A 57,671-nucleotide genomic window follows, 5' to 3' on the forward strand; every position below is an offset into this window, starting at 1 on the left:
ACCTTAACTGATCGGCATTAGGCTCAATCGAGCCCGTTTTTTTTATTTTATTATCTAGGTTTACCGCTAACCTTTAGGCGGCATTGAAAGCTGCATCTCTGGCATTTGCGCTTTCTTCATCTTAATCTTGCGAACAACAAACCAAACAACAATTCCCAGAATAATCGCAATAATGTTTCCGATCATAATGATCATCATACCTTTGAAGCGTTCATCTTCTCTCTCTTGCTCACGAATGGCTTGTTCTTCAAGCATGCGTTTCTCATCTTGAGCTTGCTTGAATGCTTGCATGGAAGCTTCCACGTCTACCTTTTCCACCACACTGAAAGACTGTTCTGCAAAACGAAAAACAAGTTCTCGCTCCGTTGCCGCTTCAGTAGCGAAAGCAATTCCCGACCAAGTGTGTTTACCGGGCATAGCAGCGTTAGGCAAACCAAAATACGCTTTCAGACCATCTTCATCCGATTGTCCTTGGGTAACCATTTCTTTGCCTTCAGGTGTCGTTTGTTCGATGCTAACGGCAATAGACCCTGGCTTAATAGCCCCTTCTTCACCCGTCACGGTAATGGAATGGTTCATTGTTTCACTTCGCGCTTGCATAAATTCCGCCGACAATGGAGTCGGATACACCAAAATAGTCTGCTCAATCGACCGAAGAAAAATTCCGTTCCCAGATGTGATGCGCGCTCGATATTTTCCAGGCTCAATTTGAATAGGCAATTCGACAGTAAAGACACCGTCTCCGGGGTACTCATCCAACCCCTGTCCGTCATCTTCAAATTCTCCCATAACTTGAGGTTTTGGTCTGGCATCAGAGCTGAGTGAATCTTCATTTGCGACATACTTAGTAAAGGTGACTTTAAGGTTCACTCTATCCAAAAAGTCTCTTAGTACCAGTGGCTTATCATCGTGTCTTAGCTGAGCAGTAAACTTCGTGCTTTCCCCCATATAAAGGCGCTGTGGGAAACGGTCCACACTCAGCTTAAGGTTTGAAAGAATTTTGATGTTATTGCTTGGGTGCACTTTACCGACGGCTTGCCACGGTCCTGGCATTGGGTCATCAATTGAAATGATGTCCATACCTGACTCTTCATACCAACGTACGTTTTCTGGATGGCTCCAAGCGTAGTATTTCTTACCATCCGGTCTTACAAGGACGACAGATTGGCTGTTCCGCTTGCGATAAATAATGAAGGACGCTTGAGATATAGAGGGATCCACCCTAAAGCGGTTGTCTAAGAGTCGAATTGAGGATTCTGATTCTTCGCTGCTTACACCAGCTGCAAACACCAACAATAAGGGAATCAAAATCCGCCACATACACTCTCCTATTGACGCCAGAGGCAAGCGCCAGCTTTTTCTACAATATCAAGACGCGCACCATGCGCTTCTACTTCATCGGCTGATGCGCGAATAACTTTAAGTGACTTTCTACCAGCCGCTACCCGTTTGATCGCTTCTCCGGATCCGTCGCTGTTCTGGTCTCCACTATTAAACTTAAGTGTGGTTTGACCGCCTGTCATTAACAGGTATACGTCTGCTAGGATTTCGGCATCGAGTAATGCCCCGTGGAGCGTACGGTGAGAGTTATCTATTCCATATCTTTCACACAAGATATCGAGGTTGTTCCGCTTGCCGGGGAAGATTTTCTTCGCCATGGCAAGGGTATCGGTTACTTTACAGTATTGCTCAGTTTTCCCGATAGATGGATCGAGCATCTTAAATTCATGATCCATAAAGCCGACATCGAAGGGCGCGTTATGAGCCACCAGCTCTGCACCATCAATGAATTCTAGAAATTCTTTATGGACATCTCGATATTCAGGTTTATCAACCAAAAACTCATCCGTAATACCATGGACCAATATGGCGTCCGGCTGGATTAACATATCGGGTTTCAAGTACACATGAAAATGTCGACCAGTGAGCTTACGATTCATGATCTCTACCGCACCGATTTCGATGATGCGATGACCCATGTAGTGTGGACCGGTTTCTCGGTTCATACCGGTTGTTTCGGTATCGAGCACCACGATTCTCTGGTGCGCAGAATTGTTGCTGGTATTCATAAGGATATGTGTCAGACTATGTTCAATGAATTCATTTCGCAATATCAAGTAATAGTATCAAATCATGGCGAAACAAGTTGAAGTTTTCACAGATGGCTCCTGCCTAGGCAATCCCGGACCAGGTGGTTATGGCATAGTACTCAGATACAAGCAAACCGAAAAAAACCTTTCTAAAGGATACCACCTCACCACAAATAACCGCATGGAAATGATGGCAGCGGTGGTTGCGCTGAAGTCGCTTAAAGAACCCTGTAATGTGATTTTAACTACAGACAGTCAGTATGTCAGACAAGGCATCACTCAGTGGATCCATAATTGGAAAAAGCGAGGATGGAAAACGGCTGACAAAAAGCCCGTGAAAAACGCCGACTTATGGCAAGAGCTCGACAAAGAAACCGCTCGTCATGATGTGGATTGGCGTTGGGTAAAAGGTCACGCTGGTCATAGAGAAAACGAAATATGTGATGAACTCGCCCGCGCCGCTGCAGAATCACCTACCGGAGAAGATACCGGTTACCAAGCTAGTTAACCTCTTGTCTGAGTTCAGGTTACTTAACCTGAACTCGGGATAAGAGATTAGCTAACCCATTAAAATAAATAAACATTTTATATTGAGGCATTCTAATGAGAAATTTTCACTTAAGACAAGGCGAGGCCACGAACCAATAACAGGTTATTGGGAGACGATTCAACGCAGTAATAAGTGAAAAGAGCCATTAGAAAGCAAGTTGTTATCCCGAGTTCAGGTTACTTAGACTGCCGTAGCCTAAGACGACTTGGTTTCCCGAGAAGAAACTCGATAATTGACTCCTATTGGCGATAAGTTACGCTTAAATCGCCAATGGGGCTTAATGGGTTTAAGAGGATAAGTGCGTTTACGAGCGACGATAAAATAAAGGCTACCAAATGGGTTCGCTAAATTACCCAGTGCGTTCTCAGTCCAAGTCCATAAAGGTTGATAGCGCTCAAATGGCAATAGTGCGTAATTGTCTAAATGAACAACCTGATAGTTCAACAATCCTAACCAGTCTCGGATTCGGTTGGGAGTAAACATTCTCCCACTCCAAGGTAAGTTGTTCTTTCGCCATGGCATCAAACTCGATAATCCTGTCACGCTTATAGGATTAAACCCCGTTATGATTAAGTAACCATCGTCAATCATTACCCTGTCTATTTCACGCAGTAGTCGGTGGGGGTCATTACAGTAATCAAGTTGGTGCGCCATCAACACTGCATCAAAACTCTTCTCAAGAAAAGGCAGATCGTATGCATCGGCTATGACGTTATGGAGTGGGTTTTCGACATCCAGTAGCACTTGGTGCTGTATATTGCAGTTAGAGCTGCTTAGCTCACAACTTAAGCCACCGAGCTTGAGCATGTGGTAACCAAACAACTTGGGACACCATTCATCTAACCTCATTTGGATAGTTTCTGATACCCACTGACCATTTTTGAGCTGTTCCCAAGAATGTGGCTGTTCTAATTTGCGTGATGTGCGAGCTGGCTTCATAATAATCCGTCTAAATATCTGGGGACTGGAGTTCCAAATATGTTAACCATCAAAAGCATACCTGCATTTAACGACAATTACATCTGGCTCATCCAAAATAACGATCAGCGTTGTGCGGTTGTCGACCCAGGCGATGCGTCTCCAGTATTGGAGCACCTAAAAACTCATGAGCTTGAACTGGAAGCCATTCTAATTACACACCATCACGGCGATCATATTGGTGGTGTTTCAGACCTCATAAGGGCTTTTCCAAATTGTAAAGTCGTCGGTCCTGCCGATGAACCCATCCCTACCCTGACGACACCAGTTAAAGAAGGCGACCAAATCGAACTATTTGGAGAAAGGTTTCTCATCTTAGATCTACCTGGACACACTTTAGGTCATATTGGTTATGTCGGCGACGGTAAATTGTTCTGTGGTGACGTCTTGTTCGCCGCAGGTTGTGGTCGCGTTTTTGAAGGCACTTTTGCTCAAATGTTTGAATCAGTTAGCAAACTGTCTGCTCTGGCTCAAGAAACCAAAGTATATTGTGCCCATGAATATACTTCCTCCAATGTTTCTTTCGCGCTCGCTGTCGAACCTGATAGCCCTGAACTCCATATCTATCGCGATGAAGTCAATCGTCTAAGAGCACAAAATTTGCCAACAATCCCGACCACAATAAGCCAAGAAATGCGGACAAACCCGTTTCTTCGCATTCAAGAAGAAAGTGTGATCAAGGCCGTGTCTCATCGCACTCAAGATACGTCACCACTTGCAGTCTTTTCGGCACTTCGTGAGTGGAAGAACGAATTTTAACGATTTGATGCTTGTCACCTAGATAGAGAGACAAGTATTATCAGCAGCCATTTAATTAAAAGGCTGCATCAATGAGAGTACAGTACAGTTGGGTGTTGGCGTTATTTTTGACAGGTTGTCAGCTAACGTCGTCGGAAACACCCAATCAAACATCACCGGAAAGTAACCAAAAGGAAACTAAGGTTACTTCGACTTCTACACCGTCGGCAAGCAAACCTGCTAGTAACACCACGGCAAAAGAAACACCGGTAGTCACTCCTCAAAGTCAGCTTGATGTTTGGCAACGAATCGCCATGCAGCTTGAAATGCCTATCCCAGACCATAAAACTGTCGATTACTATCGGACATGGTACCTAAAACACCCTCGACATTTACAAACGGTCGCACAAAGAGCAGAACCATTTCTATTTCTAATTACAGAAAAAATCGAGGAACGCGGCTTACCTTTGGAGCTCGCCCTCTTGCCCGTAGTAGAAAGCTCATTTGACCCATTTGCCTACTCTCATGGCAGTGCAGCGGGTTTATGGCAGTTTGTTCCAGCTACCGGAAAAATGTACGGACTAGAGCAAAACTATTGGTACGATGGTAGACGTGATGTTACTGAGGCTACTGATGCCGCTCTGAACTACTTAGAAAACTTGAATCGACGCTTTGAAGGTAACTGGAATCACGCCATTGCCGCATACAATAGTGGTGGTGGCAGAGTATCGAGTGCTATCCGTAAGAACAAGAAAGCCAACAAACCTATCGATTTCTTTTCACTGTCTCTACCAAAAGAAACCAGTGGGTATGTACCTAAACTGCTTGCACTAGCAGACATCGTCGCTAACCAAGAAAAATACGGTATCAATATCCCGGCTATTGCGAACCAACCTGTACTGGCGCAAGTGAACCCTAAAGAACAATTGGATTTAGCCATTGCCGCAAATTATGCAGGCTTGAGTGTGGCTGAACTTCAAGGCTATAACCCAGCTTACAACCAATGGGCAACGGCACCATCAGGACCGCACCATTTATTGATTCCCATTGAGAAGGTAGAGCAGTTCAACCAAAAAATATCGCAAAATCGCGGTAAAGGTATGAAATTGGTTCGCCACCAAGTGAAATCCGGTGACACTTTAAGCGTGCTCGCTAAAAAATACAGCACGACGACAAAAGTCATTCAAGCGGCGAACGAGCTTTCAAGCACAAGCATTTGGGTTGGCCAGAACCTGATGATTCCTACGTCGACAAAAAACGACACCATTTACGCGCTCAGTGCTGATAACCGATTAGCAAAAACACAGTCCAAAGCTCGTGGAAAATACAAATTTAGCCACACAGTCGTATCAGGCGACAACCTTTGGTCAATTGCCAAAAAACACAAAGTTTCACATCAATCCCTCGCAAAATGGAATGGTATGGGACCACGCGATACATTGCGTATCGGTCAGAAGCTGGTTGTTTGGAAAAACTCCAATGAAGGCGCAATCATCCGCCCTGTTTTCTACAAGGTACGCTCTGGCGACACCATCAGCGGCATTGCGTCTAAGTTCAAAGTCAAAACAGGCGATATTGTGAAGTGGAATGATTTAAATAAATCCAAATACTTACAGCCTGGTCAAAAATTAAAGTTGTACGTTGACGTAACGAAGGTAAGTGCATGACACCCTCTAAAAATTCATTGGTGATGTTGGTCGACATTTTCCGTTCACCAACTCAGTGCTTTGCTGCTCTTTACCAAAAAGGGATATGGGGATGGCAACCTTTCATCGTTCTGCTGATTACGCCGTTTCTGTTTTGGGGTGCCTACTTCGATATCGTCGACTTTGAATGGCTAAAGTCCGAGCTCATCGCCACCATGACCATTCCACAAGACCAACAAGCTTTGCTAAACAGCGATACGCTTTTAGCGGGTGAGGTGTTGCTCGATGTCATGGGTCGTATTTTTGCCGTGTTGCTTTTAGGTTTTTGGTTTTCATTGGCAACAAGGCAAAGCCAATACAAAATGGGTTATTGGAAGTGGGTCGCTGCAAGCTGTGTGATGCTTTTCCCTGCGGTTTTAGGGGATCTAGCAAGCTACATTAGCCTTTTAGTTAATCACGGGCACATAGTGAGTTACGCCGCTGACCTGAACAGTTTGAATGGGCTGATCAAGTTATCACCTGATCATAACTGGTATATCTTTACCAGCACCTTCCCATTGTTACTGCCTTGGTACATTGTACTGGGCTATGCCGCTCTAGGGGCTTGGACAGAGTTTGATAAAGGACAGGCACTGGCGATTGCTATCCTTCCATGGTTTTTATTCTTTACTATGCTTGTCGGTATCGCTGCGTTTAACTAATTAACTAACTTAAACGTCACCAACATAGGATTGTGGTCAGAGGCGCCTGAAACGGGCGCCTCTGCTGTTTCTAGCGTTAATCCACGGTAATACACATGATCCAATGCCCATCCCGTAATAAACGCTAGCCTTGCATCTGGTGAAAACTTTGCTTCAGCCAAATCCAATGCTGCCATTCTTTCTTTCAGCTCCACTGTTCGTTCTTCGCTCCAAGTATTGAAATCACCAGCAATGATCATTGGACCCTCGTGTGATTCAACTGCCGCTTTCAAAGCGTCTATTTGCGCTTCAAACTCCGTCGTACCAATGGTGAAATTAACCGCATGAATGTTCACGACCGCTAATGTTTGACCGTTAGACAAAGGATAAGTGGAATATAAGGCTGATTTAGGTAATCTGAGCCATGGCTCTATTTGAGTATAAGCACACGCTTTTATGGGGAAGTTAGGGGCGAGATTCAAAACACCTGCACTGCTATCAAAAAGCTTAAAAGCACTCACGTGGCTACTTGCCCAGCGATGCTTCGACAACCATTGAATAAATTCAGCATTCAGGTTGGCTTCTTGTAGTAGCACTAAGTTCGTATGTTCCGAAAAGCGGTCGAGTGCTTGAGACCACCCTTCTCGATTTTGTTTATAGATATTCCACACCAATAAACGAATTCTCTCATCGGAATCTAAAGGTGTGGTGTTCACATTGGTATAGCAATATTGGTCGGTTCGCTGGCTGGTCGCATCGAGGGAAATGAGTATAGGCTTTTCCGGAACAGTGAACAAAATGGCATAAATGCCCACTAAACAAAAGCAGCCCGCAACCATACTGAGTAACCACTTCCTCATGTTTTCTCCTAAAACCTAACGCGACTAAGCTTCAAGCAAAAATGGAGCCGAAGCTCCATTTCTTTAATACTAATTTTGGTTTAGATAGCGTCTTCGTCTTCTTCACCAGTACGAATACGTACAATACGCTCAATATCCGTGATGAAAATTTTACCGTCACCGATTTTACCCGTCTGCGCCGTTTCGATAATGGTATCCACACACTGATCTGCAACGTCTTCTGAGACAACTATTTCTAGTTTTACTTTAGGCAGAAAATCAACCATATATTCCGCGCCACGGTACAGCTCGGTGTGACCTTTTTGACGACCAAATCCTTTTACTTCAGATACAGTCATACCTGTGATACCGACTTCAGCCAGAGCTTCACGAACGTCATCCAACTTGAATGGCTTAATGATTGCTTCTATTTTTTTCATTGTCTTCCCTTCACGTATTCGTTTACAGATCATTATACCCAAGTGATTTCAAGATGCTACGTCCTGCCGCCCACGCTTAGCTGTATGCCACTAAAATTTGGCAATAAGCAAATGTCTAAGCAGCGTCCATTTTCTGCATTAATCCCCAAGCAGCAAATAAGAATACGCCTATGTTTACCAACATGAGAACAAAATCTTGGAATAACAGCCCACTACCATCAAACGACAGCACACCCGAAAACAATGTTAGTGAGGGAATAAAGAAGAGAACAGGCAGATAACCCCAAGTTCTTTGACGCCATAGCCCAACAACAGCAAGTAGCCCGCTAATATAGGTGAGTGCCATTATGGTCGCTGGAATCAGCTTGAGTACAGTTTGGGAAAGAGCTTGAGTTAGGATAGGTGAATGAAAAGCTAAATAGCCAATAAGAATCAGCGCAATAATGCGTTCTGTCGAAATGCGCTTTTGTCCTGACGAATTCACATTCATGGCAACACTCCTTGTTGTCCGTTATTGTTTTTCGATAGTAACCTTTATGTCCGTATAGTTTGATACCATCTCATTTCAGTGTAGTTGGAAATGAGCTCCTTACAATAGATTGAAAAAATATAGTGACTTTCTATTGCCTGCCTTTATTTATACCTTTTCTTTTATTAATAAAAATAAAAATGCCCAGTATTGAAGTCAGTACTGGGCATAAGATCACACTATCGTGTTCGAGTTTCATTTAAGGCTCGAAAAGTAAGCAGCCAAGTTATCAATATCCTGATCACTAAGCCCCATTGCTTGCGCAGACATTACCGCCGCCAAGTCGCCAGTGCGTTGATTTGCTTTATACGCTTTCAGAGAACTGACTAAATATTTCTCGTTCTGACCTTTCAAATTCGGATAACCATCAATTGCTGCAATACCATCCGCACCATGACAGGCAGCACACACCGCCGCTTTAGCTTTCCCAGCATTTGCATCTCCTGCGACACTGGCACCACTAAACACCATTGCGAATGCCATTGCACATCCTATTGTTACTTTTCTCATTGCTTCACCATGTATTTATTAGGGTTATAGTTTCTGTTAATTGTGGCACATTTTTAGATCAACTGATCCAAACAAGTTCACAATCCGAAGCATTAAAGCCTTGAGTAACAAATAGATTGGCAACAGCAGCAACTTTATCATCGTACATTACAATAGGTATTTGCCTGCGCTTCCAACTCGGTACGCCATACTCCTGAAAGAGCTTTTTGAGTTTTCGACTGCCATTTCGACCCACTGGCTTGGCGCTGAGCCCTTGAGGACAGAAGTGCACTGTCACTTTTTCTGATGGAAGTGGAAGGCGCAGTGAAAGCGAATTTACTGAAACAGAATTGTCCAGCGATGTAATCAGACCACTCGTACCCAATGTTAATTCACCTAGGGTATAAGGGAGGAGCAATGTCTTCCCAACGCTTAGTTCTTCGCACCAATCAGAGAGATCTTGCTCGGGAGACACTAGATAAAGGCGATGGTCATATCGGCGTATTTCTCCAGAAGACAAGGACAAACTTGGGTTGGCATCTTTTTGACTACACGCCACATTTTGCCAGATGACCTGCAATTGCTTTCTTGATGGCATTTTGGCGCCAGAATACTCAAGCCACATTCGGATCAATTGCGCTCTGGCAAGTTCACTCTGTTCAGAAAGCTTACCAATGCTTAAGCTACCATCATGAAACAGAGCATCCGATAAATTCTGGCTCAAGAGCTCTTCAATGAGATTTTGTTGATCGGCGCACAATTGAGCACTTCGCTGAACAGATTTTTCAAAACCAGACCAGCGGTTAGCAAGCTCAGGGACAACTCGGTGGCGTAAGAAATTGCGATCAAACTGAGTGTCATCATTGCTTTCATCATGATTCCAACTCAGTTTGTGTTCGAGGGCATACTGTTCGATATCTTGGCGAGAAACACTGAGTAGAGGACGTAAAATCTTCCCTTCTCCAAATGAAGCAATGCGCGGCATACCTGATAAACCCTTTGGACCACTTCCTCGTTTTAAGGCCAACAGAAACGTTTCCGTTTGATCGCTCATATGCTGCCCCGTCAACAGAACATCATTATGACCGACGTGTCGTCGAAGAACGTCATACCTTGCTTCGCGGGCCAACTCCTCGACACTCCTACCCGATTCAATATCTAACACAACTCTTTCAGCAAAAAACGGAACGTTGGCTTTTTCACACCAAGCCTGACAATTTTTTTGCCAGTCATCAGCGTTGCTGCTCAAGCCATGATGGATATGAACGGCTTTGGTTTTGATGTGATGAGATTCAACCATGTGACTCAGTAGATGCAGCATTACGCGTGAGTCCATCCCACCGCTTAAGGCAAGGATAATCGTTGTCTCAGGTGAGGTATGTTTCAGTATTTGTTGGTTGAATTCGTTTTGTAACACGTTTGTCCCAATAAAAAAGCGAGCCTAATGCTCGCTTTATTCTACCTTAATCTGCTAACTCACAGTAACTATGGCTTATTAACCAGTAACTGTAGTTCTTAGCAATAACCGTAGCTCTTAACAATAACCATAGCTCATTAAGCGTTGGTAACGACGCTCAAGTAGCGTTTCTTCATCAAGGTGGTCCAACTCATCAAGTTGCTTAACAAGCATCGCCTTCATGTTTTCAGCCATTTTTAGCTTGTCACGGTGTGCGCCACCTAGAGGCTCTTCGATGATCTCATCGATCAGCTTCAATTCCTTTAGACGAGGAGCAACAAGACCCATTGCTTCAGCGGCCTGAGGTGCTTTATCTGAATCACGCCATAAGATAGAAGCACAGCCTTCCGGTGAAATAACAGCGTATGTTGAGTATTGAAGCATGTTCACGTAGTCACCGACACCAATAGCCAATGCACCACCAGAACCACCTTCACCCACAACGTTACAAATGACGGGTACTTTAAGACCAGACATCACTTTTAGGTTTTTAGCGATAGCTTCTGATTGCCCGCGTTCTTCGGCACCAACACCTGGGTATGCACCCGCGGTATCGATAAACGTGATGATTGGCATTTTGAAGCGCTCTGCTGTTTCCATAAGGCGAAGTGCTTTACGGTAACCTTCAGGCTTTGGCATACCAAAGTTGCGGATCACTTTTTCTTTTGTCTCACGCCCTTTTTGATGACCAATGATCATCACTGGACGTCCTTCTAAACGAGCGATACCACCAACGATGGCTTTGTCATCTGCATAAGCGCGGTCCCCAGCAAGCTCATCAAACTCTGTAAATACGTTTTCCACGTAATCCAGCGTATAAGGGCGCTGAGGGTGGCGAGCTAGCTGAGCTACCTGCCATGCACCTAGATCACTGAAGATTTTCTTTTTCAGTTCTAAACTTTTGTCTTCAAGTTGTTTGATTTCTTTATCTAGATCAACTGAAGCATCCCCGCCATGACGAGATACGTCACGTAATGCTTCAATTTTTGCTTCCAGTTCAGCGATAGGCTTTTCAAATTCAAGAAAGTTTAGGCTCATCTATGAATCCTTATTGGTCAGCTGCGCACCATTTCGCAGCTGAATTAGTTAAATTCGAGTTCTACCTGGCTATGACCAAGCAGCTCCTTTAAATCGTCTAGTAATGTATCTGCTGGCGTTACTCGCCATTCCACGCCCAGTGCTAGACGTGCTCGCGCATCGCTGCGCTGATAATATACATTAACTGGCACTGTTCCCGCTCGGTGCGGCTCCAATATTTGATTGAAGCGTTCAAAGAAATGTTCATCAATTTGTTGTTCTTGTATAGAAACGGACAAACCACGAGCGTATTTTTCACGCGCATTTCCGAGATCCATAACCTCGCGCGCGGACATTTTAAGCCCACCGTTAAAGTCATCAAAGCTGACCTGTCCGGAAATGACCAAAATTTTATCTTTTTCAAGCAGTTCTGCATACCTTTCGAGCGCATCTGAGAACAACATCACTTCCATGCGCCCAGAACGATCATCCAGTGTCATAAGCCCAATGCGCGTACCGCGTTTGGTTGTCATAACACGTGCGGCAATCACTAGCCCTGAAATGGTTAAAGATTGGTCACGGCGAGTTGGTTGCGCATCTTTAAGTCGACAACTGGTGTACTTACCGAGTTCCTTTAAATAGGCATTAATTGGGTGCCCGGTCAAATACAGACCCAAGGTTTCTCGCTCCCCTTCTAGCCAAACTTTTTCCGGCCACGCGGGAACTTGGGTATATTTCGTTTCAACATCTTCCGGTGCATCCGTTAAGACACCAAACATATCAACCTGACCAAAAGACTCAGCTTGGTGATGCTGACTAGCTGCTTTCACTGCATCATTGAGTGATGCCATCATGGCTGCTCTATGTGGACCGAGTCTATCCAACGCACCGGCATAAATCAGTTTTTCGATAACACGTTTATTTACTTTTTTAAGGTCGATACGAGCACAAAAATCGAAAAGGTCTTTAAAATAACCTCCCTTTTTACGTGCTTCAATAATGTTATCAATCGGCCCTTCACCAACACCTTTAATGGCACCAATACCATAAACGATGGCACCGGTTTCATCGACATTAAAGCGATATAAACCCGCATTGATGTCTGGTGGTAATAGAGTCAGCTTCATTCTTATGCATTCATCTACCAAGCCGACAACTTTTTCTGTGTTATCCATATCCGCAGTCATTACTGCCGCCATGAATTCCGCTGGATAATGCTTTTTCAACCAAAGCGTCTGGTAAGAAACCAATGCGTACGCAGCAGAGTGAGATTTGTTAAAACCGTAGCCTGCAAATTTCTCTACCAAGTCGAAGATCTTCATGGCGAGTTCGCCATCGACCCCATTTTTTATGGCGCCTTCTTCGAAAATAGCGCGCTGTTTAGCCATTTCTTCTGGTTTTTTCTTACCCATCGCTCGACGAAGCATATCTGCGCCACCTAGCGTATAACCCGCTAAGATCTGGGCTATCTGCATTACCTGCTCTTGATACAGGATGATGCCGTAAGTCGGTTCCAGCGTCTCTTTCAGCGTTTCATGCTGCCATGTTTCATCTGGATAAGAGATGGCTTCACGTCCGTGTTTACGGTCGATGAAGTTATCTACCATGCCCGATTGAAGCGGTCCCGGTCGGAACAGGGCTACCAATGCGATGATGTCTTCAAAACAGTCCGGTTGAAGCCGTTTGATCAGGTCTTTCATACCGCGAGATTCCAGCTGGAATACCGCGGTGGTCTCGGAGTTTTGTAGCAATTTAAATGACGGTTGGTCGTCAAGCGGGATCGATTCTATACGGACTTGTTCTTTGCCTTCACGCTCTAATCGAGGGTTAATTAGGCCAAGCGCCCAATCGATGATAGTCAGCGTTCGTAGCCCTAAGAAGTCAAATTTAACCAGACCTGCCGTTTCTACATCATTCTTATCAAACTGAGTTACGGGAAAGTTGCCCTCTGCATCGCAGTAGATAGGAGCAAAGTCGGTAATGGTCGTTGGTGAAATAACAACACCACCGGCATGCTTACCCGCATTTCGAGTACAGCCTTCTAAAATACGACACATGTCGATGAGTTCTTTTACTTCCTCATCGGCTTCATAAATCTCGGGAAGTTGTGGCTCTGCAACAAACGCTTTCTCTAGCGTCATCCCAGGGTCAGGTGGAACAAGTTTTGAGATCCGGTCAACAAATCCATATGGGTGACCCAGTACACGCCCCACATCTCGAATAACCGCTTTTGCAGCCATGGTGCCGAATGTAATGATCTGTGACACCGCATCACGACCGTACATTTCTGCTACGTGGTCAATAACTTGATCACGTTTATCCATACAAAAATCGATATCGAAATCGGGCATGGATACACGTTCGGGGTTGAGGAAACGTTCGAATAGAAGATCGTATTCTAATGGGTCGAGATCGGTAATATCCAACGCGTAAGCCACAAGCGACCCTGCACCAGAACCTCGTCCAGGCCCAACTGGTACATCATTGTCTTTCGACCACTGGATGAATTCCATAACGATAAGGAAGTAACCAGGGAATCCCATTTTGTTGACAACGTCGAGCTCTATCTCTAGGCGTTCATCGTATTCTGGGCGGCGTTTCAGGCGTTCATCTTCATCGGGGAAGAGAAAAGCCAATCGCCGTTCTAAGCCTTCTTGCGATTTCTTAACTAGAAAGTCTTCGATCGCCATACCTTCAGTAGGAAAGTTTGGTAGGAAATATTCGCCTAAACGCACGGTTACGTTACAGCGTTTAGCAATTTCTACGCTGTTTTCCAACGCTTCAGGTATGTCTGAAAACAACTCACACATTTCCTCTTCACTGCGAAGGTACTGTTGTGGGCTGTAGTTTTTAGGTCTACGAGGGTCCTCAAGTGTGAAACCATCGTGAATGGCAACGCGAATCTCATGTGCATCAAACTGATCTTCGGTAATGAATACCACTTCGTTGGTCGCGACAACGGGCAATTCCGCTTGCTCAGCAAGTTCTAAAGCAAAATGCAGGTAGCTTTCTTCGTCAGGTCGACCTGTACGAGTGAGTTCTAAATAAAAGCGGTCTGGAAAGTGAGTTTGATAAAATTCAACACATTCAGACACAAGAGCAGCATTGCCTTTGAGTAAAGCACGGCCAATTTCACCAACACGCCCCCCCGAAAGAACAATAAGGCCTTCGCTGTATTTCGCCAGCCATTCTTTTTCTATAACTGGCTGGTGCTGTACATGACCACGTTGGTACGCATCTGAGATCAACAAAGTCAGGTTTTTATAACCCGTGTTATCTGTTGCCAATACCGTCATTTTTGTGAGTTCATCACCAAACTCATCCGACTGCATTGTGAAATCTGCCCCGATGATAGGCTTGATACCATTCCCATGCGCCGTATTATAAAATTTCACTAAACCACAAAGGTTTGTAAAATCTGTCAGCGCCATCGCAGGCATCCCGTATTCAGCCACTTTTTTGACTATAGGTGGCACTTTAGAAAGGCCATCGACCATAGAGAAGTCACTGTGAATACGTAGGTGTACAAATTTCGGGTCAGACATTAATCAGATCCTGATGCTCAGATTACTTAGATATTTCGTGAGGGTTAAACCCACTTGCGTACATGATACTTGAATCCAAAAACAAGAGAAGCTATTCGATCCCAAGTGCGCGTTTTACAGGCTTAAAGCTCTTTCTGTGCTCAGCTATAACACCGTGTTTTTCGATTGCTGCAAAGTGCGCCTTCGTTGGATAACCTTTGTGATTTGCAAAACCAAATTCTGGATGTCTTTTATCAAGCTCTTCCATCTCACTATCTCGTACTACTTTGGCGATAATGGATGCAGCACTGATTTCCGCTACTCTCAAATCTCCTTTTACTACAGCTAGACCAGCCATAGGTAATTCAGGAACACGATTACCATCGATAAGCGCGAAGCACGGTTGTGTATCCAACCCTGCAATGGCTCGTTGCATTGCTACCATCGTGGCTTGCAAAATATTCAGTTCATCTATCTCTTCTGGAGAACAACGGCCTACTGCCCAAGCCAGTGCTTTTTCTTTGATTTCAGGGAAAAGCGCTTGGCGTTTTTTCTCAGACAATTTCTTTGAATCGGTCAGTCCTTCAATGGGGTTGTTAGGATCTAAAATGACCGCAGCAGTCACTACGTCACCAACCAATGGACCACGACCGACTTCGTCTACACCCGCGAAAAGCTGATAACCCGCAGGGTATTCAAATAGAGGAAAGTCTTGCTTTGCTTTCTTAGGCATAATTATTTTCCAATTAAATTGAGAACAGCAGTTGCGGCTTGATGATCGGCATCTTTTTTAATCCACTGGTGCATCTCTGTAAATTCGCTGATTAAAGCTTGGTTGTCACCAAACAAAGCTTTTTCAATTTCAGGATATAAAAAGTCTGGGTGGCACTCATCAAGAATGAATTCTTTCACCAATTCTTTACCTGCCAGTATATTGGGTAGAGAAACAAATTCTGTAATCGCCAACTTCTGAACTATCCAACCTGTCAGTCTATTTACTTTGTAGCCGACAACCATAGGGCGCTTAAGTAGCATGCACTCTAAACTTACTGTGCCGGACGCAAGTAATACCGCATCAGACGCCGTAATCACATTTCGAGCTGTATCTTGAACAATCACAAAGTTGAGTTCGGGAGCGATGTCTTTCCAGATCTGTTCAAATTGCGCTTTTCGCTTTTCGTTTACAGCAGCAACAACAAAACCAACATCGGGGTGTTTTTGATTAAGGCGTTTACACGTTTCGATAAACGGCTTAGCAATCAAACCTACTTCCCCTCCTCGGCTACCAGGCAATACGGCTAACCAAGTTTTATCTTGTTCTAGCTCGAGATGCGCTCTTGCTTCTTTTTTATCGGGCTGAAGGGGGATCGCGTCTGCGAGTGTATGACCTACAAATTCGCAGGCTACGTTGTATTTGTCGTAAAAAGCTTTCTCGAATGGCAGGAAAGCCAAAACCAAATCCGTTGCGGCATCAATTTTAAAAATTCGCTTTGGACGCCAAGCCCATACAGATGGACTGACATAATGGACGGTCTTAATCCCTGCTTTCTTGAGGCTCAATTCCAATCGCAAGTTAAAGTCAGGTGCATCTATACCAATAAACACATCCGGTGGGTTTTGCGTAAAGTGCTTAACTAATTCGGCTTTAACTTTCAAAAGCCGAGGCAAGCGCCCTAAAACTTCTACAAGCCCCATCACGGCTAGCTCTTCCATCTCAAACAGAGATTCGCACCCCAACGCCTTCATTTTGGGTCCGCCAATACCGACAAATTCGGCATCTGGATATTGCCTTTTCATCGCTTCCATAAGACCAGCACCTAACGTATCACCAGATAATTCACCGGCAACGATGCCAATTCTTAACGGACCAGTACCTGAAGTCATATTTCACCCAAAGCCAAATTTTCACACTTAAAAATACAAAAAGATCGCTAAAAACAGCGATCTTTTCAATGGTCAGTACAATCAACGCACCTATACAGCCGATCGGGTTGACCCTATCGAATAATCCCGCGTTGTGAGTTACCTAAGAAGTCCAAAAACTGCTGTACAGCTTTAAACTCATTCGCTTCTTTTGCAATCTCTGTTTTCGCTTCTTCAAGCGTCAGTCCATTACGGTAAAGGGACTTATAAGCCCGGCGAATAGCATGGATTTCTTTTTTCTCGAACCCTCTGCGTTTCAGCCCTTCGATATTGATACCAAAAGGTTTACAGTGATTCCCTTGCGCCATAACAAAAGGTGGTACGTCTTGTACAACAATGGATCCGCCACCAACAAAGCAGTGAGCACCCAACGTACAGAATTGGTGAACCGGAGAAAGGGCAGTTAGAATCACGTAGTCTTCGACTGTTACATGACCTGCTAATGTCGCATTGTTACCAAGAATAACGTTATCACCCACAATACAATCATGAGCAATATGGGCGTTAACACAGAATAGGTTATCGCTACCAACGCGAGTTTCACCCTTATCCTGAACGGTACCACGGTGCATTTGTACACTTTCTCGAATGACGTTGCGATCGCCAACAATCAAACGAGTATCTTCGCCGCTGTATTTTTTGTCCTGGCATTCTTCACCTACGATCGCGTAGGGGAAGATTCGGTTTTCATTACCAATGATTGTTGGACCTTTAATCACAACATGAGACATAATCTCGTTGTTTTCACCTATTTCGATATCGCCCGAAATATAAGTGAATGGCCCTACCGTTGTGCCAGCACCGATACGAACATTACCTTCAATAACCGCACTAGGATGAATAGAGGCAGATTCATGAATCATATTAAAATTCTCTACGAGCACATTTCAGCTCAGCAGAACACACTACCTTGCCGTCCACCGTCGCTTTACCATTAAACGCAGCAATACCGCGACGCTCTTTCAAAAATTCAACTTCAATCAGCATTTGATCGCCTGGCATCACAGGTGCACGGAACTTTGCGCCGTCAACACTAGCAAAGTAGTACAGTTCGTTTTCCGCAGGAGCACCAAATGTTTTAAATGCCAGTAACCCCGTTGCTTGGGCCATTGCTTCAAGAATTAATACGCCTGGAAATACAGGCAATTGTGGGAAATGACCGGTGAACTGAGGTTCGTTCACTGACACATTTTTTAAGCCTACTAGGTACTTACCTTCTTCGTAGTCAGTAACACGATCAATCATCAGGAAAGGGTAGCGATGTGGAAGAAGTGTTTGAATCTCCGTGATGTCCATCGTTTTCTTTTCAGTAGTCAAAGTCATATTCCTATCAATTTTCAAATTCAATTCATCGTTAGATAAACGAATGAAAGCCCGCAGTGCGCAGGCTTTAAGTTAAACGTTTCGTGTCAGGATTTTAGCTCTTTCTCGACAGATTTCAGTCTTCTGTCTAGTTCCGCAATCTTGTGTACACGTGGCACCATTTTACGCCATTCTTTATTCGGTTGCACCGGGACACCTGAAGAGAAAACACCTTTTTCTTCAATGTCACGCATCACCATAGACATACCAGTAACAACTACTTGATCGACAATCGTAATGTGACCGTTAACAACCGCACCGCCACCAAACTGACAGTACTTACCAATCTGAGTGCTGCCTGCGACTATCACTGCTCCCGCCATTGCCGTGCCATAACCGACATGGACGTTATGAGCAATTTGAATCTGGTTATCTAGAACAACGTTGTCTTCTATTACGGTATCGTCCAGTGTACCACGGTCTATAGTGGTACATGCTCCGATCTCTACGCGGTCTCCGATACGAACACCGCCAACTTGAGGGATTTTTATCCACTCACCTTTTTCGTTGGCGTTGCCAAATCCATCGGATCCAATCACGGCATTAGCTTGAATTAAGCAATCCGAACCGATCGTTACATCATGGTATACGCTAACATTCGACCAAAGTTTGGTATTTGAACCTATTGAGGTATTTTTACCAACGAAACATCCAGCACCAATCACAGCGTTATCGCCAAGACACACACCAGATTCAATCACTGCATTAGCTCCGACAGATACGTTTTCACCTAATGAAGACGATTCATCAATAACCGCTGTTTTATGAATATTGGAAGCTGGTGAAGGCGTCGTATCAAGTACTTGGGCGATACGGGCGTACGCTACGTATGGGTCTTCAACTACGATCGAATTACCCGAGTAATGCTCCAGATCGGACTCACGTAATAAAATAGCATCCGCTTTACACTGATCGAGTGATTTTCTGAATTTGGGACTAGAAAGGAAAGAAAGCTGACCTTGACCAGCTTTGTCCATGGCAGCAAACTCGGAAACGGCAATGCTGCCGTCTCCGTGTAACTCACCACCTGCAATTTTCGCGATTTCTGCAAGGGTTAATGTTGTCATATATTCTTATTTAAGTTGTTCAATTACTTTTTTAGACAAGTTCAATTCAGGTTTTGCGTACTGAAGTGAAGTAGCATCAATCACTACGTCAAAGCCTTCTTTCTCTGCTACTTTTGCAATTGTATCTTGAATCAGCTTAAGCAGTTTTTGTCTTTCTTGCGCTTCGCGCTTTTGACCGTTTTGCTCTAGCGATTGCGCTTTAATTTTGTATTCAGCCTGAAGTTGACCAATTTCGATCTGCAGTTTACGAATACCATCTTCGCCAAGCAATTCACCATCACGGCGACCTTGTTCGATTTTCGTTTTCAGCTTCGCTTCAAGTGATTGTAGCTCGGCGTTTTGGTCTTTAAATTCAGCCTGAAGTTTTTGTAAAACAGATTCACGCTGAGGGAGAGCCTGGAAAATCTGCGCAGTATTTACATAACCCACTTTTTGAGCCGCTTCTGCAGCATTAGCAAAAAAAGATGTACCCAGTAAGGCTAGGCTAAGTGCAGCTGCTTTTAACGTTGTTTTCAAAATTCTCTCCTAAGTATTAGAAAGTTCGACCGATTGTAAAGGTAAAGACTTCATCTTTATCCCCTTCGAATTTTTTGATTGGCTTCGCAAGAGAGAAAACCAACGGTCCCATAGGTGACATCCATTGTAAGGCGACACCTGCAGACATTCGATAATTTGTCGGGTCGGAGTAATCATAGTAATAAGAATCACCAGCACTTACACCGGTGTCTGGATCAAGATAGTTAAATTCTGTATCCCACACACTTGCCGCATCAATAAACGCACTGGTGCGTATTTGGCTACGTGCTTCATCCGATGCAAATGGGGTTGGGAAGATCAATTCCATGCTCGCAAGTGCAATCGCATTCCCCCCAACGGCGTCGTCTGTCACTGTGTACTGGGAGTTGTTACCACCTGTGTGGTTTTCATTGTACACAGCCTTCGGACCTGCGCTATTGGATCGGAATCCGCGTAACGAACTAAAGCCACCCGCGTAGAAGTTTTCGTAGAATGGGAACAAGTTATCGTTGTCGCCATTCTTGCCGTAACCATTTCCGTAACCTAACCGCCCACGCAATAATAGAGTAAACTCATGCTTTTTTGTCAGAGGGATGTACTGTCTCACATCGTATTGAAGCTTGAAGTACTGAACATCAGAACCTGGCACCGTCATTTTGTAGAATGCGCGCTGATGGTTACCTGCTGTTGGGAAAAACCCTCGGTTTAGGTTGTTTCGTGTCCAAGACAGAGAAAAATCAAAGTCGTTTACATTCAGGCTTCGATCATTTTTGTCCAAATTGTCTTCTTGCGCCTGCAAGAACTTTTCAATTTGTACGTACTCATCCAAGTTGGAAATTCGGTTGTGCGTATAACCCGCACCAATTTCAAAAAAGTTAAGTTCGTCGAATGGGAAACCCCAAGTTAAACGCGTACCATAACTTTCGTTGGTATAGTCTACGATGCCCGCTTCAGATGCCTCGAACTGATTGTAGAAAATCTTACCACCCAGGCTGACACCATCAAGGTTCCAGTATGGATCTCGGTATTCAAGGCTTACGTTCTTACGGAATTTATTGGTGGATGCGTTGATACCAACGCGGTTACCGCTACCAATAAAGTTATCTTGCTGTAGACCAAGTTGGAAACTGATTCCTGACTCTGTGCCGTAGCCTACCCCGAAATTAATGCTTCCGGAATTTGCTTCTTTCACGTTATAGACCAAATCTACTTGATCTTCCGTGCCTGGCACGCGCACGGTTTGAACATCGACCGTTTCAAAAAAGCCCAAGCGATTCAAACGGCTTTTACCAGTATCAATGGCTTTCGAGTTTAACCAGCTGCCTTCCATTTGACGCATTTCGCGGCGAAGTACTTCATCACGTGTTGCGTTGTTACCCGTAAATCGGATATCACGAACATAAATTCGTTTGCCAGCCTCTACATTCACAACAAGTGAGACTTGCTTATTTTCGTCATCAAATTCTGGAATGGTTCTAACTTGAGGATACGCATAGCCGGACTCACCCAAGACACGCTTAACGTTTTCTTCGAGTGATGTTACCGCGCTGCCATCATAGATATCACCAGCAGCAAAAGGAATCATCTTGTCGAATTCTGCTTCCTTATCGATGAGCTCGCCTCGGAACTTCACAGACTCGACGGCATAAGGTTCGCCTTCATCCAGTGTTAGGGTGATATACACGCCTTTTTTATCCGGAGAAATAGAAACCTGAGTGTCGGAAACTTGGAACTTTAAGTAACCCTGGTTGAGATAAAATGTACGTAATGCTTCTAAGTCGCCTGCCAACACTTGCTTCTGGTATTTCTCATCGGCTAAGAAATTCCACCATGGCACGTCAACTCTTAGGTTAAAGCGGGAGCGAAGATCTTCGTCATTAAATACCGAGTTACCGATAAAGTTAATCTGCTGAATTTTTGCTGACACACCTTCGGTAAAAACAAATTTTAAGTCAGAACGATTCCGAGGTAACGGTGTTACAACCGCTTTTACTTCGGCGTTGTATTTACCGACGCTGTAGTAAAAGTCTTCTAAACCTTTTTCTATGTTGCTTAAAGTTGTTCGGTCGAGCGCTTCACCAATACGAATTCCAGAAGCATCTAGGTTTTCTTTCAGCTGCTCTTCTTTAATGGCTTTGTTACCAGAGAACGAGATGTTTGCAATGGTTGGACGCTCTTTCACCTCGATAACCAACACATTGTTGTCTTTGAGAACCCTGACATCTTCGTAATTGCCAGAGTCGTATAAGGATTTGATGATCTTTGCCACATCTTGCTGATCAACAGTATCACCAATACGAATAGGCATCTTGAGGAGTGCTGCCCCCAACGCTACGCGCTGTAGACCTTCAATTTTGATGTCTTCTACGACAAATTTTTCTGCACCATTCACCACTGTGCTCGATAGCAACAGAGAGGTGAGCAATAAATGCTTGATCGCCATATCTATTCTGATTATTCCTTGCAACTTCTTATTCTTTGCCATCTTCTACCAATCAGGTGATATCAAAGGCGAGTAAAATCATTAAACAATGCAACTACCATGAGAGAGAATATAATCGCGCCTCCCAGACGGTAACCGACTTCTTGAATCTTTTCTGGCACAGGACGGCGGATAATTGCTTCCACCGCAAAAAATAACAAATGACCACCATCCAAAATTGGTAATGGCATTAGGTTAATAATTCCTAAGTTGATACTGATTAGAGCAAGAAAACCTAGGAAGTACACCAAACCATAATCAGCGGTTGTGCCAGCGCCTTTAGCAATGGATATAGGACCACTCAAGTTCTCTATTCCAACATCTCCAACAACTAATTTTTTCAACAAACTGAAGGTCAAAGAAATAACTTGCCCTGTTTTCTCAACAGCTTTACCAACGGATTCAACCACACCATATTGTAGGTCGAAGCGATAGTCTGCCGGCCATTCACCGATTTCAGGAGCAATACCTGCAAATCCTTTGGTTGTTCCGTTTTTCGCTTCCTTAGCTTTAGGAATCAGCGCCAACTGAACTTCAACACCATTACGCTCAACCAACACATCAATTGATTTATTTGGATTCGTCTGGATAGCATCAACCATTTGCTGCCATTCCGACACGGGCTGACCATCAATTTCCAGAAGCTGATCACCCACTTCAAATCCGGCTTTATAAGCGGCTCCGCCATTACCTACATGCGCGATTTTAGTGGTCGTATCTGGGCGAAAAGGTGTAAAGCCTAATGTTCTCATTGGCGATTCTGTTTCTGGGTTGAAGCGCCACTCACGCAAATCAAGCGTATATGTTTGTTCGAACCCAACACCACCTTCCGGTGTGACCGTCATCGTCATTTCATCATCGCCAATATGAGCAATTAACTGCATATTAACGGATTCCCAATCTGCGGTTTTGATTCCTGCGACGGACTTTAGTTCCATCCCATCTTGAATTCCGGCTTGTGCAACGATGGAATTGGGGGTTACCTCTCCTATCACGGGTTTTATTGCTGGAACACCAATAATGAAAACAACCCAATAGGCAAACAGTGCGAAAATAAAGTTAAATGCAGGACCAGCACCCACAATTGCGCTTCTTTGCCACAATGATTTTCGATCGAATGCTTGCTCTTTCTCTTCTTCTTTGAGCGAATCAACTCGCCCATCAAGCATTTTGACATAACCACCTAGTGGGATAATTGATAGGCTGTATTCTGTTCCGTCTTTACCTATCTTGCTCCAGATAGACTTACCAAACCCTATCGAAAACTTATGAACTTTTACTCCGCAGCGTCGCGCTACCCAGAAATGCCCATATTCGTGCACAGCAACCAACACCCCAAGGGCGACGATAAACGATACTAAATTCCACAAAATACCAGTCATATTGCTCGCTTACCTACATATTCATGCGCAAAAGTACGCGCCATTCTATCCAGCTCTAATAAGCTTTCCAAGCAATCTACTTCAAGGTTTTGCTGTAGACCACACAGCTTAGATAAAACCTGTTCGTTGATTGTAGCTATATCTGTAAATTTAATTCTGTGATTCAAAAATGCATCCACCGCAATTTCGTTGGCGGCATTTAAACCAGTAGTGGCATGTTGCCCTGTATAGCAAGCCTCTATTGCTAGCTTAAGGCAAGGGTAACGCTCGAAGTCTGGCTCAAGAAATGTGAGTTCACCTACTTTGGTAAAATCGAGCGGCTTAACACCCGCTGAAATACGCTCAGGATAAGACATCGAGTAAGCAATCGGTGTTGCCATGTCAGGCTCACCCATCTGAGCCAATACAGAGCCATCACAATACTGAACCATTGAGTGAATCACCGACTGAGGATGTATTACTACTTTAAGCTGGTCTCGCGCAGCATTGAATAACCATTTGGCTTCAATGTACTCAAGCCCCTTGTTCATCATAGTTGCAGAGTCAACCGAGATTTTTGGTCCCATAGACCAGTTTGGGTGTGCAATGGCTTCTTTCGGCGTGACGTTAGCCAAAGTTGCAACATCTGAATAACGAAAAGGACCGCCAGAACCAGTGAGTAAAATGGACGAGATTCCTGAATCTTTAAGATTGCATTTACCCGGTCGAACCTGAACTTCTTTAGGTAGACACTGAAATATCGCGTTGTGCTCACTGTCTACAGGTAACAACTGCGCTCCATATTTCTCTACAGCATCAACAAAAAGCTGACCAGACATAACCAACGCTTCTTTGTTAGCAAGTAACACCTTTTTACCCGCTTGAATTGCTGACATGGTTGGTATTAGCCCAGCTGCTCCAACGATCGCTGCCATAACCATATCAACTTCATCCATTGAAGAAACGGCGCAAAGTCCTTCGTTTCCACTTAAGACGGTTACTTTTTTACCGGAGGCTGACAGTTTTTCTCGGAGCGAATTCGCTGCATTTTCGTCCGCCATAACGGCATACGATGGGTTCCAAACAACGCATAAATCATGCATTTTTGAAACGTTTGTGCCAGCAGCCAACGCGAAGACATTGAACTTCTCGGAGTTTTGGGCGACAACTTTTAAAGTGCTATCACCAATTGAGCCTGTTGCCCCAAGAATGGTTATATTTTGCATTATAGAAAACCGTTATACAGAACATGAAAAGGCAAGTTTCCTTGCCTTTTTACTATGCTAAAGCGTGAAATAGAGTAAGGCAAAAACAGGAAAGGCGGCGGTCAGGCTGTCAATTCTGTCTAGCACACCACCGTGTCCCGGGATAATGTTTCCACTATCTTTAATGCCCGAAACTCGCTTAAACATGCTTTCTACCAGATCACCTAATACTGAAATAACGACAGTAGTGAAAGTGATGAATATCATTATGACATGACTTGGGAAGGTGAGTTCAAACCAATTTGCGGCACCCCATCCAATGACCAATGCGGTAATGATGCCACCAATCAAACCTTCAATGGTTTTATTTGGGCTTACATTTGGGGCCATTTTACGCTTTCCGAACGTTTTACCTGCGAAGTAAGCACCGCTGTCAGCAGCCCAAACCAAAAAGCAAACAAACAGTACGAGCTTAGCACCGTAGTATGGATCTGAATCGTAGCCAACACTTCGTAAAAGGATAACGGAAGTTAAGAATGGAATAAGTGTCAGCAAGCCAAATGCGTGCCTCAGAACCTTAGAGCCTTGCCACAAGACAGAAGATTTCGGGAATGTCATTGCCATTCCACTGGATACTAACCACCATATTCCTGCTGCGGCTAAAATTAAGATATGTCCGCCCGAGACCTGCTGCAAAGCAGAGATTTCAAACGGTAAAAAGTAAAATAAACCCGCAAGCACTGCTAAAGCGGGGATTATTGCTATAGAGCGGTTCGGTGTTTCAACGAATTGAGTCCATTCCCAAAAGCCAATTACTACAATTGCAGCAATCGCAGCAATAAATAGGGGTATAGAGAGCTTAAAAATCCCTAATACAACTAATGGAGCCAGAATCAGCGCGGTTATAATTCTTTGTTTCAAGCTGATGATCCTTTGTTAGCCATTCATAATTTCTTGAATCTGCTCGCCTGTGCAACCAAAACGGCGCTCGCGATTAACGAACCATGCCACAGCATCTGCTAGGCTTTGCTCATTAAAATCAGGCCAATGTTGATCAACAAAATACATTTCAGCGTATGCCATCTGCCACAAAACAAAATTACTGATCCGGCATTCACCACTGGTGCGGATGAGTAAGTCGACTTCAGGCAAATCAGACATAGTTAAATGAGATGTTACCAGATCTTCATTGATTTCTGCTGGGTCAAGTACACCCTCTTTAGCTTCAGTCGCGATTTTTTGAATAGCTTGGGTGATATCCCATTTTCCACCATAGTTAGCCGCCACGTTAACAACCATGCCTTCGTTGTCTTTAGTTAGACTTTCCGCTTCTGCAATTTTTTTTTGCAATCGTTGATTAAAACGGCTGATGTCGCCTATGACTCTTAATCTAAGATTATTCTTGTGAAGACGTTTGACCTCTTTGGACAGAACGGTAATAAACAGCTCCATCAACAAGCTAACTTCCTCTTCCGGGCGGCGCCAGTTTTCGCTACTGAATGCAAAAAGAGTAACAGCTTGGATACCGAGTCGAGAAGCGGCTGAAATGGTTTTTCTAACTGAATCTACCCCTGCTTTATGACCAAAAACGCGGGGCTTACCCTGCTTTTTTGCCCAACGGCCGTTACCGTCCATAATGATAGCGATATGTTTAGGGAATGCGTCTGGATAGACTTGAGTGTTCAGCATAGGAAGTTCATTGAATCTAATGGGGTTGAGATAATAGCATAAAAAAAGCGCTGTGCTGTGGGCACAGCGCTTCGAAAAAGAAAAGTGTAAGTTATATTACACTTCCATCAACTCTTTTTCTTTCGCAGCAAGAACGTCATCAACATTCTTAACAGCAGCATCAGTTAGCTTTTGAATTTCATCTTGTGCTTTATGATCTTCATCTTCTGAGATTTCTTTATCTTTCAGAAGCGCTTTAAGTTCACTGTTTGCATCGCGACGGATGTTACGAATAGCAACACGACCACCTTCTGCTTCACCACGAACGATTTTTACCAAATCTTTACGACGTTCTTCTGTTAATGGTGGAAGAGGAACGCGGATTACAGTACCTGCAGACATTGGGTTCAAACCAAGATCCGATTGCATGATCGCTTTTTCTACTTTTGGCGTTAGCTCTTTGTCAAAAACGGTAATAGCAAGGGTACGAGAATCTTCAGCAATCACGTTTGCAACTTGATTTAGAGGCGTTGGTGCGCCGTAGTATTCAACGTTAATATTCGACAGTAGGCTTGGGTGAGCACGACCTGTACGTACTTTCGATAGGTTGTTCTTTAGCGCTTCAACGCTTTTATCCATGCGCTCTTGTGCATCTTGTTTGATTTCGTTAATCACAATTTCACCTTAATATTTTTTTAATTAGAGTGTTTTTGGCTGCCAATTATTGGTTTTCGCTGATTAGCGTACCTTCGGCTTCACCCATTACCACGCGACGTAGAGCGCCTGGCTTGTTCATATTGAATACACGGATCGGCATTTTGTGGTCACGTGCCAGTGTAAATGCCGCTAAGTCCATTACTTTCAGTTCTTTATCAAGAACTTCACTAAACGATAGGTTATCATACAGCTCTGCTTCAGGGTTTGCTACTGGATCCGCAGTAAATACGCCATCAACTTTTGTCGCTTTAAGAACAACATCCGCTTCAATCTCAATACCGCGCAAACATGCAGCAGAATCTGTAGTAAAGAATGGGTTACCTGTACCTGCCGAGAAGATTACTACGCGACCTTGGCGAAGCTCGCGAATTGCATCAGCCCAGTTGTAATCGTCACACACACCTTTCAATGGAATCGCCGACATTACACGCGCATTGACGTATGCACGGTGAAGGGCATCGCGTAACGCAAGACCGTTCATTACCGTCGCTAGCATACCCATGTGGTCGCCGACAACGCGGTTCATGCCCGCTTCAGCCAAACCAGCACCACGGAACAAGTTACCACCACCGATAACCACACCCACTTGAACACCCAGTTCAACCAGTTCTTTTACTTCTTGAGCCATACGATCTAGGACCGCAGGGTCAATACCAAAACCTTCTTCACCTTGAAGAGCTTCACCACTCAGTTTTAACAGGATACGTTGATACGCTGGCTTAGGGTTAGTTGTCATGGAGTCTACCTTCCAAATGAGAGTTGTTGATTAACAGTCATGAATACAAATTGCATTTTTACATTGATGCCAACATGCATTTATGACGATTAGCCACATATGTCTTTGTTTGTAAGTTTATGTATTTTGTTCGTAAAAAGACCGCAGCCTTGGCTACGGTCTTTTTTTCAACAATACGCTAAGGATTAACCTTTTTGTACCGCTGCTACTTCGTCAGCGAAGCTCATTTCTTCCGCTTTCTCGATACCTTCACCAACTTCTAGACGTACGAAGTTAGTTACTGAAGCGCCTTTCTCTTTAAGAACGTCGCCTACAGATTTCTTAGGTTCCATAACGAAAGCTTGACCAGTCAAAGAGATTTCACCAGTGAACTTCTTCATACGACCAACAACCATCTTCTCAGCGATTTCAGCTGGCTTGCCTTCGTTCATTGCGATTTCAACTTGAACTGCTTTCTCTTTTTCTACTACGTCTGCAGGTACGTCTTCTGGGTTAACGAATTCTGGACGAGAAGCAGCTACGTGCATTGCAACGTGCTTAAGAGTTTCAGCTTCGCCTTCACCAGCAACAACAACACCAATTTTCTCACCGTGACGGTAAGAAGCTAGTGCAACACCTTCAACGTATTGAACGCGACGGATGTTGATGTTTTCGCCGATTTTAGCAACTAGCGCAATACGAGTTTCCTCGAATTGAGCTTGTAGTTCTTCTGCAGTAGCTTTAGAAGCAAGAGCCGCTTCAGCAACTTCGTTTGCAAACGCTGTGAAGCTAGCATCTTTAGCAACAAAGTCAGTCTGGCAGTTCACTTCTAGAAGTACCGCTACACCATCAGCATCTTTGATGACAATTGTACCTTCAGCCGCTACGTTACCTGCTTTCTTAGCAGCTTTTGCAGCACCTGATTTACGCATATTTTCGATTGCTAGTTCGATGTCGCCGTCAGTTTCGTTCAGCGCTTTCTTACAGTCCATCATACCTGCGCCAGTACGGTCGCGCAGTTCTTTTACTAGAGCAGCAGTAACAGCCATTCTCTATTCCTCAGTTAATTCTGGATATGGTAAAAATCAGGGGCTCGATTTCGGCCCCTGATTGTAACTATAACTTAGCTTATATTTAACTTTGATTGCTGGTAAGGCTTGTTATCTATAAGACTAAGCGTGACTCAGAGCCGCTATTATTCAGCTTCTTCTACGAAACCGTCTTTTTCAGCAGCTGCAGCAACAACGTCTTGGTTACGACCTTCGCTTACAGCAGAAGCTGCAGCGTTAAGGTAAAGTTGTACTGCGCGGATTGCGTCATCGTTACCTGGGATAACGAAGTCAACGCCGTCTGGGTCAGAGTTAGTATCAACAACCGCGTATACTGGGATACCTAGGTTGTTTGCTTCGCGAACTGCAATGTGCTCGTGATCAGCGTCGATAACGAATAGTGCGTCAGGTAGACCGCCCATATCTTTAATACCACCAAGAGATTTCTCTAGCTTCTCCATTTCACGAGTACGCATTAGAGCTTCTTTCTTAGTTAGCTTGTCGAAAGTACCGTCTTGAGCTTGTGCTTCAAGATCTTTCAAACGCTTGATTGACTGACGAACAGTTTTGTAGTTCGTAAGCATACCACCCAACCAACGGTTGTTTACGTAGTACTGGTTGCTAGCGATAGCAGCTTCTTTTACAGCTTCAGATGCAGCGCGCTTAGTACCTACGAAAAGAACTTTACCTTTCTTCTCGCCAACTTTGCCTAGCTCAGCTAGAGCGTCGTTGAACATTGGTACAGTTTTTTCTAGGTTGATGATATGAACTTTGTTACGAGCACCGAAGATGAATGGCTTCATCTTTGGGTTCCAGTAACGAGTTTGGTGACCGAAGTGAACACCAGCTTTAAGCATATCGCGCATTGATACAGTTGCCATTTTAAATTCCTCTATGGGGTTAGGCCTCCACATACCCCATGCGTCCGACTCGACTTCTTAAATATAAGTAAGTGAGCACCCCGGATCATGTGTCGGTATGTGTGTGATTTAAAGAAAATATATTTGGACTCAAAAACACCTTCGCCAAGTGGAGATAACTGTTCTTAATTCCGGCGCGCTTTATACCATAAAAATCACCATTTTGGCTAGCAGAAATTTGAATATCTCTTCTATTGAAAGTCACCATGAGGTCTATGCTTGCTGTACCCTGAGCTGAAATTGAACGTTAAATGAAACATAACTAACGCCAGTGCTACTGTTACAAACCCGTCGCCACGACCTTTGCGTGCGGAGCAACCCACTGATAGAATGCAGCGATTGCATTAATGAGTTCGAGAAAGACGATGTCTATTAAAATTAAAACCACAGAAGAAATCGAGAAAATGCGTGTAGCCTGCAAATTGGCTTCGAGCGTTTTAGAAATGATAGAGCCGCACGTCAAACCAGGTGTCACCACCGAAGAAATTGACCGCATTTGTCACGATTACATTCTGGAAAACAATGCGTATCCGGCACCATTGGATTACCACGGTTTCCCAAAATCTATCTGTACTTCAATTAATCACATTGTCTGCCACGGGATCCCTGCATCCAAAGATGAAATCGGCTCTACAGGTAAGGGAAAACCTGCGATTTTAAAAGACGGCGATGTCATCAATATCGACGTCACTGTCATTATCCCAGAAGATAAAAATGCCGACTTGAGCGTTAGACCGAAGGGGTATCATGGCGATACTTCAAGAATGTTCTATGTAGGCGAGGTTTCACCGGCTGATAAGCGTTTATGTACGGTAACACAAGAAGCACTGTACGTTGCCATGCGTAAAGTGAAGCCAGGCGTTACGGTTGGCGAGCTTGGTACAGCCATCGATAAATTCATAAAAGACAACAACAAGAAAAATCCTCGCATGAAATACTCCATTGTGAAGGATTTTTGTGGTCACGGTATTGGTAGCGAATTCCATGAAGAACCTCAAGTGGTTCACTATAAGAACTCCGACAAACGCAAGCTAAAAGAAGGTATGTGTTTTACTATTGAGCCAATGATTAACGCGGGTAAGTTTGGATGCAGCGTCGACTCAGAAGATGATTGGACGGTGTACACTGGCGATGGGAAAAACTCCGCGCAGTGGGAACACACCATTCTCGTGACGAAAACCGGTTGTGAAGTTCTCACACTACGCAGTGATGACACCGTACCTCGCATTATGAAAAACGTGTAAATCACGTATCACAATGTAAGTTGTAGAAAGCCCGAATTTTCTCGGGCTTTCTTATATGGTAGCAATCTATTTGTATGTGAACTTGAGACTTTTTAGACAACTGTCATCAAGCTTATTTAACTGCGATGGATCGTCTACAAAGTCTTTAATAAGATTGTGTACGCAACCTTTCTGTGTCCCTTCAAATAAAACAACATGTCCAAGTGTATCATCCGTTATAGAACGGCTGTTCTTGAAATCTTTGACCACCAACTCTCCCCAAGATGGAGGAGTCTGATAATCATTGCCGCCATTTGTAATTAAAACGGGAACATTACTATTTGTGATTGGCTTAGATTCTTCTAAATCTGCTTTTTTTACAGACCAAGCTTTACATGCTGAACTGCTGAAACCCATGTGGTAGCTTGCATCAACGACTTTCTGGACTTCATTACCCCACTTTGCTCTCTCAGGATGATGAGCTTTGTAATATGGCTGGAATCCATATTCTTCTGAACACGCAACAGACAAACCCATCGCGGCAAAGTAGTCAGGTGTGTCTGTATTGCTGCTTCCAGTTGAAAGGTTGCTTCTGAGGCTTGAAGCAATATCAACAGTATCAAGTGCGAGTAGTGTCGGAATAGTAAGCTTACCTTCTCCGAAATCATCAGTATCATTACTCATACTGTTCAGCACAAAATTCAAAAACGGTTGATGTAAGTCTGCAGTTAAACCGACTATATGATGTTTGATACCTTCCCGTAATTGAGTCGGCGTACAGTTTTTAGAACGAGAGCAGACTTCTACGATTCTTTTCAAGCTCTCATAATTTGCCCACTTGAGATCAGCTAATCCACTAACCTGAGTAGGAAAAACCCCATCTAGCACCATAGCCTTAATCCCAGACTCTTTCTGCATTCCTAACTTAGTGAGTTTATCTTCTTCACGTAATACCGCTGCGGCTAGCCGTGTACCATACGACCCTCCGACAAGAGTCCATTTATCATTAATCTCCTCTAGTTCCTCAAGCTTTTTCCTCAGTACAATCATATCAAGAGCATTGTTCTTGGTGTTGTATGCATTGAGGTCAACCCCTTGGTTGACGAAGTTTGCTTTACATTGTTTGAGTTCAGATTCGCTCGCACTTCCAGCAAAACCACAAAACAGTGACGGCTGAGAAAACCCAGTACCACGCTGATCAACTAAGTATAAATCGTGATTGTCTCTGATAAGCGTATCGCTAAAATTATCACTATCAGCTAAAGCACTCCCTCCAGGGCCACCTGTAAAATAAACAATCGATCCTTTCTTAGTAACACTTTTCGATGAAGCCTTTGCGATTGGAATGGTAATTGTATTTCCGTTTAAAGGCTTTGAATAATCCTCAGGTACAGTGAGCTCCCAACATTGTTTTACAAAGCTTGGTGGCTGGTAATTAAGTTTAGACACTTTGAAATCCTTACACTGCTTCGCCACAAGAGTCGAAACTTTATATGCCTGAGTAAACTTAGACGTTGTTTGACCAGTGGACGTCCCTTTATTTCCGGAGTTGGAAGCTGACGAGCTACCGCCAGTAAAACAACCTGTTAGTAAAGAACCAACGGCAAGTCCAATTAAAACTTTTTTCATAATCAATTTTCCACACTGTAAAAATCATATTTTTCATGTAATTAACCTAATTGAACAGTGTTTTTAAATAATTACTTTACTTTGTTTAATAGAACATCAATAACGCTATCTATACTTTGATTGGGTGACAAAGCGTATCACTGGGAATCGTATTCTTCCGCCGTTTGAGTCTGTGAGACGTTCGAATTATCCGAAATAAGTTGATACAGTTAAGACAACTGTAGTTTGCACGGAACGCATGGATGACTTTTCAATCCCCTTTTACGCTTAAAGATTCTGCTATGAATCTGGAAAATTTACGTCATGAGTTGGAGAGTTTCTCCAATGACCAAAAAGAAGAGTTTCTCTCGCACCACCCGGTCACCGACTTGGTTCTTGGTCGCAGCGAATATATGGATATGCTACTTACTCGCCTTTGGGAATACTATGGTTTTGAACACATAGAGGAACTCAGCCTTGTCGCAGTTGGTGGCTATGGTCGTGGCGAGCTACACCCTCTTTCCGATATCGATATTCTGATTCTTAACAGCTCACCACTTCAGAGCGAAGTCAAAACCAAGGTCAGTGAATTCATTACGCTGCTTTGGGATTTACGTTTAGAAGTCGGACACAGTGTAAGAACCGTAGCAGAATGTGAAGAAGTAGGAAAAGACGATCTAACCGTCGCAACAAACCTCCAAGAGGCAAGATTAATCTGTGGTTGTGAAGGAACGTATCACAGCCTAAAAATGCTTATCCACTCAGAGAGTTTCTGGCCTAGCGAGGTCTTCTATCAAGCGAAAATCCAAGAACAAAAGCAGAGGCACGCGCGGTTCCACGATACCACTTATAATCTAGAGCCCGACATCAAATCTAGCCCAGGTGGACTTCGTGATATCCATACCCTAAGTTGGGTTGCCAGACGCCACTTTGGGGCGACTTCGTTATTCGAAATGAGCCGCTATGGATTTCTCACCGATGCTGAATACCGTGAACTATTAGAGTGCCAAGATTACCTATGGCGAGTGCGCTTTGCCTTACATATAGAGCTTAAACGTTACGATAATCGTTTGACGTTTGCCCACCAGCTTCAAGTTGCGCAGCATCTTGGATTTACTGGCGAAGGCAATAAGCCTATCGAAATGATGATGAAAGAGTTTTACCGCACATTAAGGCGTGTGGCCGAACTCAATAAAATGCTACTCAAATTATTCGACCAAGCCATCATCAATAAAGGTGAACAGCTACCAGCAGAGATTCTGGATGCCGATTTTCAGCGACGAGGACCGCTCATCGAAGCCAGAAAGCCAGCTTTGTTTCAGGCCCGCCCTGAAACTATTTTGGACATGTTCTTACACATTGCGAATGACTCCTCTATTGAAGGCGTAGCACCTGCGACCATGCGCCAGCTGCGAACCGCTCGTCGTCGATTGAACAAATTTTTGCATACCATTCCAGAAGCCCGTGAAAAATTCATGGACTTAGTTCGTCATCCTAATGCTTTGCATAAAGCGTTCAGTTTGATGCATCGCCTAGGCGTGATGTCGGCTTATCTACCACAGTGGAGCCAAATTGTTGGGCAAATGCAGTTCGATTTATTCCACGTGTATACAGTAGACGAGCACAGTATGCGTTTGCTCAAGCATATCCACACATTTAGCTTTGCCAAAAACCATGCGAAACACCCCATTTGTTGCGAGGTCTACCCTCGGATTCAAAAAAAGGAATTGCTGATCATAGCAGCTATTTTCCACGATATTGGCAAAGGGCGCGGAGGAGATCACTCAGAGATTGGGGCAGTCGAAGCTTACGATTTTTGCATAGAGCACGGCTTATCCAAACCAGAATCTAAGCTGGTTTCTTGGTTGGTCAAACACCATCTGTTGATGTCTGTCACCGCTCAAAGACGTGATATTTATGACCCAGAAGTGGTCACAGGGTTTGCAAAGAAAGTTCGTGATGAAGAATACCTAGAATTTTTGGTATGCCTGACCGTTGCGGACATCTGCGCAACCAACCCAGAACTCTGGAACAGTTGGAAGCGGACACTGCTCGCTGAACTTTTTTACTCTTCCCAGCGTGCACTTCGCCGTGGCTTAGAAAACCCAGTCGATGTTCGCGACAGAATCCGTCATAACCAACACTTAGCCTCGGCTATGTTGAGAAAAGAAGGCTTCACCGCCCGAGAAATAGAAGTGTTGTGGCAACGTTTCAAAGCCGACTATTTCCTTCGCCACACCCACAAACAAATTGCTTGGCACGGAGAACATCTCCTTAGATTAGAATCCAAAGAGCAACCTCTGGTCTTACTGAGTAAAGAAGCCACTCGTGGGGGCACAGAAGTGTTCATTTACTCAAAAGACCTGCCCAACCTATTTGCCAACGTTGTTGGCGAGCTCGACAGGCGTAACTTTAGCGTCCATGACGCACAAGTAATGACGAGCAAAGATGGCTATGCCCTCGATACATTCATTGTGTTAGACCATCATGGTGAACCCATAGACGAAAACCGACATGCCAATATGGTTCGTCATATAGAAAGCATTCTCAGTGAAGACGACGTGGCAAACTCAAAAGTGCGCCGGACTCCGAGGCAACTGATGCATTTCAACGTCAAAACACGTGTGGATTTTATTCCGACCAAAACACGAAAACGCACGTTAATGGAGTTCGTTGCCTTAGATACTCCAGGGTTACTGGCAAACATAGGCGCAACTTTTGCCGAGTTAGGTATTCACCTTCATGCGGCAAAAATCATCACCATAGGCGAACGAGCAGAAGACTTGTTTATTCTCACCTCACCCAATGGCGGTCCTTTAAGTGAAGAAGAGCAAGACGCGCTAAAAACCAAGCTGAAAGAAAGCGTTAGTGAGCTTCAGCATCACTAACGAAACAAGTAAATGGACGAGATCCGGTTTATCGCGATCTCGTCCACACTCTCTGCTCAAACGCCTGTCTGACCTATCAATAGCTGCTAAAGTTGAACAGTACTCAATCAGTTTGTTCATCCTATAGCCTGATGAATATTAAACTGATTTACTATTTATTGGCTAACACGAGGTGCTCTATGTATCCAAACCTCACTGGATTAGGTATTCAAGACCCGAAACAGATCGAACGTTATTCCCTTCGACAAGAATCGCAAAAAGACGTACTTAAGATCTATTTTAAAAAGCAAAAGGGCGAGCTTTTTGCTAAAAGCGTCAAATTCAAATACCCAAGACAGCGCAAAAATGTTTTGGTCGACAGCGGCAGCCATCAGTACAAAGAAGTGACTGAAATAAACCGCAACTTAACACTCGTGATCGATGAGTTAAACACCATTACGAAACCTGAGAAATTGGTTGAAGTTGATGTGAAAGAGAAAATCTTGTCTGATCTTCGTCACTTAGAAAAAGTCGTATCCAGCAAAATCGCTGAAATCGAAGCTGACCTCGACAAGCTAAAGTAAGCGGATATATACGTTATAAAACAATGAGTAAGAGGGTTTCGACCCTCTTATCATAATGCATCCTCTGCTAGTAAAGTACAGAGCGGCTAGTTAAGCACTTCAAACCAAATTAAGCGAACAACTCCATCCAACCAAACTCCACCAATAGCCTTTCCCAAACATCATCAAACTTCGCCTTTAGCACCAGTTCTTTCTTGGTATATGGGTGAACAAAGGATAATTCCGACGCGTGAAGAAGCAGGCGATGTGCGTCGTAATGCTCTCTAAACAAGCGGTTGTGCTTGCCATCACCATGAGAAGTATCTCCGACAATCGGATGCCTTAAATGCGCCATATGCCGTCGTAACTGATGTTTCCGTCCCGTCTTGGGTTTCATCTCAACCAAGCCATAACGTGTGGTTGGGAATCGCCCAGTAGACAGCGGAACTTCTACTTTTCCTAACGGCTGATAAACCGTGATTGCCTCTTTGGCTTCTTTGTCTTTATCTGCAAATTTATCCGCAATTTTGTCCAGCTCTTCTTTGAGAGGATAATCCAGCGTATCACCCTGCTCTATCCATCCTCGCACTATCGCGTGATAGGTTTTTTGCATTTCATGATTCGCAAACATCGGCATCACTTCAGAAGCCACTTCGCTGGAGAGCGCAAACACCAACACGCCGGAAGTAGGTCTGTCGAGTCGATGCAATGGAAACACATGTTGCCCAATTTGATCACGCAATGTTTGCATCACAAACTGCGTTTCGTGTTTGTCTAACCAAGATCGATGAACCAACATTCCAGCAGGTTTGTTTACAGCGACCAGATACTCATCTTGAAATAAAATGTCTAGCACGATGCAAATGCCTCATCGATGTCAGAAATAGCTGCTAACACTTTTATCTTCGATACATCATCTTGCCAAACTTCTTCAAAGTATGGCAAAAGCTGCAATGCAGAAGGTAAAGGTTGGCTGGCACTTATCATCGCTTCTAATCGGGTAATGAATATCCACTGCAACCACTGCTGTGGCTCTAGTGTGTCGTAAGAAAAAGGCTGTTGACTTGCCAGCGCCTTAGAAGAAGGAGGCGAAGATTCCCAGAGGTTTTCTTGCTGCAAAGCGGTTTTAAGATTCTCGATAAGGATCGATATTCGAGCAGTATTCATCTATTTCGTTTCAAATGGCCTTGAAAATTGCCCATAGAGTACCATCTATTGGCTAAAGACATATAGGATAACAAGTCAGTCCATGGACACCATTCATACCCTTACCCAGCTTCTAAGTGATAGTCATTGCGAGTACCAAGTTTTCGATTTGGGTCGTCGTATTACGAAGATCGAGCCTAGTACATTTGCAAAAGTAGAATTGGGGCAACAAGCTTACCCCTTCCCAATGCAGCGCAAGGCACACATTGCTATTGCCTACTGGAACGAATCGAAACAGCCTTGGATCTGGTTTTTGAAGTTTGAATTGGATGAACGTGGGCTACTCAAACAGGCTGACGTGGGTAACTTTATTAAATACATCATTGAAGCCATGGGGACGCGACTGGGAGGTGAGTTGAGTGAAGAGCAACAAGAAAAGCTCTCTAACAACCCTTACACCTTCAAGCCAGCAGAAGACAAAATGGCCGTGTTCCACAGCCAAGTTCGAGCAAAGCTGTCGATGCCAACAAGCCAATACTATGAACACGCGCAGCACTATTTCTCAGGTGGGTTAGGCTGGAACAACTGGCAGACAATCGGATTACAAGGCATTGCAGACATTTGTGCGCGTTTTGGCATTGATCAAAATAGCGTGATGCTTAAAAAAGCGCTTAACCAACTGCCTAACGAACCACTTTATGCCTTATTGGGTGTACTGGAACACTGTGAACTCCCTGACAACCTTGGGAAAATTTTGCAGGAAAAAGCGCTCTCTGAATGCAATTCCGACACGCCAGACTTGTTCCTCGTATCGGCATTAGTCAGAGCATTGGCAGGGTCTCCAAACTCTCTTAACTTAGTCGTCGACCATATATTACAGAGCCCGAGATTAAGCCATCAGGAAGTATTGGTGGGAATCGCAGGTAGAAGCTGGTCCTCATTAGCGGACACAGAAAGAGCTGGGCAGTTTTTATTGAGGCTTGCACAGACAGGAAATCAAAACCTGTTCAACCAGCTATTTGCTGATCTCGTTATGTTGCCTGAACTTCGAATGGTTTTGCTGCCATTACTTCATAACGCGCCATCGCAAGAATTGGCCACTGCCTTGCTGAAACTTCAGCAAAACACACGTTCTCAATAAACAGCGCCAAAGGATGGAATAATGATAGGGAATCTTTTCACAATCATACTGGTCACCCTGTTTTGTTTGTTGTTCTGGCAACAACGCAGACAATCTGAGCTAGCAAAACAGATGGTTGCACATCGTTGTAAACAGCTTGAGATACAAATGTTGTCTGTTTCTTTCAAAGGGCACAAAATTCGCCATAAAACAGGTAAATTAGGCTGGCACACCATTTACCAGTTTGAATTCTCGGCGCTTGGGGATGATTACTACATCGGAGAGCTTACTATGGTGGGCTTTCATGCCAGCCACTTCGAGATCCCTCCTTATCGAATGTAGCCTGTATAACGTAAATAGCTATTGTTTATGCAAATAGCTTTTTGTTGAGTAAATAGCTAGCGATGTAATTTTCTCGGAAACACACTCAACGTCATAAAGCCCATAGAAAAGAAAAGCCCCGATACTCGCGTATCGGGGCTGTAGTCTTACTCGCAGCAATCCGGCTACTAAAAGTGCTCCATGCATCAAATCCTTGATAGTATGCTGTGTTCCTTCAGCTTAGTCCTTTCGTCGCCATCCTAGCGGTGTCCATGATCCTATCCTGATCTGCTAACCTTCCTGATTAGCGCACTCACTTGTTCCTTGAGCGGTGTCCCTTACATCATCCTGATGCTCGTTCCTTGCCTCTTCCTAGAGGTGTCCATTGTCTATCCTTTGTCGTCATCTTCCTGATAACGATTGAGTCCATTCAATGTCCTTTCGCTCCATGCTGATCATTCATCCTGAATAACCAAATCTTCTTCCTGAAGATAACCATTCCTTGGTTGTTTCCTGTTCCGTGTCGGAATCCTTCCGACAGAGAACAGATTACGTTTATCTCTTTTTAGAACAACTTAGCCATCTCACATTTCTTTATGAGAAGAAATATCATCAAATAATTTTAATATAAATAACAACAAGTTAATCGCAAATAGCAATAATACCCCAATATAAATAGCAAACATTTCCTACACCTCCTGTAAGAGATCTCTCACAAGCTAATGAGCAAATAACTCGAGCCCCTCGTTAAACTCACTACAAATAACCAGTGCTGGCGCACACTTCTTGGAACCGATACTATTAGCGCATATTCATTCAGGGCAGTAGACCTTGGTGATGAGTAGAATTTAAGGATCTCAAAATGAAAACTCAGGACATTACAGCAGAATTGGAAGTGGCTATTCAGTCTCTGGCCGACCAAGGCAAAGAGCCTACTGTCGCCTTAGTGAAAACAAGAATGAAAACACCAGCGCCAATGCCTGCTATTATTGCCGCGATAAAAAGTTGGAAATCTTCATCTCATATCCCAAAAGTTGAAGTTGGAGTCAGTGAACCATCTAGCAACGAACGTGTTGCTTTGCTGGAAGCGCAGATAGCTGCTTTTTCTAAGCAAATTGAAGATCTGAATAAACGAATTGAAAAACTAGAGAACCAATCATCATGAAAATCTGGGTAGACGCCGATGCATGTCCCAAGGTCATCCGAGAAACACTCATACGTGCCGCAGAAAGAACAGGAATTACCACCACTTTCGTAGCTAACCACGCGATACCATTACCGAAGCGGAATAATATTCATGCTCTACAAGTGCCTAGCGGCTTTGACATCGCTGACGACGAGATAGTGAAAAGAGTCGAAGCGCAAGACCTCGTTATCACCTCTGATATCCCTCTTGCCGATGAAGTAATCAGTAAAAATGCTTTAGCCTTAAGCCCAAGAGGAGAGTTATTCACTAAAGACACCATAAAAGCTCGTCTAAATATTCGTGATTTTATGGACACAATGCGCTCTAGTGGAGTGCAAACCGGTGGTCCAGCCGCACTTTCCCAAACAGAAAGAAGAGAGTTTGCCAACCAACTGGACCGATTTTTAGCCAAACACCGCTAATTGCAAGTCCGACTATGTAAGTTCAAAGCTACCGCTGGTTTATTTCAGGTTTCATAGTGTCGGATACCACGTGTATAACCGCAACCCACGCTTCGCGATGCTCTTTAGTATAAGACGCCCCAAGCCCCGTTTTTAACGTGTATAGCAACGCGTTACCAACTGGGCTGAAGTGTGAGCGTTTAACCCCATATTTATTGTGACGTTGCGCGAGCTGAATCAGAACAGGGACAAGGGCGTTCACATCTTGTAAACCGTCGACCGCAGCTTTAAGCATCATCATAAGCTTTCTGCCTTGAATCTTTAAATCGCCCTTAAAAAGGTGGCGAAGCTCGGGTTCATATTCAAATAGCTTGTTATAAAAAATCTCTGCTGCTTGCTCCGAAATGGGTTCAACTTGTTTAAATGATTGTTGAACCAAAGATATTTGACACTGTGTTACAGACATAATCACCCTCTATTATCTGACCTGTGTATTGGGCTCTGCTGATTTCGAAAATGAACAGATTTATACTCAAGTGACTTCAAGGTGCAGAACTCAGAGCCTGAACCACGCACTTTGAGGTTACTTGAGTATATAAAGTGTAGGCAGATAAAAAACGCCACGCGAGTGCGTGGCGGATTCTTAAATAGATGGGTCGATTAGTCTTTGAAGTCCCAAGATAAATTACTCACTAGTAAGCAATCGTCACATTTAAAGTCGAAAACGCCATGAACGGGTTCATCTAACTTCCAATCCCCTTCGCATTTTGGGCATTTTCTAGACAGCTCTTCTTCTTTGCTTTTACCGCCCACTCGGTAGATATATAAATAAGTAGGAATCCCACTCACAACTTTAATTCGACGACATAAATCCCACCCACGACGAAACAGCAAACTTTTACTCGAAGAGATTTCGTAAAGCGATGGGTGCTCAACCACCGAGCCATTCATCTGAAGCTGATCGCACGCACTCCAGTCTTCCTGCCATTTTATGATTTGTTTTTGATCACCATTCGCGACAGCGGGCAAACGGTACAGTGGAACGGGCTGGAAGTGTTCACCGCATCGAATCGGCGAACAAGTATGCAGATAACTGGTATAGAGGATTTGCCAATCTCGCTCACCGCACCCATCACTGGGATCGGAGTTCATGTCTTCACCGATCACTTTAATTTTTGGCTGAAGTAACCCCGAATCTGCCAAAATATCCATCGCATGCTTAACTTGAGGGCTGTGGAAGTCTGGATGCAAGCTATTGGGTTCAGGGCAAACAACGCGCGCGGTAAAAATTGCGCCGTCCATCGAAACAGGCAGTTCTCGCCCTAAGACTTGTCCGTTGTATCTCAGACAATCAAGCACATAATTTACCGCTTTCTCAACATCGCCCATAGACGTATCGCGGTATACTTCAAAAGAGAGCTCGGTAATGTACATCTATCTCACCTTACTGCACGTCTGACGTCAGTTGCGCCAAGAATTCTTCGACAGACGGCGCCAGAACGTCTCTTTTATCCGTTCCTAAACGCTCAAAAATGACTTCGCCTGTTAAATTACAGATTGAAATGACATCCATTTCAGCATCGGTCGAACCAATAAATACCGTAGGCTTAAGCTTTAGCCTACGCTGCATCACCAAATGACCAAGAATATTTTCTTGTAATCTAAGGAAATCATCTTCACTCCACACTTGAAGCAAAGTTAGAGGTTTACCATCCCAGAGCGCTTCCATATCACCGCAAAACTGACAGCTGTAGAACGCTTTTATGTCTTCATGAATTGCCAGCTCAATGCCATTCTCTACATTACTAAAGTCTGCCCACTCATCTCGGTATACAGGTTGCCACTCAACAAAATCATCGCCTTGTTGCTCAATACAAGGAGACGGGATACCCGCCAGCTCTTCGCTTTTGGGAAAACTGGAGTTCGTCTCTTGCCATGAAGATACGAAGGATTCGCTGAACGACTTTAAGGCACGTGCAACATTTTGAGACATTGATTGCTCCTAGATACTCATCATAGATTGATGACAGAATTAAAGGGATTAAGTAAACTCCGAGATATTCTAATCGATCTTTTAAAGCAAGTATGAGCAAATATTCGAACGCTGAGGAACTGGCTGGTTTAACTCTTGGACAAAAAACGGAATACAGCAGCCAATATGACCCTTCTCTTTTACAAGGTGTCCCTCGCAGCCTAAACCGCAATGATATCCAGCTAACAGATGACCTGCCTTTTATAGGCGTCGACATTTGGACGTTATATGAGCTCTCTTGGCTAAACGAAAACGGACTCCCACAGGTTGCAGTCGGTGAAGTAACACTTCCAGCCACCAGTCCAAACCTAGTCGAATCCAAATCGTTCAAACTGTATTTGAACAGCTTTAATCAAACTCGATTCCGTCATTGGGATGAGGTCAAAAAGGCCTTAGTTAAAGACTTGTCTGAATGTGCAGGCGAAGCTGTGGATGTCGTCATCAACCCTGTCACGTTTTATGATAATCAGCCGATTGTCAGCTTCGAGGGAGAATGCATCGACAATCAGGACATAAAGATTGAACATTATGAATTTGATGCAGCGCTGCTTCAAAACTCGACTTCTGATGATTTTGTCTCTGAAACTTTAGTCAGCAATCTTCTCAAGTCAAATTGCTTGATCACCAATCAACCCGACTGGGGTAGTGTATCCATTCAATACACAGGGAAGAAAATTAACCGCGAATCTCTTTTACGCTACCTTGTCTCTTTCCGAGAACATAACGAATTTCACGAGCAGTGTGTTGAACGTATTTTTACAGATATTCAAAAATACTGTGCACCGACTTCGTTAACAGTATTTGCGAGATACACGAGACGTGGCGGATTAGATATCAATCCTTACCGTTCGACAGAACAATCAAGACCGGACAACAACCTGCGCCTAGCAAGACAATAGAAGCGACTTACGCCTGGAGTACAAAGGAATGAAATTTTTTGGTTGGTCGGGGCTGCTTTTTGCCATTTTGCTGCAAAGCCAGGTCGCAATGGCAAAGCTCTATACATCGCCGGTCCTCAATGAAGCCGCAAGTTTGGTTGAAGTCGACCCGAAAAAATCTAAGAAAATAGCCACCAAATTTCTCCGTCAGCGAAAGTTGACCGACGTCTCGCCTAAAGGACCGTCAGCAATCCCTAGGGAAGATACAGATAACTCTTTACGTACTCCAAGCAGTAGTATTGATGCTCTGCAGATTTTGGCACAAGTGGAAATTGCGCTTGGTGACCCTCGCAATGCCTTTTTACATTTAGAAAATGCAGAAAGGCTCGCCAATAACCACGACTTACCTTTAGTCGCACTTGAAACTCTGCAGCTAAGAGCAGAATTGCTCTGGCTGCAAACAGGAGACATTAAAAAGACTCAGCCCATCATTAAGACAGTTGAGCAAGAGCTACTCCAACCACATACCGCTTCTAGCCTTATTACCGACCTTCAATTTAGATTGGCGATGCTCAAAGGTGAAATCGCTTCCTTTGAGGGCGATCGCGTTAATGCCGAGTTGGAATATAAAACTGCATTCGAAATACTAGCCAAAATTACACGAATCGATACGCTGATTAATTACCATATCGAGTTAGGTAAACACTATTTACGCTACAAGTCCTACGATTTAGCGTTAACAGAATTGCTTACCGGATACTGGATGGCAATAGAAAAAGATAGGAGCCAAGAATTAGCAAAAGCGAACTATCAACTTGCCCAGTTATTTAGACAGCGTCAAGTTCTTGACAAAGCTCTAGAACACCTAGCGCGCTCTGCAGATTTCTACCGAAATTACGAACAATCGCAGATTTTAGGCGATGTAATTAAACAAATGGCGGATATATATTTCTTACAAGGAAAGTATAATTTGGCATTAGTACGTTATTTTAACGTACTCGATCATGAATACTTGGCGCGAGATATTCACGACGCAATTGAATTAAGATTAAGCATTGCTGACACTTATTTACAGTTATTTAACTTTACGCTAGCCGAGCGATATTTAGACCAAGCAAAAAACTTAGTCAATTACACCCAAATAAAACCACTGAAAGCACGTACGTTATTACTCACTGCCAGCTTGGCACTGCAACAAGAACAAACTTCAAATGCGCTAAATAATGCAAGAAAGGCACTCTCAATAGGTCAGGATTTATCCGATAACTTTATTTTATTGCAATCCTATCGAGTGCTATCTGCTGCATATGAACAAAATGGCGACTTCATAGAATCATTAAATGCGCTCAAGAAGTTTTCTATTCTCAACGCCAGCCAGCAAAGAAGGTTGAATGAAATCAACGAGGATGTGCTAAAGCAGCAAAAGGACATTATCGAGCAATCTTTACATTACAAAGGGCTGGAAGAAGAGCTAAAAATAGCGCAACAAGAATTTAGAAAATTCCAAAATACAGCGTTTGGTTTATTTATCATCACCGTGATACTGGTACTATTTGTTTTAAGACGTGGCTATGTAATAGACAAATTAAAAGGCGAAGTTAAAGCACTCAGACTCGATTTGTATACGCACGCTCGTTCTGGCCTTCAAAATTTGCGGTTGCTCAATAAAAAGCTTCAGAATTCATTAGCGCGCAGTAGCGCAACATTCGAACAATGGCAGCTTGGTGAGCTAATCAGTGAACCATTCAGCGATCGACTTCGCTTTGTCATGTTTGACTTACCCTTTTTGCGTAACACGTACCTTGAACTGGGTTATCAAGCAGGGCTCGAGCTCGAAAGATCGTTCGGAGAGTTTATAAAATCAAAAGTCAGCAGACCTGCTCGCCTTTATCACTTTTCAGACGCAATGTTTCTGTATGTTGAGCCCAATACTAAGACTGCAACCGAACCGCAACAAATGTTCGATAAGATTTGCAGCTGGATCTCAGAATTTGAGCCAGAAAGAAAAATATCGCGCAAAGTTCACGTAGGTATGGCAGATTATCCTTTCTTGCCTAGAGCATATACAGCGATTAACGATCAAGAATTAATAGATATATTACTGCTGTCAACAAACCTTGCTCGTGGAATAGAAAAAAATAGCGATGAAAGCCAATGGGTCTATTTACGAGCAATTGAAAATGCTCCAGCGGCAAGTTTTGCGACCGATAATATTCGACTTGCATGTAAGCAAGCATTAAACCAAGGGTTAATAAAAGTCCAATCATCATGCCAAAATGAGGATGACATCAAAAAATTGACACTATCCGAGTGATAAGTGAGCACTTAACTCCTGATTAAAGTGACCTTATTTTGTTTTTTGTTATTATCATTAAACTGTTTTCGCCATCGCGGTTTATTGGCATCTGCTTTTTATGAATGATTTGGATACTCTTGAGCAAGAGTTGAAAGACGAATTACATGATTTAAAATGTAAATTAGATCACGCACGTCTTTCGCATCGAGATTCTCTTTTTAAATTTAAAAGAGAACAAAACGTTCTTAAGCGTATAGTTGCTAATCTTAGTGATGCATGCAAAGGTAATAACCAAGATCTTGATAAAGGTTTGTCGCTATTAAAGCAGGACCTAGAACACCAACAAGATGTCACAAAGTTAATACCTAAGCTGGTCGTCATAGAAAGAATGCTGAAGCAAAACACGGTGACCATGGAAAAAAAGACAATTCACTTAGACGAGCGAATTAAACATAGCGGAGAAACGTTGCAGCGCATCCCTGGTCTGCCTGCACAGTTAAAACGCGATCTCCGAAACCTACTTCATTTCCCAAGTCGAAAGCTAACCCAAGAAATTGACCAAGCGATTCGTCTTTTGGGTATATACGAGCGCGCCACAAAAATCATGGCGTCTAATTCTCGTAACAACCTCAATTTAGAAAAAGCCGTTGATCAGGAAATTTTTGATCGCCTCTCTGAAGAGCTGCAAAATCTGATTACTGAATTAGATTTCGATGGCGAGTCTGGTGAATTATTAACCGACATAAGAGCTAAACTTCTCATTGGTGTACCGCCCAATGAATTGTTTGAGTTAATACTTCAGATTTTAAAGCTTGTTATTCAAGGTACCCACTTTGAACGCAAAACTTCTGAGCAGTTTTTAGATCAGGTCAATACCTCTCTTAACACCGCAATAAAGAACACATCGCAGAATATCGAGCAAAGCCTCTCTTACTCTGAACATCGTAAGATGATGCACTTCGAGATCAACGATTTGGTCTCTCAGGGCAAAAGCAATTTGGAATCCGATTTAGATGCCGAGGCACTTAAGCTCGCCATCGCACCTCTTTTGGATAAGATAGGTTCGCTAACAGAACGTTTGCAGCACATCGAAAAACGAGAGCAAACTCTGACCGAAAGGCTAAGTTACAGTCATAACCAGCTGGAAGCGCTGCAAGAAGTGACTCAAGACTATCGTCGCCGATTACAAGATCAGGCACAAAGGCTTCTCCTTGACCCACTCACTAAAGTGTATAACAGAGCAGCACTCGCGGATAAACTCGAACTGGAGTACCGCCGATGGATCCGAGCTCAGCACTCTTTCCGAATTTTGTTGCTTGATATCGATAACTTTAAAACGTTGAACGATAGCTTTGGGTACAGTGCAGGTGATAAAGCATTAAAGATCATCGCTCGCACCATAAAAAAGGCTGTGAAAGATACCGACATTGTGGCGCGATTCTCTGGTGAAGAGTTCTTAGTTCTACTTCCTGATCAAGTAGACTCAGAAACTCACGTCGTTACACAAAAGATTCAAGCGCAAATATCCAAGCTGCCATTTAAGTTTAGAGACCAAAGCATCACCATCACTGCCTCCGCAGTTTGTGCTGTCTTCGGTGATACCGATACTCCTGAAGAAGTGCTTGAAAGGCTGCAGCTCGGACTCAAAAACGCCAAGAGAACGGGTCCTAATCAACTGATCTGGCTATAGCTCCTCGCTTTTATCTCTTCATTAGAAAAAATCATCTGATATCCCTCTCGATAACCGAGCTGAATTTTCACTCCTATATACCCAAGTAACCTCAATGGCCGTAAAGAATTTTTCGACCGTTTAGAGCGGTTTTGTCTTGGCGGACACCTCAATTTATTGATTTATCCATTAAAAGTGAGTGGCGAAACCCCAAATTCCTGTGTAAGGTGAAATGACAGGGTAGAGAAATTAACAAAAACAATGACTTTCTATCCCAAGGAGGAGCCTATGATTACTCATATCAGCCCTGCAGGCAGCATGGACTTGCTGTCTCAGATTGAAGTAGAACGTCTAAAAAAAACCGCCTCTAGTGAGCTTTACCAGCTTTATCGGAACTGTAGCCTTGCAGTTCTCAACTCCGGCAGCCATACCGATAACTCTGAAGAACTACTTAATAAATATAAATCTTTCGACGTAAGCGTGATGCGTCGCGAACGTGGTATTAAGCTAGAGCTCAACAACCCACCCGATCATGCATTCGTTGACGGCACTATTATTACCGGTATTCAAGAGCATCTTTTCTCGGTATTAAGAGACATTGTTTATGTCAACATGCACCTAGCCGACAACCAAAGACTCAACCTAACCAACGCTACTCATATCACCAACCTAGTGTTCGGTATATTGCGTAACGCTGGCGCACTTCACCCAGGAATAGACCCAAATCTTGTGGTTTGCTGGGGCGGTCACTCCATAAACCCTATCGAATATCAATACACCCGAGAGGTTGGGCATGAGCTTGGGTTAAGAGAGCTAAACATCTGTACGGGTTGTGGTCCAGGTGCAATGGAAGGTCCTATGAAAGGAGCTGCCATAGGGCACGCAAAACAGCGTTACGACGAACAACGCTACATTGGGTTAACTGAACCATCCATTATTGCGGCAGAGCCACCTAACCCAATTGTGAATGAACTCATTATCATGCCTGACATCGAAAAGCGTTTAGAAGCGTTTGTTCGAATGGCACACGGCATTGTTATTTTCCCAGGTGGTGCTGGTACAGCAGAAGAGCTTCTGTACATCCTTGGTATTATGCTTCACCCAGACAATGTCGATCAGCCGATGCCGATTGTATTAACTGGACCGAAAGAAAGTGAGGCTTACTTCCGATCCATCGATAAGTTCATCGGGGATACACTGGGAGAAGAAGCGCAAAGCCGCTACAACATTGTGATTGGCGATCCTGAAAAAGCGGCAAAAATCATCAAGGAAACCATGCCAACGGTTCGAGAGCATCGCAAAGAAACAGGTGATGCGTACAGTTACAATTGGTCTTTAAAGATTGAGCCTGAATTCCAGCTCCCATTTGAGCCAACACATGACAACATGGCCAATTTGGATCTTCACCTAAACCAAAAACCTGAAGTATTAGCCGCTAAATTGCGTCAAGCATTCTCGGGAATTGTTGCTGGTAACGTAAAAGCAGAAGGCATTAGGGAAATCAAACGAAAAGGACCTTTCATTATCGATGGCGACCCCGCGCTAATGAAAAAAATGGATCGACTACTCAGCGATTTTGTTGAACAACAAAGAATGAAACTACCGGGTTCGGAATACATTCCTTGCTACAAGATTGCTCTGTCAGAACAATAGTTACTAACGGATAAATAGGGCTGTCAGCTCAATGGGGATTGCCTGACCAGTCAGGAAATCCCCATTCAGGTCATCACGTTTTGATTCGTATACTCTTTTTATTCACATACGGTTTTTATTTACATACACTAAGGGGCATTACGCCCCTTTTTCTTTAGAATTCAAAAATGTCGATTCATCTAGTCATCATTGATGCTCTGAACCTCATTCGTCGCGTGCATTCGGCGCAACCTGATCCCACAGACATCTCACGGACCATAGAAACTACTGGTCGAACATTGAATCGAATCTTATCGGAATCTACTCCTACGCATATCATTGCGGTCTTCGATCATCATGAACAAGATAGGGGGTGGCGAGCTGAAGTACTTCCCACATATAAAGAAAACCGAAAGCCCATGCCTGAGCCACTACTGAAGGGTTTAGATGCTATCCAAGATGCATGGTGGAAACTCGGTATCGATTCACTATTATCCGATGGTGATGAAGCGGACGACTTAGTCGCAACATTAGCCTGTAAAGTCGCGAGCCATGGTGAAAAAGTAACTATAGTGTCGACAGACAAAGGCTACTGCCAACTACTCTCACCTACCCTTCAAATTCGAGATTATTTTCAGCACCGCTGGCTTGATGCTCCGTTTATTGAAAAAGAGTTTGGTGTAAAACCAGAACAACTCGCTGATTATTGGGGGTTAGCGGGAGTGAGCTCCAGCCAAGTTCCTGGTATTCCGGGGGTTGGACCTAAAGCGGCGAAAGAAATCCTCACCGCTTATGCTGATATCGAAAGTGCCTATGCGTCTGACGACTTACCAGCTAAGTACCGTAAAAAATTTGACGAGCACATCGAATCTGCACGAGCGTGCAAAAAGATTTCAGCATTAAAAATAGATATGGAGCTCGGCTTCAACTTGCAAGATATCCGATATTCAGGGTCTCAAGAACCTTAATATTTACGCTCAAAATCCACGCTAATCCTTTATGTTCAATAAATGTGTTGTGAAATCCTTTGCATTCAAAACACCAATACAATATTGGGCTTACCTTACAAGATGCTGATTATTCTAGAATCAGCTTCACAACGTTATTGATAAATATCATTATTTTTATATCTCCCAATAAGGAGAAAAATAATGAAAAGAATCATCTTACTTACCTTAACGACGTTAATGTCGCTCCCAGCTCTCTCTTCAACCTGTGCCAAGCATTTGGATATAGGAGTCCCTTCAAGTCAATCCGACCAAGTATTGTGTCGCGATGGCTACGCCGTAGGGTATAACTACACAACAAAAAATGCAGATTGGGTTGCCTATCACATCACAGCAGACAGCGTGAACTTAAAGTTCAAGCGAAAGAGTAGTTTCTTCAAAGAAGATCCCGATTTGCCACAGCATGCACGCTCAACTCTCGCAGATTACCGTGGTACTGGGTACGACCGAGGTCACCTCGCCCCTTCAGCAACCATGGATTTTACGCTTCAATCCATTAAACAAAGCTTTTATATGAGTAATATGTCTCCTCAGCTTCCCACATTTAATCGCGCGGGTTGGCGAATACTGGAAGAACACGTGCGGGATTTGGCGAATGAATACAATGAACTGTACGTGGTAACGGGGCCCATCTATCAAGGAAATGAAAACAGTATTGGAGATGGTGTAACGATACCGAGTGCTTTTTATAAAGTAATTCTGGATCCGCAATTTAACGAAGCCATCGCATTCATCGTCCCACACAGAAAAGTTTCAGGAGATGAACTTGTCAATTTCATTACAACGATTGACGATGTAGAACAACAAACCGGATTGGATTTTTTCTCTGCCACCCCAAACGCTACCGAAGATGAAATGGAGTCAGTAGATTGGCCGGATATGTGGCCAACTAGCCAGTAATAATTGGGGTCTACTGCCCCTAAAAAGAAGCAATAAAAAACGCTCCGATTGGAGCGTTTTTTTGACTAAGTGAGGCGAGAACTTAGTTAACCTACATAACCTAGAAAACCTAGTGAGGCGATATGTTCGACAAGCATTGAATGTGAACCGTGATTTCTTCTCTATCATGGTAGAGATGCTTGGCTTGAAGCTTGAATTTCACTTTATTGTCGATTAGAAAAACTTTTAAGTTCTCGATATCTTGAAGAACTTCATCGTATCGACCTTTCATTGGGAGCTTAAGGTTAAAGATGGTTTCTTTTGCCCAACCTTTTATTAGCCACTCTCCCATCAGTTGAGCAACGCGCGATGGTTTTTCAATCATGTCACACACTAACCAAGTCACGTTCTTACGTGGGGGTTCAAATTTAAACCCATCTTCCATATGGTGTTTAACCTGCCCCGTATCCATCAAGCTTTGCGCCATCATGCCATTATCAATCGCATGAACAAACATAGAGCGCTTCACAAGCTGGTATGTCCAGCCACCGGGACAAGCGCCCAAATCGGTCGCCCACATGCCAGAAGCTAAACGTGTGTCCCATTCCTCTTTAGGAATGAAAACGTGGAATGCTTCTTCCAATTTTAATGTAGAGCGGCTTGGCGCATCGGATGGGAATTTAAGACGAGGAATCCCCATAAAGAATTTTGAGTTATTGTCGGATACGGAATAGCCAACAAAACAGTGACCCGGTGCAACAAAACACGCATGCAATACCGGCTTTTTAGGGTTGTCTTTATTGTAAAGCACCCCTTTTCCACGCAGAGCTTGCCTTAATGGCACGGTAAACTTACGGCAAAACTTCAGAAGCTCTTTTGCTTCATTGGTGTCTGGTGTTTCCACACGAAGATCGCCACAACGTGGAAATGCCTCTATCTCAGATAGCCCTTCAAGAATGGGCGAAATTCGATCATCCTGCGGCAACTCTTTACATTCTGCTGCCACGGCAAAAATCTGGCGGGCAAAAATCAATGAGTTAAAGTCCAGCTCCTGAGCCAGTTTCGCACCATCGCCTTCCTGGTAGCACTCGAACAACACATACCCTGTGTTTTTTTGTACTCTCGGGAAACCGTACACTTCTAATTGAGTAGCACGATCCTGAATCTCACCTGCACACTCTTTTTCGAAACCTTGGCGGCAGTAGAGCATTAAGTGTTTCACGACTTCACCTCTTTCATTCTAAACGCAGCAATAGTGAAGCAAACCCAACCCACAATAAACATTAAGCCACCAAATGGAGTAATAGGTCCAAACCATTTGATTCCCGTTAATGCAAGCGCATAAAGGCTGCCACTAAAGCAAAGGATGCCGATAATAAAGCAAATCGCCGCGTTTCGCAGTCCTTTTTCTACTTTCTCACCGACTTTTATCTGCATCAAAATACCAATCAAGACCAACACCAATGTGTGGATGAATTGGTATTGCACTCCGGTATCAAATACCCCAATTAGATAATCAGACAGCATCGCCTTTAAGCCATGCGCTGCGAATGCACCCAACATCACGGCAGTCGCGCCAAAGACACCAGCGATCATTAAAACTTGCTTACTTTTCACTGCTCCCCCTTAACTTCACAACAGCCTCTTATAAAGCTCACCAAATGTTCAATGGCTAAATCGATATTGCCTTCTTGTGTGTGACCAGAGCTTTTTCTAGGTTTGAAGCTATGGTCGCCGTCGGGAATAAACTGGAGCTCTACTGCATCAGAAAAATGAAATTCGGCGCATTCTTCTTTTTTCCCAAACGTGTCTCTTTCACCCTGAAGGATAAGGCATGGTTTATTGATTTGAGCAAGGTGATCACCTTTGAATTTCTCTGGTTTCCCTGGTGGATGAAAAGGGAAACCAAGGCACGCGATACCTTGAATGTGTGGAGATTCGGATAACAAGCTCGCCATGCGTCCCCCCATCGACTTTCCGCCTATTACAAGGCTCTCATCACTGTATCGCTCAATCATCTCTTCAAAGGCTTCGAGCAACTTTGGCGCGCGATCGGGTGGACGCTTTTTTCCATCTTCCGAGCGCTTTACCATGTAAGGAAAGTTGAAACGAACAACACGAATACCATGTTCTGCAATACCTTCCGCTACCCGAGTCATGAAATCATGACCCATTCCAGCACCGGCACCATGGGCAAAAAGAAACGTCTGCGCACCTTCACCATTTACAATTACTTGGCTCATTAAATAAAATCCTCTTGCTCTTTTGCCGCTTTAGCCAGCATCCAATCTCTGAAGGTGGCTATTCGCCCTGTATCCGCCTGTTGCTCATGGCACACAACATAAAAAGCATTTTTGCTGATCAATACCTCATCAAATGGACAGACTAATCGTCCTGCATTAATTTCTGGTTGAGCAAGAACATTGTTTCCCAACGCGACACCCTGCCCGTGGACTGCTGCTTGCAATACCATGGTTGAATGGCTAAAGATCGGACCATGATTAACATTTACCCCCTCAATTTCATGAACGCGAGTAAATTGTTTCCAATCTTTTCTGGATGTATCGTGCAATAACGTATGCTGTTTTAAATCCCCAAGAGATTCTAATGGTTTTGTACCGAGCAATAACTGAGGCGAACAGACAGGAACCAAACATTCTTGATACAGTTTGTCCGCTCGAAGACCCGACCAATTGCCTCGCCCATAATAGATGGCAACATCCACATCATCAGTGAGAGAGCCTTCATCCATATCCACGGCTTTAATGCGAACATCAATGTCAGGTTCTTGTGCATTAAAATCCGCAAGCCTTGGAACGAGCCATTGAATGGCAAAACTTGGTGGTAGGCTAATGGTTAGCGCCCCTTTCTCACTGCGCTCAAGCACTTTGTCGGTGGCTTCAGCAAGTGAAGTAAAAACGTCTTTGATATCGAGGAAGTAGCTTTGCCCCTCTTCAGTTAAGAGCAAAGATCGGTTACGACGACGGAATAATTTCAACCCAAGATAGTCTTCCAGGGTTTTGATCTGATGGCTCACGGCTGCCTGCGTAACAAACAATTCTTCAGCAGCTCGTGTAAAACTCAGGTGTCTGGCTGCTGCTTCAAAGACACGTAGAGAATTTAATGGGGGAAGGCGTCTGGACATGATTCACCAATTTAAACTTAGCATTAGTTTTTTTTATCCGAAACATTATAAATTGTCGATTGCCGATGAGCCAGAGAAAATCTATATTTCGTCTCGTAGCGCTAAGCCTGAACGGCTTGATTATCTATGATAATCAATTGGTTTGGTTGTTACGATGTTGTGTTTGCATAAACTCGAATTTCGAGTTGGTAGAGTTATCTACCATAGTGTCTTAGCGCTCAGCGCAAAGACCATACTTCCTGTATTATTTTGACCTGTCTGTCAATTTTTCAGCACCGCCTATAAGGCGGTGTTTTTTTATGTCTCCAAAGCCTAAAAAGCCCCGATAAACAGGGCTCGAAGTCATTAAGTACACAGGAATTAGTGCAGTGGTTATGCAATCACTGTTTCTTGATTTGCGCTGCCATCACCAGAATTCCCTTTAGGGTTGTCACCATACTGATTTGGACCAGGTTGGCTGTCCATTACACTGAATACAAACAGAGCGATACCACCAATAGCCGCGAGACCAGCGCCTACGAACGCCAACTCATAAGACTGATTGAAAGCGGCAAAACCGGCAATAATAGCACCCGGTAATGGGCACAATAACCACCAGCCACTTTTGCCAACATCATGCAAACGGCGAACAGCCAACGCAAGCTGGGGCACGAGTACCGCTAATGGGTAAATGACATTAACGAGTGGGATGAATGCCACTAAAAGGCTGACCAAAAAGTTTATTAGTGCAAACATCCAGTAATCTTTGCGACGCGAACGACTTGAGAAGTCGAAAGGGTTTTTCCAAGCTTTTAAAAATTCGTTCATAACCAACCTCATGATATTGATATATTTATTTTAAGAAGGTTACAAATAGTAATTATGTTGCATAAAAAAACCACTCCAAAGAGTGGTTTTTTTGTAGGGGTTAACAGAATTATAGATTAAGGACGGTATACCTTAACATTCTGATAACCTTGTTCTTTAAGATAAAGAGCTTGCAAGCGGCTCATGACACCTCTATCACAATACAGCAAGTACGATTTAGTTTGGTCTAAGTCGCCAAATTTAGTGCTCAGCTTAAAGAAAGGAATATGAACAACCTCAACACCCTCTATCTCTAGTGGGTTTTCGTCCTCTTCTTCTGCGCTACGAATATCCAGCACAACCGCACCTTGATCAACGGCTTCTACTTGTTCAACTTCTGGTGCTTGTTCAAGGCTTTCTTTCGCAATATCACGAATATCCATTACGCGGGAATCGTAAACGACTTTCTCTAGAATAGAGAAATCAAACTTCTCTTCTTCCGTTTCAAGCTTTTCTTTAACTGCTTTGACGGTTGGCTTTTTCGAAATCACACCACAATATTCAGGCATAGTTTTCGCAAAATCTTCCGTGCCAATATCACGAGCAAGATTGATGATATCTTCCTTATCCCAGTTGATAAGAGGGCGAAGAATCAGTGTGTCTGTTACGATATCGATATGTCTTAGGTTGGTCAGCGTTTGGCTAGATACTTGGCCCAGTGCTTCCCCAGTAACCAATGCTTGGATACCGAATTTCTCAGCAATCATTCCACCCGCACGCATGAACATACGCTTCAAAACGACGCCCATTTGACCGTCATCTACTTTTTCTAGAATCTCAGCAACAACGGGTTCAAAATCCACTGAAATGAATTTTACTTTGGCCGATGAACCGTATTTCTCCCACAAATAGTGAGCAACTTGCTTAACACCAATCTCGTGTGCTGGACCACCAAGATTAAAGAAACAGTAATGCGTTTTCGAACCACGCTTTATATGCAAGTAGCTTGAAACACCAGAATCAAACCCACCAGAAATGAGGCTGAGTACATCTTCTTGTGTTCCTAGCGGGAAACCGCCCAAGCCTTTATGACGCGCCAATACTTGATAAAGATTTTCGTTCGCCACTTCTATATTTACAGTAACGTCGGGTTTACTGAGTTTAACGCGAGCACTTTCGATGGCTTGGTTTAACCCGCCACCAACATAGCGTTCAAGTTCAATAGAAGTAAAATCATGCTTACCGCGGCGCTTAGCGCGAACTGCAAAGGTTTTTCCTTCTAGCTTGTCGCGGTTAAGTTCGAGCACTTGCTCATAGATATCGTGCATGTCTTCAAAGTCTGATTGCAGTACTTCCAGAACATGATGAATACCCGGAGTCTGAGTCAGGATTGCTAATACCTTTTCGTAGTATTCGTCACTGTTTGCTTTCACTTCAATGTGGTCACGACGATTAAACACCGCCACATTTTCAGTGTGCTTTTGAATAACAATGCGAATATTACATTCCAGAATACGAGTGAAGCGCTTTCGAACAGAATCACTTTTAACAAAAATTTCTGGATGGGGTTTAACAATAAACTTCATGACTTTCTTCACTGTATTAGAAAAAGGATTGCCTTAGGCAATTCTGAGGCGCGCGATTATAACCGAGATAACCCCACAAAAAAAGGTGAGCTCTTATCGAACTCACCTTTATCATTTTAGAACTATCATTTACTGCTGAGCAGAAACTTCATCACTAAAGTGTGGTTTACCTTGCATGATGTTGATTTCAACGCGACGGTTTTCAATTCTGCCCTCTCGCGTATCGTTGCTCACGAGCGGCTCCGTGTCTGCCATACCCCGAACACGTAAACGAGCATGCTCAAAACCTTTCACTTTTTCCATTTCATGAGCAACGGATACGGCTCTTTGAGAAGATAAATCCCAATTTGAGCGATACAGTTCAGAATCTAATGGTTGGTTATCTGTGTGCCCTGAAACTCGAACAATCCCCGGCACATCTTTTACAAGTTCAGCCACTTGGCGCACCAAAGGACGGAACTTAGGTTGTAAGAAAGCAGAGCCTTCGGGGAACGCACCTTTTTCACGAATACGAATAACGATTTGTTGTCCGAGATTCTCTACTTCAACCGCACCTTCATCGATTTCTTTTTCCAGCGCTTTTTTGATGCTTTCAACAATGGTTTCCGTTTCTTCAGATTGAGATTCGGCTTGTTGCTGTTGTTGCTCTGACTCGTTATTTTGATTCATCTTTGTGGATGTATCTGGCGATTTACCACCTGTCAGCTTACCGACTTCTCGTTTTGTACCACCTGCGCGATCGGACTCACCATCATGAAACTCTAACGTCTTTTGCGTCATATCGATGGTTTGCTGCATGATCACATCAATCGGTGTCGGCTCTGGGCGACCAGGGCGGAACTCTTGCGCGATCACACTGGTCCCTTTAGGGATATCTTTCACTTCCAACTGATTTTGAACACCAAACGCAAACTTCATTGAGCCAGCAATCTGTTTGAACTTCAGTACATCCATTTCAGAAAACGAAAGCAGGAGTACGAAGAAGCACATCAATAGCGACATCAAATCAGCGAATGTACCCATCCACAATGGGAGCCCCGGGGGGGGACATTTGCACTCTTCTTCTTCCATCTCAGTTCACCTTACTCGCCATCCACATCAAGAACACGCTTACTTTCATTAAGGTAGTTCTTCAAATAGCTGTCGATAACACGAGGGTTTTGACCGTCTTGAATGGCTAACACACCATCCATAATCAGACGGCGATTCAGTTTTTCTTGCTCACGACGAAGGGATAGCTTGTCGGCAATTGGGAAAAACACCATGTTAGAAAGAATAGCACCGTATAGCGTTGTAAGAAGTGCTACCGCCATTGCAGGACCGATAGATTTAGGATCATCCATGTTGGAAAGCATCGCTACCAAA

At 43.8% G+C, this 57,671-nt stretch carries 56 protein-coding genes (1 of these 56 running past the window's edge); 17 read left to right on the forward strand and 39 right to left on the reverse strand.

All coding sequences use genetic code 11. The features are described from left to right. Positions 1-66: 66 nt before the first annotated feature. Positions 67-1,320, reverse strand: coding sequence for a TIGR03503 family protein (locus CW749_RS03215; protein ID WP_101110612.1), 1,254 nt, complete (start codon positions 1,318-1,320; stop codon positions 67-69). An 8-nt stretch (positions 1,321-1,328) separates the two neighbouring features. Beyond that, positions 1,329-2,069: a DNA polymerase III subunit epsilon gene (dnaQ, locus tag CW749_RS03220; protein WP_101110613.1), complete on the reverse strand. Its 741-nt coding sequence runs from the start codon at positions 2,067-2,069 to the stop codon at positions 1,329-1,331. Between the two features lie 64 nt (positions 2,070-2,133). Here dnaQ and rnhA point away from each other — a divergent pair, with 64 nt between their 5' ends. Then, positions 2,134-2,598 carry a ribonuclease HI gene (gene rnhA, locus CW749_RS03225; protein WP_101110614.1) on the forward strand — a complete coding sequence of 155 codons (465 nt, stop codon included), beginning with the start codon at positions 2,134-2,136 and terminating at the stop codon, positions 2,596-2,598. Positions 2,599-2,835: 237 nt separating this feature from the next. Here rnhA and CW749_RS03230 read toward each other — a convergent pair whose 3' ends face one another. Beyond that, positions 2,836-3,579 carry a class I SAM-dependent methyltransferase gene (locus CW749_RS03230; protein WP_101110615.1) on the reverse strand — a complete coding sequence of 248 codons (744 nt, stop codon included), beginning with the start codon at positions 3,577-3,579 and terminating at the stop codon, positions 2,836-2,838. Between the two features lie 39 nt (positions 3,580-3,618). On the opposite strand from CW749_RS03230, the gene gloB reads away from it, so the two are divergent. From gloB to CW749_RS03245, 3 genes are all read left to right on the forward strand, one after another. After that, positions 3,619-4,377: a hydroxyacylglutathione hydrolase gene (gene gloB, locus CW749_RS03235; protein ID WP_101110616.1), complete on the forward strand. Its 759-nt coding sequence runs from the start codon at positions 3,619-3,621 to the stop codon at positions 4,375-4,377. Positions 4,378-4,448: 71 nt separating this feature from the next. After that, a complete protein-coding gene (locus CW749_RS03240; RefSeq protein WP_101110617.1) occupies positions 4,449-6,023 on the forward strand; it encodes a LysM peptidoglycan-binding domain-containing protein in 1,575 nt (524 codons plus the stop codon). Beyond that, positions 6,020-6,703, forward strand: coding sequence for a YIP1 family protein (locus CW749_RS03245; RefSeq protein ID WP_101110618.1), 684 nt, complete (start codon positions 6,020-6,022; stop codon positions 6,701-6,703). The genes CW749_RS03240 and CW749_RS03245 overlap by 4 nt, the downstream gene beginning before the upstream one ends. Here the strand turns inward: CW749_RS03245 and CW749_RS03250 are convergent. The 22 genes from CW749_RS03250 to rpsB all read right to left on the reverse strand — a co-directional run bounded on the left by CW749_RS03250 (position 6,700) and on the right by rpsB (position 29,922). Then, positions 6,700-7,542, reverse strand: a complete 843-nt coding sequence (locus CW749_RS03250; protein WP_101110619.1) for an endonuclease/exonuclease/phosphatase family protein — start codon at positions 7,540-7,542, stop codon at positions 6,700-6,702. The two genes, CW749_RS03245 and CW749_RS03250, sit on opposite strands and share 4 nt — an antisense overlap. An 80-nt stretch (positions 7,543-7,622) precedes the next feature. Further along, positions 7,623-7,961 (reverse strand): nitrogen regulatory protein P-II, encoded by a 339-nt coding sequence (glnB, locus tag CW749_RS03255; RefSeq protein WP_101110620.1) that lies wholly within the window; start codon positions 7,959-7,961, stop codon positions 7,623-7,625. A gap of 115 nt (positions 7,962-8,076) precedes the next feature. After that, on the reverse strand, positions 8,077-8,451 hold the full coding sequence (locus tag CW749_RS03260) for a hypothetical protein (protein ID WP_101110621.1): 375 nt from the start codon (positions 8,449-8,451) through the stop codon (positions 8,077-8,079). A 234-nt stretch (positions 8,452-8,685) separates the two neighbouring features. After that, entirely contained in the window at positions 8,686-9,000 is a 315-nt protein-coding gene (locus tag CW749_RS03265) for a c-type cytochrome (RefSeq protein WP_101110622.1), read from the reverse strand. Between the two features lie 58 nt (positions 9,001-9,058). After that, positions 9,059-10,396, reverse strand: coding sequence for a tRNA lysidine(34) synthetase TilS (gene tilS / locus CW749_RS03270; RefSeq protein WP_180958316.1), 1,338 nt, complete (start codon positions 10,394-10,396; stop codon positions 9,059-9,061). Positions 10,397-10,513: 117 nt separating this feature from the next. Continuing rightward, positions 10,514-11,473: an acetyl-CoA carboxylase carboxyl transferase subunit alpha gene (gene accA, locus CW749_RS03275; protein WP_101110623.1), complete on the reverse strand. Its 960-nt coding sequence runs from the start codon at positions 11,471-11,473 to the stop codon at positions 10,514-10,516. Between the two features lie 44 nt (positions 11,474-11,517). Beyond that, entirely contained in the window at positions 11,518-14,997 is a 3,480-nt protein-coding gene (gene dnaE, locus CW749_RS03280; protein WP_101110624.1) for a DNA polymerase III subunit alpha, read from the reverse strand. Positions 14,998-15,088: 91 nt separating this feature from the next. Further along, positions 15,089-15,709, reverse strand: a complete 621-nt coding sequence (gene rnhB / locus CW749_RS03285) for a ribonuclease HII (RefSeq protein WP_101110625.1) — start codon at positions 15,707-15,709, stop codon at positions 15,089-15,091. Positions 15,710-15,711: 2 nt separating this feature from the next. Next, positions 15,712-16,860 (reverse strand): lipid-A-disaccharide synthase, encoded by a 1,149-nt coding sequence (gene lpxB / locus CW749_RS03290; protein ID WP_101110626.1) that lies wholly within the window; start codon positions 16,858-16,860, stop codon positions 15,712-15,714. Positions 16,861-16,973: 113 nt separating this feature from the next. Further along, the gene (gene lpxA, locus CW749_RS03295) at positions 16,974-17,762 is read right to left on the reverse strand and encodes an acyl-ACP--UDP-N-acetylglucosamine O-acyltransferase (protein WP_101110627.1); all 789 of its coding nucleotides are present in this window, start codon (positions 17,760-17,762) and stop codon (positions 16,974-16,976) included. A 1-nt stretch (position 17,763) separates the two neighbouring features. After that, a complete protein-coding gene (gene fabZ, locus CW749_RS03300) occupies positions 17,764-18,195 on the reverse strand; it encodes a 3-hydroxyacyl-ACP dehydratase FabZ (RefSeq protein ID WP_174715161.1) in 432 nt (143 codons plus the stop codon). Between the two features lie 113 nt (positions 18,196-18,308). Next, a complete protein-coding gene (gene lpxD, locus CW749_RS03305; protein ID WP_101110629.1) occupies positions 18,309-19,328 on the reverse strand; it encodes a UDP-3-O-(3-hydroxymyristoyl)glucosamine N-acyltransferase in 1,020 nt (339 codons plus the stop codon). A gap of 6 nt (positions 19,329-19,334) precedes the next feature. Beyond that, complete coding sequence (locus CW749_RS03310) at positions 19,335-19,844, reverse strand: OmpH family outer membrane protein (RefSeq protein ID WP_101110630.1); 510 nt, start codon at positions 19,842-19,844, stop codon at positions 19,335-19,337. A 16-nt stretch (positions 19,845-19,860) separates the two neighbouring features. Further along, a complete protein-coding gene (gene bamA / locus CW749_RS03315) occupies positions 19,861-22,287 on the reverse strand; it encodes an outer membrane protein assembly factor BamA (protein WP_101110631.1) in 2,427 nt (808 codons plus the stop codon). Positions 22,288-22,349: 62 nt separating this feature from the next. Next, a complete protein-coding gene (rseP, locus tag CW749_RS03320; protein WP_101110632.1) occupies positions 22,350-23,708 on the reverse strand; it encodes a sigma E protease regulator RseP in 1,359 nt (452 codons plus the stop codon). After that, positions 23,705-24,913 (reverse strand): 1-deoxy-D-xylulose-5-phosphate reductoisomerase, encoded by a 1,209-nt coding sequence (ispC, locus tag CW749_RS03325; protein ID WP_101110633.1) that lies wholly within the window; start codon positions 24,911-24,913, stop codon positions 23,705-23,707. The genes rseP and ispC overlap by 4 nt, the downstream gene beginning before the upstream one ends. A 57-nt stretch (positions 24,914-24,970) precedes the next feature. Beyond that, positions 24,971-25,813 carry a phosphatidate cytidylyltransferase gene (locus CW749_RS03330; protein WP_101110634.1) on the reverse strand — a complete coding sequence of 281 codons (843 nt, stop codon included), beginning with the start codon at positions 25,811-25,813 and terminating at the stop codon, positions 24,971-24,973. Positions 25,814-25,828: 15 nt separating this feature from the next. Continuing rightward, positions 25,829-26,581 carry an isoprenyl transferase gene (locus tag CW749_RS03335; protein ID WP_101110635.1) on the reverse strand — a complete coding sequence of 251 codons (753 nt, stop codon included), beginning with the start codon at positions 26,579-26,581 and terminating at the stop codon, positions 25,829-25,831. 96 nt (positions 26,582-26,677) lie between these two features. After that, complete coding sequence (gene frr, locus CW749_RS03340) at positions 26,678-27,235, reverse strand: ribosome recycling factor (RefSeq protein ID WP_101110636.1); 558 nt, start codon at positions 27,233-27,235, stop codon at positions 26,678-26,680. Between the two features lie 46 nt (positions 27,236-27,281). Next, positions 27,282-28,013 (reverse strand): UMP kinase, encoded by a 732-nt coding sequence (gene pyrH, locus CW749_RS03345; RefSeq protein WP_101110637.1) that lies wholly within the window; start codon positions 28,011-28,013, stop codon positions 27,282-27,284. A gap of 185 nt (positions 28,014-28,198) precedes the next feature. Further along, positions 28,199-29,041 carry a translation elongation factor Ts gene (gene tsf / locus CW749_RS03350; RefSeq protein ID WP_101110638.1) on the reverse strand — a complete coding sequence of 281 codons (843 nt, stop codon included), beginning with the start codon at positions 29,039-29,041 and terminating at the stop codon, positions 28,199-28,201. Positions 29,042-29,187: 146 nt separating this feature from the next. Next, positions 29,188-29,922, reverse strand: coding sequence for a 30S ribosomal protein S2 (gene rpsB / locus CW749_RS03355; RefSeq protein WP_145959477.1), 735 nt, complete (start codon positions 29,920-29,922; stop codon positions 29,188-29,190). Positions 29,923-30,326: 404 nt separating this feature from the next. Between rpsB and map the strand changes: the two genes are divergently transcribed. After that, positions 30,327-31,205: a type I methionyl aminopeptidase gene (gene map, locus CW749_RS03360; protein WP_101110640.1), complete on the forward strand. Its 879-nt coding sequence runs from the start codon at positions 30,327-30,329 to the stop codon at positions 31,203-31,205. A gap of 66 nt (positions 31,206-31,271) precedes the next feature. Here the strand turns inward: map and CW749_RS03365 are convergent, their stop codons facing one another. Beyond that, positions 31,272-32,813 (reverse strand): alpha/beta fold hydrolase, encoded by a 1,542-nt coding sequence (locus CW749_RS03365; protein WP_101110641.1) that lies wholly within the window; start codon positions 32,811-32,813, stop codon positions 31,272-31,274. 242 nt (positions 32,814-33,055) lie between these two features. Between CW749_RS03365 and glnD the strand changes: the two genes are divergently transcribed. After that, positions 33,056-35,680 (forward strand): bifunctional uridylyltransferase/uridylyl-removing protein GlnD, encoded by a 2,625-nt coding sequence (glnD, locus tag CW749_RS03370; protein WP_101110642.1) that lies wholly within the window; start codon positions 33,056-33,058, stop codon positions 35,678-35,680. Positions 35,681-35,859: 179 nt separating this feature from the next. After that, on the forward strand, positions 35,860-36,243 hold the full coding sequence (locus CW749_RS03375; RefSeq protein WP_101110643.1) for a DUF3461 family protein: 384 nt from the start codon (positions 35,860-35,862) through the stop codon (positions 36,241-36,243). A 109-nt stretch (positions 36,244-36,352) separates the two neighbouring features. Here the strand turns inward: CW749_RS03375 and truC are convergent, their stop codons facing one another. Continuing rightward, complete coding sequence (gene truC / locus CW749_RS03380) at positions 36,353-37,087, reverse strand: tRNA pseudouridine(65) synthase TruC (protein WP_180958321.1); 735 nt, start codon at positions 37,085-37,087, stop codon at positions 36,353-36,355. After that, positions 37,072-37,389: a YqcC family protein gene (locus CW749_RS03385; RefSeq protein ID WP_101110645.1), complete on the reverse strand. Its 318-nt coding sequence runs from the start codon at positions 37,387-37,389 to the stop codon at positions 37,072-37,074. The genes truC and CW749_RS03385 overlap by 16 nt, the downstream gene beginning before the upstream one ends. Positions 37,390-37,471: 82 nt before the next feature. Between CW749_RS03385 and CW749_RS03390 the strand changes: the two genes are divergently transcribed. The 4 genes from CW749_RS03390 (at position 37,472) to CW749_RS03405 (ending at position 40,417) form a co-directional block, all read left to right on the forward strand. After that, positions 37,472-38,509, forward strand: a complete 1,038-nt coding sequence (locus tag CW749_RS03390) for a DUF3549 family protein (RefSeq protein WP_101110646.1) — start codon at positions 37,472-37,474, stop codon at positions 38,507-38,509. A 21-nt stretch (positions 38,510-38,530) separates the two neighbouring features. After that, a complete protein-coding gene (locus CW749_RS03395) occupies positions 38,531-38,830 on the forward strand; it encodes a DUF3301 domain-containing protein (RefSeq protein ID WP_101110647.1) in 300 nt (99 codons plus the stop codon). Positions 38,831-39,671: 841 nt separating this feature from the next. After that, a complete protein-coding gene (locus CW749_RS03400) occupies positions 39,672-39,974 on the forward strand; it encodes a hypothetical protein (protein ID WP_101110648.1) in 303 nt (100 codons plus the stop codon). Next, positions 39,971-40,417, forward strand: a complete 447-nt coding sequence (locus tag CW749_RS03405; protein ID WP_101110649.1) for a YaiI/YqxD family protein — start codon at positions 39,971-39,973, stop codon at positions 40,415-40,417. Before CW749_RS03400 ends, CW749_RS03405 begins: the two co-directional genes overlap by 4 nt. A 28-nt stretch (positions 40,418-40,445) precedes the next feature. On the opposite strand, the gene CW749_RS03410 is transcribed toward CW749_RS03405, so the two are convergent. From CW749_RS03410 to syd, 3 genes are all read right to left on the reverse strand, one after another. Continuing rightward, the gene (locus CW749_RS03410) at positions 40,446-40,862 is read right to left on the reverse strand and encodes a globin family protein (protein ID WP_101110650.1); all 417 of its coding nucleotides are present in this window, start codon (positions 40,860-40,862) and stop codon (positions 40,446-40,448) included. Between the two features lie 194 nt (positions 40,863-41,056). Beyond that, on the reverse strand, positions 41,057-41,830 hold the full coding sequence (locus CW749_RS03415) for a Zn-ribbon-containing protein (RefSeq protein WP_101110651.1): 774 nt from the start codon (positions 41,828-41,830) through the stop codon (positions 41,057-41,059). A gap of 10 nt (positions 41,831-41,840) precedes the next feature. Then, positions 41,841-42,389, reverse strand: coding sequence for a SecY-interacting protein (gene syd, locus CW749_RS03420; RefSeq protein ID WP_101110652.1), 549 nt, complete (start codon positions 42,387-42,389; stop codon positions 41,841-41,843). A 92-nt stretch (positions 42,390-42,481) separates the two neighbouring features. Between syd and queF the strand changes: the two genes are divergently transcribed. From queF to CW749_RS03450, 6 genes are all read left to right on the forward strand, one after another. Then, on the forward strand, positions 42,482-43,327 hold the full coding sequence (gene queF, locus CW749_RS03425; RefSeq protein ID WP_101110653.1) for an NADPH-dependent 7-cyano-7-deazaguanine reductase QueF: 846 nt from the start codon (positions 42,482-42,484) through the stop codon (positions 43,325-43,327). Positions 43,328-43,355: 28 nt separating this feature from the next. Beyond that, positions 43,356-45,620: a hypothetical protein gene (locus CW749_RS03430; protein ID WP_101110654.1), complete on the forward strand. Its 2,265-nt coding sequence runs from the start codon at positions 43,356-43,358 to the stop codon at positions 45,618-45,620. Positions 45,621-45,729: 109 nt separating this feature from the next. After that, positions 45,730-47,292, forward strand: a complete 1,563-nt coding sequence (locus tag CW749_RS03435) for a GGDEF domain-containing protein (protein ID WP_101110870.1) — start codon at positions 45,730-45,732, stop codon at positions 47,290-47,292. A 267-nt stretch (positions 47,293-47,559) separates the two neighbouring features. Further along, positions 47,560-48,924, forward strand: coding sequence for a nucleotide 5'-monophosphate nucleosidase PpnN (gene ppnN, locus CW749_RS03440; RefSeq protein ID WP_101110655.1), 1,365 nt, complete (start codon positions 47,560-47,562; stop codon positions 48,922-48,924). 167 nt (positions 48,925-49,091) lie between these two features. After that, positions 49,092-49,871, forward strand: a complete 780-nt coding sequence (gene xni / locus CW749_RS03445; protein ID WP_101110656.1) for a flap endonuclease Xni — start codon at positions 49,092-49,094, stop codon at positions 49,869-49,871. A gap of 183 nt (positions 49,872-50,054) precedes the next feature. Then, on the forward strand, positions 50,055-50,810 hold the full coding sequence (locus CW749_RS03450; protein WP_101110657.1) for a DNA/RNA non-specific endonuclease: 756 nt from the start codon (positions 50,055-50,057) through the stop codon (positions 50,808-50,810). 109 nt (positions 50,811-50,919) lie between these two features. Here the strand turns inward: CW749_RS03450 and rlmM are convergent, their stop codons facing one another. The 8 genes from rlmM to pomA all read right to left on the reverse strand — a co-directional run. After that, on the reverse strand, positions 50,920-52,011 hold the full coding sequence (gene rlmM / locus CW749_RS03455) for a 23S rRNA (cytidine(2498)-2'-O)-methyltransferase RlmM (RefSeq protein WP_101110658.1): 1,092 nt from the start codon (positions 52,009-52,011) through the stop codon (positions 50,920-50,922). Further along, positions 52,008-52,406 carry a DUF423 domain-containing protein gene (locus CW749_RS03460; protein ID WP_101110659.1) on the reverse strand — a complete coding sequence of 133 codons (399 nt, stop codon included), beginning with the start codon at positions 52,404-52,406 and terminating at the stop codon, positions 52,008-52,010. The genes rlmM and CW749_RS03460 overlap by 4 nt, the downstream gene beginning before the upstream one ends. Further along, positions 52,403-53,032 carry an alpha/beta fold hydrolase gene (locus tag CW749_RS03465; protein ID WP_101110660.1) on the reverse strand — a complete coding sequence of 210 codons (630 nt, stop codon included), beginning with the start codon at positions 53,030-53,032 and terminating at the stop codon, positions 52,403-52,405. Before CW749_RS03465 ends, CW749_RS03460 begins: the two co-directional genes overlap by 4 nt. Beyond that, on the reverse strand, positions 53,032-53,934 hold the full coding sequence (locus CW749_RS03470) for a transcriptional regulator GcvA (protein ID WP_101110661.1): 903 nt from the start codon (positions 53,932-53,934) through the stop codon (positions 53,032-53,034). The genes CW749_RS03465 and CW749_RS03470 overlap by 1 nt, the downstream gene beginning before the upstream one ends. A 372-nt stretch (positions 53,935-54,306) precedes the next feature. Beyond that, positions 54,307-54,741 (reverse strand): DUF805 domain-containing protein, encoded by a 435-nt coding sequence (locus CW749_RS03475; RefSeq protein ID WP_101110662.1) that lies wholly within the window; start codon positions 54,739-54,741, stop codon positions 54,307-54,309. A 116-nt stretch (positions 54,742-54,857) separates the two neighbouring features. Continuing rightward, positions 54,858-56,306, reverse strand: a complete 1,449-nt coding sequence (thiI, locus tag CW749_RS03480; protein WP_101110663.1) for a tRNA uracil 4-sulfurtransferase ThiI — start codon at positions 56,304-56,306, stop codon at positions 54,858-54,860. 129 nt (positions 56,307-56,435) lie between these two features. Continuing rightward, complete coding sequence (locus CW749_RS03485; protein ID WP_101110664.1) at positions 56,436-57,377, reverse strand: flagellar motor protein MotB; 942 nt, start codon at positions 57,375-57,377, stop codon at positions 56,436-56,438. Positions 57,378-57,388: 11 nt separating this feature from the next. Next, positions 57,389-57,671, reverse strand: partial view of a flagellar motor protein PomA gene (gene pomA, locus CW749_RS03490; RefSeq protein WP_101110665.1) — the 3' end only. Its footprint extends 482 nt past the window's final position; the window shows 283 of its 765 coding nt (coding positions 483-765); the start codon falls outside the window, past its right edge; the stop codon is at positions 57,389-57,391.

The sequence above is a fragment of the Vibrio sp. vnigr-6D03 genome (assembly GCF_002835515.1).
Taxonomy (GTDB): Bacteria; Pseudomonadota; Gammaproteobacteria; order Enterobacterales; family Vibrionaceae; genus Vibrio; species Vibrio penaeicida.

Excerpts from the sequence above, each read along its gene's own strand:
- CW749_RS03215 (WP_101110612.1), bottom strand. The coding sequence starts at position 1,320 with ATGTGGCGGATTTTGATTCCCTTATTGTTGGTGTTTGCAGCTGGTGTA.
- dnaQ (WP_101110613.1), bottom strand. The coding sequence starts at position 2,069 with ATGAATACCAGCAACAATTCTGCGCACCAGAGAATCGTGGTGCTCGAT.
- rnhA (WP_101110614.1), top strand. The coding sequence starts at position 2,134 with ATGGCGAAACAAGTTGAAGTTTTCACAGATGGCTCCTGCCTAGGCAAT.
- CW749_RS03230 (WP_101110615.1), bottom strand. The coding sequence starts at position 3,579 with ATGAAGCCAGCTCGCACATCACGCAAATTAGAACAGCCACATTCTTGG.
- gloB (WP_101110616.1), top strand. The coding sequence starts at position 3,619 with ATGTTAACCATCAAAAGCATACCTGCATTTAACGACAATTACATCTGG.
- CW749_RS03240 (WP_101110617.1), top strand. The coding sequence starts at position 4,449 with ATGAGAGTACAGTACAGTTGGGTGTTGGCGTTATTTTTGACAGGTTGT.
- CW749_RS03245 (WP_101110618.1), top strand. The coding sequence starts at position 6,020 with ATGACACCCTCTAAAAATTCATTGGTGATGTTGGTCGACATTTTCCGT.
- CW749_RS03250 (WP_101110619.1), bottom strand. The coding sequence starts at position 7,542 with ATGAGGAAGTGGTTACTCAGTATGGTTGCGGGCTGCTTTTGTTTAGTG.
- glnB (WP_101110620.1), bottom strand. The coding sequence starts at position 7,961 with ATGAAAAAAATAGAAGCAATCATTAAGCCATTCAAGTTGGATGACGTT.
- CW749_RS03260 (WP_101110621.1), bottom strand. The coding sequence starts at position 8,451 with ATGAATGTGAATTCGTCAGGACAAAAGCGCATTTCGACAGAACGCATT.
- CW749_RS03265 (WP_101110622.1), bottom strand. The coding sequence starts at position 9,000 with ATGAGAAAAGTAACAATAGGATGTGCAATGGCATTCGCAATGGTGTTT.
- accA (WP_101110623.1), bottom strand. The coding sequence starts at position 11,473 with ATGAGCCTAAACTTTCTTGAATTTGAAAAGCCTATCGCTGAACTGGAA.
- dnaE (WP_101110624.1), bottom strand. The coding sequence starts at position 14,997 with ATGTCTGACCCGAAATTTGTACACCTACGTATTCACAGTGACTTCTCT.
- rnhB (WP_101110625.1), bottom strand. The coding sequence starts at position 15,709 with ATGCCTAAGAAAGCAAAGCAAGACTTTCCTCTATTTGAATACCCTGCG.
- lpxB (WP_101110626.1), bottom strand. The coding sequence starts at position 16,860 with ATGACTTCAGGTACTGGTCCGTTAAGAATTGGCATCGTTGCCGGTGAA.
- lpxA (WP_101110627.1), bottom strand. The coding sequence starts at position 17,762 with ATGATTCATGAATCTGCCTCTATTCATCCTAGTGCGGTTATTGAAGGT.
- fabZ (WP_174715161.1), bottom strand. The coding sequence starts at position 18,195 with ATGGACATCACGGAGATTCAAACACTTCTTCCACATCGCTACCCTTTC.
- lpxD (WP_101110629.1), bottom strand. The coding sequence starts at position 19,328 with ATGACAACATTAACCCTTGCAGAAATCGCGAAAATTGCAGGTGGTGAG.
- bamA (WP_101110631.1), bottom strand. The coding sequence starts at position 22,287 with ATGGCGATCAAGCATTTATTGCTCACCTCTCTGTTGCTATCGAGCACA.
- rseP (WP_101110632.1), bottom strand. The coding sequence starts at position 23,708 with ATGACTGGTATTTTGTGGAATTTAGTATCGTTTATCGTCGCCCTTGGG.
- ispC (WP_101110633.1), bottom strand. The coding sequence starts at position 24,913 with ATGCAAAATATAACCATTCTTGGGGCAACAGGCTCAATTGGTGATAGC.
- CW749_RS03335 (WP_101110635.1), bottom strand. The coding sequence starts at position 26,581 with ATGCTGAACACTCAAGTCTATCCAGACGCATTCCCTAAACATATCGCT.
- pyrH (WP_101110637.1), bottom strand. The coding sequence starts at position 28,013 with ATGACAACTAACCCTAAGCCAGCGTATCAACGTATCCTGTTAAAACTG.
- tsf (WP_101110638.1), bottom strand. The coding sequence starts at position 29,041 with ATGGCTGTTACTGCTGCTCTAGTAAAAGAACTGCGCGACCGTACTGGC.
- rpsB (WP_145959477.1), bottom strand. The coding sequence starts at position 29,922 with ATGGCAACTGTATCAATGCGCGATATGCTTAAAGCTGGTGTTCACTTC.
- map (WP_101110640.1), top strand. The coding sequence starts at position 30,327 with ATGTCTATTAAAATTAAAACCACAGAAGAAATCGAGAAAATGCGTGTA.
- CW749_RS03365 (WP_101110641.1), bottom strand. The coding sequence starts at position 32,813 with ATGAAAAAAGTTTTAATTGGACTTGCCGTTGGTTCTTTACTAACAGGT.
- glnD (WP_101110642.1), top strand. The coding sequence starts at position 33,056 with ATGACTTTTCAATCCCCTTTTACGCTTAAAGATTCTGCTATGAATCTG.
- CW749_RS03375 (WP_101110643.1), top strand. The coding sequence starts at position 35,860 with ATGTATCCAAACCTCACTGGATTAGGTATTCAAGACCCGAAACAGATC.
- CW749_RS03385 (WP_101110645.1), bottom strand. The coding sequence starts at position 37,389 with ATGAATACTGCTCGAATATCGATCCTTATCGAGAATCTTAAAACCGCT.
- CW749_RS03390 (WP_101110646.1), top strand. The coding sequence starts at position 37,472 with ATGGACACCATTCATACCCTTACCCAGCTTCTAAGTGATAGTCATTGC.
- CW749_RS03395 (WP_101110647.1), top strand. The coding sequence starts at position 38,531 with ATGATAGGGAATCTTTTCACAATCATACTGGTCACCCTGTTTTGTTTG.
- CW749_RS03400 (WP_101110648.1), top strand. The coding sequence starts at position 39,672 with ATGAAAACTCAGGACATTACAGCAGAATTGGAAGTGGCTATTCAGTCT.
- CW749_RS03405 (WP_101110649.1), top strand. The coding sequence starts at position 39,971 with ATGAAAATCTGGGTAGACGCCGATGCATGTCCCAAGGTCATCCGAGAA.
- CW749_RS03410 (WP_101110650.1), bottom strand. The coding sequence starts at position 40,862 with ATGTCTGTAACACAGTGTCAAATATCTTTGGTTCAACAATCATTTAAA.
- CW749_RS03415 (WP_101110651.1), bottom strand. The coding sequence starts at position 41,830 with ATGTACATTACCGAGCTCTCTTTTGAAGTATACCGCGATACGTCTATG.
- syd (WP_101110652.1), bottom strand. The coding sequence starts at position 42,389 with ATGTCTCAAAATGTTGCACGTGCCTTAAAGTCGTTCAGCGAATCCTTC.
- queF (WP_101110653.1), top strand. The coding sequence starts at position 42,482 with ATGAGCAAATATTCGAACGCTGAGGAACTGGCTGGTTTAACTCTTGGA.
- CW749_RS03430 (WP_101110654.1), top strand. The coding sequence starts at position 43,356 with ATGAAATTTTTTGGTTGGTCGGGGCTGCTTTTTGCCATTTTGCTGCAA.
- ppnN (WP_101110655.1), top strand. The coding sequence starts at position 47,560 with ATGATTACTCATATCAGCCCTGCAGGCAGCATGGACTTGCTGTCTCAG.
- xni (WP_101110656.1), top strand. The coding sequence starts at position 49,092 with ATGTCGATTCATCTAGTCATCATTGATGCTCTGAACCTCATTCGTCGC.
- CW749_RS03450 (WP_101110657.1), top strand. The coding sequence starts at position 50,055 with ATGAAAAGAATCATCTTACTTACCTTAACGACGTTAATGTCGCTCCCA.
- CW749_RS03465 (WP_101110660.1), bottom strand. The coding sequence starts at position 53,032 with ATGAGCCAAGTAATTGTAAATGGTGAAGGTGCGCAGACGTTTCTTTTT.
- CW749_RS03470 (WP_101110661.1), bottom strand. The coding sequence starts at position 53,934 with ATGTCCAGACGCCTTCCCCCATTAAATTCTCTACGTGTCTTTGAAGCA.
- CW749_RS03475 (WP_101110662.1), bottom strand. The coding sequence starts at position 54,741 with ATGAACGAATTTTTAAAAGCTTGGAAAAACCCTTTCGACTTCTCAAGT.
- thiI (WP_101110663.1), bottom strand. The coding sequence starts at position 56,306 with ATGAAGTTTATTGTTAAACCCCATCCAGAAATTTTTGTTAAAAGTGAT.
- CW749_RS03485 (WP_101110664.1), bottom strand. The coding sequence starts at position 57,377 with ATGGAAGAAGAAGAGTGCAAATGTCCCCCCCCGGGGCTCCCATTGTGG.